This window comes from Salinivibrio proteolyticus, from assembly GCF_001996165.1.
GTDB classification, from domain to species: Bacteria; Pseudomonadota; Gammaproteobacteria; order Enterobacterales; family Vibrionaceae; genus Salinivibrio; species Salinivibrio proteolyticus.
Genome location: NZ_MUFP01000010.1, coordinates 57,672 through 115,342 on the forward strand (window position 1 = coordinate 57,672; position 57,671 = coordinate 115,342).

Consider the following 57,671-nt stretch of genomic DNA (forward strand, 5'->3'; position numbering starts at 1 on the left):
TAATGTTTAAGGTCGCTTCGGCAATAAAGGCCAGCGAGCCTTCCGCGCCGCATAAGACGCGGCCGATATCAAACCGACTCATCCCGTCATCATAGACATGCTTGAGATCGTAACCAGTAAGAAAGCGGTTTAAAGGCGGAAAGGTACGCGTAATCAAATCTCGGTGCTCTCTACACACCGACGAGACAGTCTCTAATGCACGACCGGCAAGATCGTCTCGCTCCATCGCATGATTTAATTGATCACTATCCAAAGGTTGCGTATCTAACACACTGCCATCGACGAGTACCGCCTTTAACCCCAATACATGGTCAGAGGTTTTCCCGTAACGAAGCGAGCCTTGTCCAGATGCATCCGTATTGATCATGCCGCCAATGGTGGCGCGATTACTGGTCGAAAGATCGGGCGAGAAGAAGAAACCGTAAGGCCGCAGGACATCATTGAGCTGATCTTTAATCACGCCGGCTTGCACCCTGACCCAGCCTTGCTCTGGATTAACCTCCAATACCTGATTCATGTGGCGAGAAACATCTACCACCACATGTTTCGTCAGTGACTGACCGTTAGTGCCCGTTCCGCCACCGCGAGGAGAGAATTTAATCGCATTGAAAGGCGGCGCTTGTACGGTGTGCCCAATGAGTGCGAGGTCGTCCACACTCGCGGGGAAAAGCACTGCTTGTGGCAGTGCCTGATAGACGCTGTTATCGGTCGCCACCGCCAATCGGCTCGCGTAAGTTGACTCAATATCGCCTTCAAAGCCTGCTTGCTGCAAAGCGGTTAGAAAATCAACGACGGCGGACGACAAGCCCGCCTGTGGGTGTATTGCCGGTATCATTGCTGTTCCTGTGCGCAGTATCCACCATGCCTGGTGTGACTTTTTGTTGTGCTGTCACTTTACCTTAACTCTACGCGCAGCCAAAGCGATCACCCATAATTCACCATCAACCCATCACAAAGCACCGTTCGCCAAACGTAGCTATAACGATTGCATGCCTATTTTCCGGGCTAACCAACGTGCTAACTCAGGGCTGGCGATTAATGCCCAAGGCGGTATGCTCCAAATGGCCATGCACGTGAAAATCAGCAACACCCAACTGACCCCAGTTAACTGGCTGACACCGTAAGCAATGCCGAGGATCACCCCTGCGCCGAGAATAATCCACGCAAAAGTGAGCATTTTCCCGCCTCGTGTTTGTGCGGGTTTACGGGTTGGGAATAACTTGTGCCAAACTTGACCGGTATAAACGCCGGCCGCGAGTGCGGCGAGATACAGCAAATTTGGCAACTTCACCGCTAATGCTGCAAGTGCCAACACGATGCATACCAACAGCCATATCCGTGCGGTATTGAGCAGTGGACGCGCATTTTTTACCGTCATACCATCGAGCTTGACGGTCACACTTGCAATGCTGGCACCAATCAAGCCGCCAATGATGACATCACTGGCAAAGTGTACACCGAGGTACATCCGATTCAGGCCCATCAATACAATCACAAATAATGTCAGCCCCAACGCCCCATAGGCGGGCGGATACTCAGCGCGCCGCTTAAGATACCAAGCCGTTGTTACCGCCGCCGCGAGTAGAGTGTGGCCGCTCGGTACTGTAAAACCTCGCGCGTCACCAATTTTTAACTCGGGCCAGATAAAGAAAGGTCGAGGCATTGCAAAACCGCTTTTTAGAAGGGTTGATACCGCGGCGGCACTGATCAGCAAAAACAACAAAGACAAGGCCGATTTATGGCCTCTGAAGACCAAAAATAGCGGCACAAAAGCAAGATAGAATGCCGTTTCCCCCAAAATATTAACCAGCCAAAAGACCTGAGTGGTGAACGAGGCCATGGTCTCGCCCATTGCGGCTACGGCTTGCTGGACACCCGAGACTAACCCGTACTGACTCACGTAAAACGTGGGCGCAAGTGCGCTAAAGTCAGCCAGCGCGGTCACATCACTGCTTGGCACTTTATCGACTAACGACCACAGTAGCGCTCCCCTATCATTAAATCGGTATTGATAGTCTTCTGCGTGCGCTTTTGGTACGAGTCGGGCTTCATCAATTTCAGAGGCAAAGTTCGGCGCCAGCCACGCAGGCAAAATGCCCGTACCATCCGCTTGAGAGACAACCGGTAATGGGGCGAGGCTGCGACAATCAAACAAAACGCCACGATGGTCTTGATAGCGCACCTTACCAACGTCAACCCGAATAGCGGTCTCTTCAAACACTTCTCGTGCTAATGCTTTTTGCGGGGATTCCGCAAGGCTTACACGGCCGCCCGGTAATCCATAGCGGCCACTGACGCGGTCTTTGACCAGCAGCAAACGCCCAGCAGGATCAACCACCATACAGGCCACGCCAGCGATCCCTTGCTCAGGTGAAAACGTATTCTCTGCGTCGGCTAACACAGAACTCGACACCAACCAGCTAACAACTGACAATAGTAAGGCGATACTCCGTTTCATGCGGCAGCTCCTGAATGCATGTATCGTAACAAAACAAAAAAGGACAAAGGATGACGCAGCCTGACCCTCTTTCTCCCTATTATTATCATCATAACTTCCTATGCTTGATGGATTTAGTGTCTGAACGTGATTGGGATCTGCTCAATCACGCAGAGCGTCATTGGATCACCACCTTTCAACAGCTTAGCTTTAAGGCGCAATGTTTGCTGATCCGATTATTGATGCGTCGTCATGATTGGTTTGTAGCCGAAAAATTGGTGTATCACGAACTCGGCGACTTGTCTCCCTTGCTTGATGAATTGGCCACGCAGGGCTATGTCCGCCTCACCCATGAGGCGGCCACYGAGGTGGTGCTGAATCTTCTGACCAAACCCCAAATGGCTCGCGCTTATCCGCAGGCAAACATGCCAAAAAGCGCCAGTAAAGCGCAATGGCAAGCGGCGATTCAAGCGACGTATGGCGACACTTTGACCAGCCCAACCATGCTCATTGAGTGTCTGCAACCTGAGTTGTTAGCCGTGTTTTTACTGCTCTACTTTGGTAACTCACGCCAAGATTTAAGTCAGTTTGTGGTGGCCGAGCTCGGCATTCAAACCTTTGAGGCTTATCCTCTCCGTCAATCAGAACGTCTCTTTCACTGTCGTGAACACATTGACCACTGGTTACACTTGTCGGCATTAAATGAGCATTATTGGCAAGCGAAAAAAGCCAAGCAACCCGACATCATTCTCGCCCTGACCGACCAGCTTCCCGCACCGTACGCATGGCCACCACTGGAACGGAAACGCCAACGGTTAGTAAATCGCATAGCCCGTGAACACGAGCGCCATGCAAACCTTGATACGGCACAAATGCTCTATCAAACCACCACACAGCCTCCAAGCCGTGAGCGACAGGCGCGGATAGCCATCAAGCAAGACAATATCGATTTAGCCTCCACACTGCTCGGCACCATGTTGCGCACCCCCCATGATGAGGATGAACGTGACATCGCCTATCGCCTCGCCAAACAAAAAGCCGTCCGACAACATGGCAGGCTCCATGACTTGCCTGAAACATATACCAATGAAATACACACAGAGCACCTAGTTTTACCCTTGCACGATCGCGTCGAGTGGGAAGTCGCCGATTATTATCGCGCTCAAGGTTGGACAGTCTGGTACAGCGAAAATTGCTTGTTGAATGCACTGTTTGGTTTGTTTTTTTGGGATATCCTTTTTATGCCCGTCCAAGGGGCATTTCTTAATCCATTTCAGCGCGGGCCGCGTGATATATACAGTGAGGAGTTTTGTGCTGCGCGCCAACCCGCCATTGACGCTCGCCTCAGTGACATAGAAAACGCACGTGAGCTGATAAAGCAGCATTATGCAGAAAAACACGGTATTACCAATGATTGGGTCCACTGGGGAGTTATCGAATGGCCATTACTGGACGCAGCGTTACGCGCGCTCTCCCCCCATCAACTCAAAGCGTGTTTCGAAAGGATTTTGTTTGATCGACGACACAATCGCAGTGGTCAGCCTGATCTTTTTATGTGCCGAGCCGATGACTATCAATGGGTAGAAGTAAAAGGGCCCGGCGATACACTCCAGCACCATCAAAAACGCTGGCTGCACTTTTTTAATCACCATGCCATCAATGCAAAAGTCACCTATGTACAGCGCTGCACGCAGTGATAATAATGCGATTACTGGGCAGCGCCTAGCTATGCGAACCTAGCCTAGACTGGCCTGAGGGAACGTAAACGTGACGCTGTCACTCATCACTCTCGATGGTAGGGTTAAAAATGTAGCGTGAGCCGTCATACACCAAGCGTTTAATCAGTGCTCGACAGTGTTGAAGTCCCGATTGATCAAAAGACAAGCCGTAGCGCTGCATGCCCCACTTTTGTTGACGATTCTCTACTTGTCCACTCAGTACAAAACAGTCATCCCCGTGAGAAGGCCGGACTTGAATCGCGAGTTGGTGCTTCATGTCAAACACGGGAGCAATAGCATCAAAACTAAATCCACAACCACCGGCGGAGATATCGGTTAGGTTGACCGACAAACGTCGCTTCTCAAGCGGGATTTCACCCTTGACGTTAAGCTCATAACGGCTTTCTTTCCGCTGTTGAACCAACTTGGCTTGCTGCGGCAGTTCCACTAGCATAATGGCGACTGGCGACATCATGATGTGTGAGATCCGTGAGGCAAAACGAATTTTGGTGCCTTCGCCCTCATCCGATACACCATCAACCGCAATGCGATAACCTTCAACAAAGAACTGATTTAACTGCTTAATGTTACGGGTAGGAATGGTAAAGAACAGTCGCTGTTCGCCATCAAAGCCAATGAAGGTACTCTGGCAGCTAAAAATTTGACCAACCGGAGTTTTTATTTGTACGTGAGTACTCGTGCCATGTTTAAGAAAGCCAACCGCACGCAAGCCAATCACGGCTTCTTCACGCACTGTTTTATACTTTTTGGCTTTAAGATCGGGAAGTGCTTGGGTCATGAATTATCTTATAGCGTTATAGTTATCAACCAGTTATACAGCCAGAAAAATAAGGGGTCAACGATGGAGCACACCAAGACTGTGCTCCATCACTGATTGTGTTAGAGCATTAACATCGCAAATAGCATCAGCGGCATAGACTCGCCATTGCTAGACACAATTTGATTACCCTCAATGGTGGCAGCGAGCTCAAACTGTCCCTCAGTCATCGTCGCATATCCCGCTTTGATCAACTGCTGTTTTTTCGCCTGCCATTGCGGCTGGCTTAGCAATGCGTCGGGCACAGTAATGTCGATATTGCCTGACAAACGGCTGACCAAGGCATTTAAGTCTAACTGCGCAGAGACTTGTGGGTCCGCTTTRGCTAAGTTCAGCGCAACATTAGCGCTTACATCGCCATCCGGTAAGGTGATGCTCGCCGGTGCGATATCCAACGCCAACCCTTGCTGTAATAGTGTCATCATCGCTTGATCCAGTGCGTCAACTTGCTCTGGGTTCTCAAGATCAGATGATAAACCAGCGATCGCCGCCATCGCCTGATAATCTAACCCTTTCGCATCAAAGACTAACGCGATGTTGCGCCATTCACTATTGTCCGGCAACGTGAATGAGGACACGGTAATGCGGTTCGCGTTATCAATGCGCGCGCGTGTGTTTTCGTCTGCATTGACTATTTGGTTGCTGATCTGAATTTGGCTTTTTCCGACTCGATAAGCTTGGTTGCTGGTGTCAACCAGACGCATGCCTTCAATCGAAAATGCCTGCTCACCAATCCAAAGGTCATCTTGCAAATAACCCCGCCCTTGACCCTTAGCCGTATCTATTTTTATCTGCTCGCCGTTATCGGCGTTCAGCGCCGCCGCTGGCCAGTTAAAATCAAAGGTAAATTCACCATCGCGCGCCAAGCTCCCCATCAAGGTTAGCTCGCTGGCTGTCAGATTCTTGCCTTCATTCGTGAATGAGAAAGGTGCGACGGTCAACTGATAATCCGACGCTCCTGTCACAAGCGTTTCCATGTCCAATCGGATAGGGGTCGGGTTACCAGGCCATAGTCGCTGGGTGAGTGTTTGTAGCTCGGGGGTCAACACTAAGGTATTAGTCGATGATACGCCAAGCACACCATGGGTGATCTCTGAGGAAAGATCATACTCACTGGGCAGACCCGCCTCTTCTAAGGCTAGCTTGACATCACCTTTAAAGTGCAAACGCGTCACAGCGCGAGAATCAAGGTAACCGCGATGGTATTCACGTTGTTCCACCGCGATCTCTGGCGAGCTAAATTGTGCCACTTCGCGTTCATACATAGATTGCGCGATTTGACCGGTGGCAAACGGCCAACATGCCGCCACCGCAACAGCGCCAGCCATAGCGCCGTATTTTCCTAGAAACATATCTTTTGCCCTCAAGGCACTCGAAAAGCTCTAGTGTAACCAAAAATAGACGGTGACGATAACACTGACATGGCATCCTGCGTGATGGGCGACAACCGCCGATATAGCAATCCGTATCTTTTTATATGAAAAACAATATATCTTACTGATTTTTGTCAGTTAAAAAACAAATTCGCACCGGTGATTATTTTATAAAATAGCATTAGATCTCCCAGCCACCTCACGCTATGATGATTCGTCCTACTCGCCAGCCTACTCGGCGCAACATAGTAGGAAAACACTACCATTGACGCGTCTCTCACCGCTTAGATGAAGGCTCAAATTATTCATACAGCCAGCACTTTGCCTATCGCGTGTTCAATGCGGTAGACGTTTGATTCTCAGAGGCACATTTCGATGTATGTATTCGCGCGTTTTCGGTATGCGTGGAATAGCGGACAGCGCGACGTCAGCGTCGGCCTCTCCTGTTTAATGGCTGCGCTGGCCGTTTGCATGTTGCTCCTCGCCACATCGCCAACCTCTTTACATGCCGCGCCATACATCGCTTCTCCCTTAGGCCATCTCATTGCTGATTCGGCCGCGCCCCCCCATAGCCACCATCGTCCTGATATTGCATGCTTGGTAAGTCGCCTTGGACTGTCACGAGCAACAAATGACAGCGACAGTCCCGGAGATGACAGACACCCGTATAAACCGACTCGTCACCTTGTGGGCACGGGTTGCACGTTTTTGCGCTTTGCGACGCACTATATGCAAGTATTGGCGTGTCAAAGACAGCAAAAGGCGTTAACAGTTGTTATGCCTCGATTACTGCAGTTTCCTCACCTATTCGCACGCTATGCACATGCCTAGTTTTTCTACCGTTGGTTGTTGAAAAACGTGAATAGGTTTTATGAGGAAATAGTCTTGGACGCTTTATCTGTATTTTCTGCGTTATGGCATCATGATCTCGCTGCGCTGCAGCACATGGATCTATCATTGCTTTATGTTTGTGTCGGCTTGTTGGTATTCGCAGAAAGCGGTTTTTTACCCGCCGCGCCCTTACCCTGCGACAGCGTTATTGTGCTTTGTGGGAGTTTGGCGGCTTTTGGCGTCTTCAATCTCTACGTGATCATATTAATTCTGATCATGGCTGGCTGGTTAGGCAGCGCAATGGCCTTTTATCAAGGACAACGATTAAAAGAGTGGCGGTGGGTATCTCATTGGTTGAATAAAGTGCCTGCCAAGCATTTGCAGCGAGCCGACACGTTAATCGGCCGATACGGTCTGCATGCCATGTTTGTCGCACGATTTTTACCCGTGGTACGGTCACTACTCCCGATGATGATAGGGTTAAGGCAAGGGCTATCACTGCCCCGCTTCTTAGTGACCTCGCTCTGCAACGCGGTTTTTTGGATCTGTCTGTTGGTCTTATCAGGCTATGCCATTTCATACCTGCCGCCCAAACTGGCTGGTATCGTTAATCATTTTTTGATCATTGCGCCACTGATGACATTAGTGATTGCCAGTCTCAGTCTGTTGGTCGGATGGTTGTTCCATCGCCGCACGCGTAAACGCCGCAGTCCACTGACCACAGAACACGAAACTTTCATCGAGTAATGCCGAGTACAAGGCGCCAGTACATCATGGATTGGCGCCTACTTTGTGTAAGGATGTGACAAAGTGCGTTATTGTCGACCGATTCGCATCATCGCTGGCTAAATCCGCTTACAATGCAAAGCATTGAGCAGAAATTCAGCGATTTCTTATGAATGCCTACGTGATTTTGTGCGTCGACCACGATCCAATCATTATCGAGAAGCTCACTCACGATTTAGCCCCTTTTCGGGATGTTTTCGATCTGTGTAGTGCTGATAACCCTGATGACGCCAACGCACTCCTTGATGAATGTCAGCATCAAGGCCAACAAGTGGCAATGTTGATCTGTCACAACCAACCCGGCGATGACAGTGGCATCAATATGCTCGTCAATATCGATAATCACCCAGCTAGCATCGGTGCGCGCACTCTATTGCTCAGTGATGCACCACAGTACGACGCCATTTTGCAGGCGGTGAATGAGGGACGGTTAAACTATTGCATGCATAAGCCTTGGCGTCGGGATGAACTGCAGCGCGTGGCCGAAAAAGAGCTAACCACCTATGTGTTACGCTACTGCCAGCATGATTTACTCCGCTATGCTGAAGCGCTCGACCACCGCGCCTTGCTTGATGCACAAGTGGAACGCGAAATTAACCAGTTCCAATCTCAACTGTTCTCCCCTTCAAGTAGTGACACCCGTGCTATTGCCGACAAAGTGATTCAAGGTCTTTATGCTTTTTTCGAGGGGAATGATGAAAGCAAAGCGTGTCGCACTTACAGCCCTCACCATGTTCTTACCAAAGAAAATCAACCCAACGCATTTCTCTGGTTTATTGCCGAAGGCGAAGTGGGATTGTACAAAACCGATGACGATGGCCAGGAGCATCATGTTTCTACCCTAAAAGCAGGCAGCTTGATCGGCAGCATGTCATTTGTCACCGGCGAGGTGTCTTTCTCAACGGCCCGCACCTTGACACGCACCCAAGTGATCAAAATTGACCACGAGCTGTTTGCCAAAATCATGCGTAGCCGCTCAGAGCTATTACCACTGTTTATCCAGCACTTATTGCTACATTTTAACCAGCGCTTAAAGCGCAGTATTGGCACCGAAATTCAATTGCAACAGACACTCGCCTCATTGGACGCCGCCAACCAGCAATTGGTCGAGAAAGAAAAAATGGCGTTACTTGGCCAACTCGTGGCAGGTGTCGCGCATGAGCTAAACAATCCCGTATCGGCGATCCTGAGAAATAGCGACGCCCTCGGTGATGCGTTACAAGCGGTCGCACAAGCGCCATTAGCGCCTGATAGCCTTGAGCAAGCACTCACATTATTACAGACAAACCGCGAGGCAACGCCACTTTCGACGGCTCAGGCACGCGCCTACACCCAAGCCTTAACCGACCAAGTCACCGATCGTCATCTTGCCCGTGATTTAGTTGGGATGGGACTGTATCAAGCTGACGAGGTCTCGCAATGGCAACAGCAACTGGGCGATGCCTTTACGCCCACGGTGGAAATCTGGCGACAATACGCCCGCTGCGGCCGCTTGCTGCGTTCAAACCATGTCTGTGCCCAGCGCATTGCCGATTTAGTCAAAAGCTTACGTACCTATGCGCGCCAAGATACTGAGCAGCGTCAGCGCACCCAGCTGCTGGAAGGCATTGAAGACACCCTGACCTTGTTTGAGCATCGACTGAAGCCTCATCAATTGGATAAACGCTATCACCCATTGCCAGAAATCGTCGCCCAGCCCTACGCGCTGGCGCAAGTGTGGACTAACTTAATCGCCAATGCGCTCGACGCCATGCCAGAGCCCGGCACACTTACGGTACAAACCGACCTTGTCGATAATGATGAAGCAAGTTACATCCAAGTCGCGATTTCAGATACCGGCGTGGGAATGACGCCAGAGCAACAAGAAAAGATCTTTGCCTTAAACTACACCACCAAACGCGAGGGTCACTTTGGCTTGGGCATTGGTCTAACCGTGTGCCAACAAATTATCCAGCAACATGGTGGTGATATTCGTGTGTCATCTGTTCAGCAACACGGCACCACAATGACGGTGACACTACCCGTTTCGCTCTCCCCTGCTACCCGTAAGGAGCCCCAGTTATGAGCCAGTATATGATTTTATGCGTGGATGACGAACGTGACGTGCTTGATAGCGTCATGGATGACTTACAAGGCTTTTCTGATCATTTTGAGTTAGAAGCCGCAGAGTCGGTTACAGAAGCTCGCGATGTGATTGAGCAAATGGCGGCGCAAGGCACGCAATTGGCACTTATCCTGTGTGATCACATTATGCCTGGCGAACTTGGCGTCGATTTTTTGATTGAGCTGGCGAAACAACCGCAAACCGCAGGGGCGCGTAAACTGCTTCTCACCGGCCAAGCGGGGCTAGAGGACACTGTATCGGCAATTAACCACGCCAGTTTACATTACTACATTGCCAAACCATGGCAGAAAGCGACGCTTACCAGCGTAGTCACCGATCAATTAACCAGCTTTATGATTGAGCACGAACCAAACCTGTTGCCATGGACCAGTGTACTTGATACGCCAAGACTCGTGGACGCCATCAACAAGCATAAATTCGAGGTGGGCGGCGAATAAGCGCTTTTTGCCTTAATACCCGCCATTGGGTCAGAAATCGGTAAAAAAGCCACGTCTGCCACACGGATGTGCTTGTTTATTCGTTCAATCGTCTTATAGAATGATTTCAACACCAATAACAAGTGGAATTGATAATGCGTAAATCTCTATTAGCCGGCGCCATTGTCGCTCTGGCCTCATTCAGCGCCGCGGCCAATGAAGACGACGCCAGCCTGAGCACCATGAGTAACTTCAGTTACGATTACGTTGAAGGGCGCATTGGTGTCAGCCCACTCACCTATGGTGCAGGATTTAGCATGTCTATCCATCCTAATGCACACATTCGCGTTGAGGCAGACACCGAGTTTGATTCAGACTGGGATACATCAGCAGGGATTGGCTTTCATGCCCCGATTAATAACTGGGCAGACCTGACCGGTGAGCTACTTGCTCGTGGGGTGAACAAAAAGGATTACGACAGTGATGTGGGTCTAGAAGTGAATCTAGGTATCCGTCAGTGGTTGGGTCCACAGGTAGAAGTTGGCGGCCAAATTGGTTTGCTCACCGTCGATGATGAAGAAGATACCTTTGGCTCCGCATACGGTCGTTTCCACGCCACCGAACTCTTTTCTTTGGGTGCCGAGTATCGTGTAAACGAGTGGTATGGCGACCAATTTATGTTTACTACACGCTTTAAGTACTGATTCCCAAACGTACTAAAGACAAACGGTCAACAGAAACAAAAAAACCCGCATCATGCGGGTTTTTATTTGCTTGCTATCCGGCACGGTTAGCGGATCAACAGCATAGGTACCGTTGATTCCACCAGCAGTTTGGTGGTGTTGCTGCCCAAAAAGAACTGACGCAGTTTCGAGTGACCATAAGCCCCCATCACAATCAGTCCAACCTGGTTGGCCGCTTGATAGTCTAGGATAGCGCGGTGCACCTCACCGGTTAACTGCACTTCAACCACATCGACACCCGCCGTTTTCAAGCGCTCTGCCGCACGTTTAAACGCTGCCAGCTTTTCTTGTGAGTCTTCTACCATTACCAAATGGCAGGTCATCCCTGCCAACAGCGGTGTATTCAAGGCTTTTTCTACCAACTTTTCGCTGATATCGCTGCCATCAAAGGCCAATAAGTAARACTCTGGCGCACTGAACTCACCATTCGCGACCAATGTATGCGCCTTGATGGAGCGGATCACACTTTCCAGCTGCGATCCAATCGCTTTGGTATCGTTTTGATGCAATTCACCCGATTTGCCCAATACCAAAACACGGGTTTGTGGCTCTAGCTCGAGTAATGTTTCAACTAAATGGCCGTGGCGTTGCAGTTTACGCACATCGTCCAGCCCTTTGGCTTTGGCGTCGTCTTCCAGTTCGGACAGCAGCGCTTTACCGTGTTTCATGGCTAGCTTGGCACGCTGCTCATCCAGCTCCACCAGCTCTTGTAACAGTTGTTCACGGCTCCCGACTCCCAGATTCCCTGAAAGCTCAGGTTCCGCTGGGTGTGAGGATTTATCCAACACGTGTAATAGCGTCAACGGCACAGAAAGGCGCTTGGCTGCCCAAATGCTCAAGTCTGCGACTTGCTTTGAATAATGCGGGCCATCTACGCACGCGGTAATTTGTTCCATGGTCGGTCTCCTTAGTGGCCAGCCATCATTTTTTCAACTTCTTCCGGCTTATCGTGCACGCCGAACTTATCGACGATGGTCGCAGTCGCATCATTCATACCCACGATGTTGACTTCAGTGCCTTCACGACGGAATTTAATCACCACCTTGTCGAGTACAGACACGGACGTAATATCCCAGAAGTGCGCTGCAGAAAGATCGATGGTGACACGCTCCACCGCTTCTTTGAAGTCAAACGATGATAAAAATTGATCTGACGAGGCAAAAAAGACTTGGCCAACAACGCGATACGTGCGCTCGTCGCCATTGTCTGTATTGTCGCTTTTGACCACCATAAAACGACCAATCTTGTTGGCGAAAAATAGCGCCGCGAGTAACACACCGACAAACACACCAATCGCCAAGTTATGGGTGAACACAACCACGGCAACGGTCGTTAGCATAACGATATTGGTCGACAGTGGGTGCGACTTCAGATTTATGATGGACTCCCAAGAGAAAGTACCGATCGAAACCATAATCATGACCGCGACCAATGCAGCCATCGGAATTTGGCTAATCCAATCGCTGAGGAACACCACCATGATTAGCAGCAAAATACCGGCGATAAAGGTCGATAGGCGTCCGCGGCCACCCGACTTCACGTTGATAACGGACTGACCAATCATCGCACAACCGGCCATACCACCAAGAAAACCAGTCGCAATGTTAGCCACACCTTGGCCTTTACATTCACGGTTTTTATCGCTGCTGGTATCGGTCAAATCGTCCACGATAGTGGCGGTCATCATCGATTCCAACAGGCCGACCACAGCCAGCCCCGCAGAGTATGGGAAGATAATCGCCAGCGTGTCCCAGTTTAGCGGCACGTCCGGCCACAAGAATACAGGTAAGGTATCCGGCAGCTCACCCATATCTCCGACAGTACGTAAATCAAGGTTGTATGTCATCGCGATACCGGTAAGGACCAAAATACACACTAACGGAGAAGGAATGGCTTTACCGATACGCGGGATATACGGGAACAAATAGATAATGCCAAGGCCCGCTAACGTCATCGGATAGACATGCCAGAGGATGTCGCCCTCGCGCATAATCTCAGGGCCAAAAAGCTCAGGGAGCTGCGCCATAAAGATCAAGATCGCCAAGGCGTTCACAAACCCTGTCACCACTGAGCGCGAGACAAAACGCATAAGGTTGCCGAGTTTTAGATAACCCGCACCGATCTGCAAAATACCGGTAAGCACGGTAGCGGCAAGTAAGTATTGCAAACCATGCTCTTTCACCAAGGTGACCATCAGCAATGCCATCGCACCGGTGGCTGCCGAGATCATCCCCGGACGACCGCCTACAAAGGCAATGATCACGGCGATACTGAACGAGGCATACAGACCGACTTTGGGATCAACGCCGGCAATAATCGAAAAGGCAATCGCTTCAGGAATCAAAGCCAATGCCACCACGATACCCGCAAGGATATCGCCGCGTACATTGGAGAACCAATCACGCTGAATTCTATCTATCATGAACGTCTCTATAAATTGGGATTAAAAAGTGATGTCGCGTTCTGATCTCGGGCCTGCTGCAACCCAGAAAATCAAAAGGCGTGATCCTAGTCAGTTATTAACCAAGCGTCAACCGTCACATTTTTATCAATAAAAGGCGTTATTCCTATAAATCAAAGTCTTATTGCGTTGATGTGATATTTTTAGCGTAGATTTATTGCCATCTTTTCTTGATACACGCTTTTCCGTATTGTCTGGACAGGTGATTAGACTTACAAGCGCGGATACACAGGCACCAACAGCACGGTAAAGGAAAGAATCAATCCAATGAGTGCATAAATCAGTTGGTTAAGCGTCCAGCCAATATCGATAACGATACCGAACACCCAAGGTGCCAATGCGGTAGAGAGGATCATCATGCCAGTCACCAAAGACCGAATAGCACCAATATGCGAGACCCCATACATTTCCGCCCATAAGGTATTAATCACAGGATTGGTTGCACCAATCGCTAAACCGAAAAGGCACATAAAAAGCGGCGCCGCTAATGTGTGATTGACGTTGGCAATCACCATTAACCCGAGCAACAGTGGAATGGGGATTACGATAAGTACATTTCGCGAACGATACTTATCAATCAAGCTGCCTGATATCACTGAGCTTAACCAATGCACGGCCCCGTAAAATACGAAACTTCCCGCTAATACGCCCGGCGTCCACCGTTTCGCTTCTAGGATAAAGTCCTGTTGGATAAATACGCCGGTCACCAAAAACGGCGTCACCAAAGCTATCGGTATGATCATCCAAAACCGCCAGTCGCGAATAACTTGACGCCGGCTCGCATCGCTGGCGTGGTTTTGATTGTCTACCTCAATACGGTTCCGTTTAAGGTCTGCTTTTCTGACTAGCCATAAGACCAGTGGTAAAAACACCACTAACAGGGTAGCACCAATGAATAACCAGCTTTCTCGCCAGCCCAAAAACGCGATTAAGCCAATGACGATTGAGGGTAAAACCACCTCGCCAATGGCAACACCACTGCCGACCAAGCTAATGGCTTTACCTTTATCCTGCTGTGCACGCTTAATCACAGTGGCTTGCGCGATGTGAGGTAAAAAACCTTGTCCACAAAACCGCAGTAAGAAAAAAACCAGCAGCAAGCCCACCACACTATCAACGGCATACATCAACGTACACGCGACTATCAGTAACGTGGCAAAGAAGATCAGTAATTTGTCGACCCGCACCCGATCCACCACACCACCAAAGCTAATCACCAACACGCTGCTGGTCATGGTCGCAATGGCGTAAACCCCGCCGTAGGTTGCATCACTCAACAACAGCGCATCTTTAATACTGCTGCCATACCAACTGATGAAAAACGATTGACCAATGTTGCCAAAAAAGATCGATAGAAAGCCAAAAGCAATTAACGGCCATTGGTACTTAATTAATGTCACATACGATCGCGCTAGCATACGCCCCCGTTGTCCCCTGTCATTCCATTTTGAAACGTCATATATCAACACGCCTTCAAGGGTTTACTTAATGCATGAGATGAAAGCTGACTATGACATGCCTGCACGGAAGAAGAAATGAAACCCGACCTGCTTACGTCGGTTTTGTGATGCCTTTTAATCCATATTGGCGATGGATCAATCGCTTATTCATGTTTTCACCGCTTACTGACACACAAACGGGCCGAGATGCGCTAGGCTTTGCGCCCTCTCAATATCACAGACAATAACAACAATATGAATCCAGTCATGTCAGCGCCAACCAAGATGGCGTTACGCTTCCCCAAAGGGCGATTCGCCATGTTGAGTGTGTACAGCTTTACCGGTGCCGCCATTGTGGCTTCTACCATTTTTTCCCTGCTGCTGTTCTTATCCCTTGACGACAACCCGCTAATGCAATGGTTGTTCGGAGCATTGGCAGTGATTTTTGAAGCGGGTAAGTTTTACGCATGGTACGAGTTTGGTGAGCGTCGGGCGCACGGCAACTATGTGGGTGCCTTATCAGCCTTGGCTTTTTATCTCATTTTGGCCTTAATCTCGATTGGCGGCAGTATTGGCGGCATCAATAGTGCCACCAATGCCGCGCAAAGTGAGCAGCGCCAAGCCCAAGCGCAGATTGACGCTTATAACCGACAAATCGATGCTATCGAGCAACAAATCACCTTGAATAATCAAGCCGCTGAACGTTATATCGAATTGGATAGAATTGCGACTGGCGTGGCGCGATTACAAAAAGAAAACAACCAATTACGTAAAGAGCAACAGCAGCTCGCGTTCGAGCGCGATAGTTTACCCGCGGTGGCACAGGGATCCATCTTGGGATTGATTAGCAACCTTGCAAACACCCTGGGCGTAAGCGCCGATCAGGCCCAATCTTGGCTGGTGATTTTTCTCTCTGTGTTGTTAGATTTGTTCGCCGCTTTCTTTGTCGGCGTGATTGGTGAAGAACAGCGTTTCCGCCATTGGTATCGTCACCCACATGCCACGCCCCCTACGCCAGTGAACACCAAGGCGTCTCCTCGTGCCAATGAGATCAACACGGAAGTCACCACGCCGGATTCAGCGTCTCCTCACGAGGATACGGATGCGCCTTATGCCAATATCAAAGCCGCGTTAGCCGCCAAAACGCTACGTTGTAGCAAAAAAGCCGTGATGGCGGAATATGCACTCAGCCAAGAGGCCGTCGATACCCTATTTAACCATTTACAACAACAGGGATTGGTCGCCAAAAAGCCGAACCACCATTATCACTGGGTGGGTTAAGCCACCAATATCAATATACCGCTGAGTATCATGGCGGGAAGCCCACTTAAAAACAGCCACAGTCCGAGCTTGTCATCGGGCTGTGACGATGAATCGATCACCATCGCGTGTTGTTGAGCCGTGAGCGCCCGCCGTGTTACTGAATCACGATACCAATAGCGGCTTTTGTAACGACTGTACGTCACAAGCCCCGCTGCCGACCAAACGAGCCCCCCGACGTAAAATGCGCCATCCCCAAACGTCGTCAATGTTATCCACCCTGCCTGCCACGCCCCAACCACAGCGGCACTGGCTATTGCCGTTGACACTAACCAAACATAAAGAAAATGCACGCTTGGTGATGTAGATCCCTTCGGACGATGTGGTGCTTTCATTGTGTTTCCTTTCTGTGTCTTAGCGAGCCACTCTGGCTATTGATAATCCCACCTCTTTGCGGCATGGCGGTGATGTGGTACAAACATCTGGTAAGTTTGTTAATCAGTACGTTACCTGACCTTTTAGCACCTTACCGATAAAAACAATTTATAACCAAGCAAATACAACAAAAAGGTGATCTATGCATAAGGCTGCACAAGAGGTGCATGCGCCTGAGGCATCAGTATGGCGCGCATTAGGCGATGTGAGTCCGTTGTGCCTCGCCGTCCTGCCTTGGGGGATACTCTGCGGTTCATTAGGGCTGCAAATGGGATTCAGTGCACTGCAAACACAAGCCATGTCATTACTGGTTTTTGCCGGGGCGGTGCAATTGTCGGGCACCATGATGGTGGGCAATGCGGCGGGCTTACCAGCGGTACTCGGTTCCACACTGGTGATTAGCGCACGGCACCTTCTCTATGGTGCTCACTTTCGACAGTACATCACTCCCTTGCCACTTAAATGGCGTCTCGGCCTCGGCTTTTTACTGACCGATGAAATGTATGCGCTTTCAACCGCACACACCAGCAAGCAGGGAGGATTTTCTAAACACTACGCCCTGTATACGGGCGCCGCGTTTTACGTGGGTTGGAATCTTGCGACCTTGGCGGGGATTCTAGCTGGTTCTCAGCTGAAAGCCTTGGAAGCGATCGGCCTCGATTTTGCCATCGCAGCCACCTTTATCGCACTGACCGTTCCCAGTATAAAAACCCGCCCCGTACTGCTTTGTGCCTTGGCAAGCGGTGTCAGTATGCTGCTATTCACCTATTACCACATCCCCAATGCGTTAATCATTGCAACCGGCGTAGGTATGGTCGCAGGGCTAATGGCTGAGTCGCTACCGACACGGAGGGCGTCAACATGAGTTATTGGTTAATCATCGTGGCCATGGCGCTGATCACCTTCTCGGTGCGTTATCTGCTACTGGCACGGAGTATCCCTGTGCGCATTGGTCCGCGGTTGCAACGACTCCTAACCTACTCTGCACCGGCGGTCCTGACCGCGCTATGGGTACCGATTGTCTTCTTTCCCGAGGATCAGCTGGCTATCTCTACCACCAATCCTTATTTACTCGGCGCCTTGGTCGCTATCGGTTTAGCCTGTACCCGTCTATCGACCTTATTAGTGGTCGGGCTATCGATTGGTTTTTTCGTTACCCTTCAGCTTTGGGTGTTGGGATAAATAACGACGATAAGCCAGTCAGTGCGATGCCACTATAGCAAGAGGCAGGGTCATCACCCTGCCTCTTTCGTTTATTTGGTTGTTGGCCCCAGAGGCCAATGAGTTGATTATTCATTGAATAACAGTGGACTATGCCGTTTCCTGCACCCGTTGTTGCACGCGCGAGACATGGACCAAACTCATCAACTTGATACTCGGTTTTAACAGCAGCTGTGCGCTCCCGACAATGAAAAGCCAAGTACCACTTTCCATCAACGCATCGTTTAGGAAGAAAAAACTACCAATCAAAAACCAAATCGCGATTAGAAGGTCGTTAAAAGCCCCACACGCCTCATAACGACGTTGAATCACCAAGTGTTTATTACCGATATCAATATCCAGTTCTCGGCCGTGACGTTCAATCATGTTGCCTCCTCTGGACCTTGGTATCAGCAATCAAGATGTTGGCGTTTAACGATCAGTACCGTTTGCACCATTTTAAACGCAAAAATCACCGCGCTAACCGCGAGGAATAGCCATGCAAGTGGAATAAACGCGAAGGGTTCTTGTAGCGTGCCGTTGGCAGCAATGTTCGGGGTGGATAAGTTGAATGCTAAGAGGCATCCAATACCAAGCAGAAAGAAGATAAATGAGGTACGAAAATTTCGTAATAGGGTTAGCATAAAACCTTTTTGTTGTTGCTTCAGTGCTTAGTGTGACCAAGCTCACTGAATAAAGTTCAGTTTTATCTTCATTTTTTTCAAAAAATCTGGCTACCCCTTGGCGTCAGGGTAGCCAGATGCGCGTTTAAAGTTTGTAGGTTGCCACTTTTTCGCTAAGGTTCGCCGCTTGAATACGCAACCCATCCGCCTCTTCAGACGCATCGTTCGCACTATGAACAAGGTGCTCAGACACATCTTTAATAGAGGTAATATTTTGCGTGATCTCGCTAGTCACATGGGTTTGTTCTTCGGCAGCCGTTGCAATTTGAGTCGCCATATCACTGATTTGGTTAACCGCCGCATCAATCTCACTCAATGCTGCAGTGGCTTTATCAGCATCCGCGACCGAGTCGCCCGCCAGTGATGAACTACTTTCCATAATAGAAACGGCATTGGCTGTAGTGGTTTGCAAGGTATCAATCGTAGACTTAATTTCTTCTGTCGATGCATGGGTGCGCTGAGACAAGATGCGCACTTCATCGGCAACTACCGCAAAACCACGGCCCTGTTCGCCTGCTCGTGCCGCCTCAATCGCCGCATTCAGCGCCAGCAAATTGGTTTGCTCAGCGATATCTTGAATGGTCGATAACACAGTCGAAATTTCTTGGGAGTGACTGTCCAACTCCGCCACGATGGTACTGGCCTGCTTCAACTCATCGGCCAAGCGGGTGATTGACGTCTTAGTGTTCTCCACCACCGCCCGACCATTATTGGTACTTGCGGTTGACTCTTGTGCGGTGCTTGCGGTGTGCTCAGCATGAGAGGCAATTTCCTGCGTCGCCGAGGCCAGTTCTGTCACGGCTGTCGCCACCATGGTGATCTCTTGTTGCTGCTGATTAATATCATCCACGTTGCGTTGTGCACGATCGGTACTGCTTTTCGATTGCGATGTCAGCTGATCGGCCTGCCCACGAATATGGCTGATGAGTTGATGCATACTTCCTACGAAAGTATTGAAATTGTGCGCCAACTGCCCGACTTCATCTTCGCTTTCTACCTCAATCCGCTGGGTCAAATCACCGCTACCATGAGCAATTTGCTCAAGCGCATTCGACACATTAGTCAGCGGTTTAAACAGGACATTAACCAACAGGTTAAATAACAAAGTACACGCAATCACCACACCGATGGTCACAGCAATTTGTCCCCACACCGCATCGAACAAAGGCGCTACCAACGAGTCATAATTGATCACCGTGACCGTCATTAATCCCGTATTGGCAATCGGCTTGGCATACATCACACTTTGCTCACCGTTTACCTCGGCCATAAGATCTTGGCCCGAATTGGCGGCATTTTTTACCGTACTTAACGATAGGCCTAAATCACTGACGGGTTGGTTAAGAAGATCCGTATTGGCATGGGTAAAGATGTTGCCATCGCCATTGGCAATAAACATATAACCGCGCCCAGGTAAGATAACCTTCTCAAGGCCCTCAATGATGTCGCCAATTTCAACGTCAGCGCCAAGCACCACCATGTCGCCACCCAGTTGCAAGGCTTTCCCTAATGAGACCACATTGGCGCCCGTTGCTGCGGCTACCGTAGGGTTATCCATAAACACGCTCGACGGATCGGCTTTCGCGTTGATGTACCAACCCCATTTGCGTGGATCATCATTACCGGGAGGGAGGACCACACCATTGGCGTTGTCTTGACTACCATCTGGATACGCGAGGAACACATTATCAAACCCACCCGAATCGCGAACCTGTTTTAGGTGCGTCACGATGCTGTTGGGATTGGCTTCACTGCTTAGCGACGTCATCGCACGTTCTTTCGATACGATCCAATCCGCGACATACTGGTTATATGAGGCCGTCGTGCTTTCGAGACGTTGCGATACCTCGGTATCAAGCCGTGATAGTGACGCCCGARATGAGAGTGCTTCAACCAGTAAGCCACCAATGATGATGGCAACACTCGCCGATAGCGCAAGCTTATTTTTTAATGAAAGTTTCTTGAACATAACTGCCTTGTTTGTCTGCCAAAGTCTGGTTGTGATTATTGTTCATCAAGTAAATCAGTGATCACACAAGCCCGCAAAACCGCTTACTGTCAAATGGTATCCGCATCACAACAATCTTACTGATGCGTTACGCAACACGTTGAAGAGTGGTCGCATTTTGTTCACTTAAAGCGCAAGTAGATGCAAACGTCTACACCCTATCTGCCACGCAACCTTCCTAGCCTACCAAAGGAAAACGATCCAGAAATGTGCTAGATCAGTAATAACTAATGAATTGTTGAAACGCATTAGATTATGGTGCCGGCGTGTTTCCAAATTGAAGAGTTGCCATCGCTCGCAACTTTTATTTTGCTCAACTACGCTTTAGTTAATTAAGAAGTACGCGAATAGAGGCGAAGATCATGGACTTGTTTGCGGATCAGCGTGACGACGCATCACCATCCCCACCAGAAACGAATCAGGCTTACACCCACGAGCCTTGGCGTATTCTGTTGGTGGATGATGATGATTTGATGCACGAGGTGACGCGCTTGGCGTTAACAGGGTTTACTTTTCAAGATCGCCCGCTCGAGATTTTATCGGCACTCTCTGGGCAAGAAGCGAAAGACATTCTCGAAAAGGAGGAAGATATCGCTCTCGCACTTGTGGACGTGGTGATGGAGACTGAACACGCAGGTTTAGACCTCGTGCGATATATCCGCGATGAGAAAAATGACCACGTGATCCGGTTGGTGTTGCGGACCGGCCAAGCGGGGCAAGCCCCCGAAGATAGAGTTATCCGCGAATACGACATTGATGATTATAAAGAAAAAACCGAACTCACTACCCAAAAGCTAAAAACCTTGCTCTACTCTATGCTGCGCTCTTATCGCGATTTGTGCATGATTGAGGAACAAAAACAAGGATTAAAGCGGGTGATAGAGGCGTCTGCAAACGTCCAAAATACCACTAACCTGCAACACTATGCGACAGCAGTGTTGGAGCAGCTCACCTCATTGCTACACATTCATGACTCAGCTTTTTACTGCGTCGTGCAACCTCGCCCCGGCGCGGAGGAGTCGCGCGCGCTGACTCTCGCCGCGACAGGAGAATACGTCGATTGTTACAGCGAATGTGCGTTTGAGAAATTGCCCAAAACGGTTGCAGAGCGATGTCAACAAGCCCTCAATAAACAGCAGAGCATCCAGTTTGATGATGGCTTTGTACTTTTCCATCGTGATGAGGAAGATGTTGAGTTTCTACTTTACGTGAATCACGCTAAAACTCTCTCAGAGCTCGACCAACATTTGCTGAAAATATATATGCAAAACATTGGGCTGACGTTCGAGAACCTTAGCTTGATGGTAGATTTACGTGAAACTTCCAAAGAGCTAGTTTATAACCTCGCCAATGCAGTGGAGGCGCGGAGTAAAGAAACGGGGGCGCACGTGCAACGGGTATCTTTGTTCTGTGAACGCCTTGCAGAGCTTTACGGCCTGAGTGAGCAAGAGGCCACCATGATTAAACACGGATCGCCGCTGCATGATGTGGGTAAAGTCGCTATCCCTGATGCCATTTTGCACAAACCCGGTAAGCTCGACGCTGATGAGTGGGAGATCATGCAAAAACACGTTGAATATGGTGTCGAAATTCTTAGCCATTCCAAACGCCGTTTAATTTTGGTAGCCAAAGAAATTGCCGCGACTCACCATGAAAAATGGGATGGCAGCGGTTATCCCAATAAATTGGCAGGTGAAGACATTCCTGTCAGTGGACGGATTGCTGCATTGGCCGACGTGTTTGATGCGCTCGGGTCAAAACGCTCCTATAAGGATGCATGGACTGATGACGACATTCGCAAAGAGCTGGTCGCACAGCGCGGCAAACATTTTGAGCCCAAACTGGTCGACTTGCTGATCGATAACTGGGACGACTTTATTGCGATACGTGAGTCGCACCCAGACTAGTCTTGCAGTTCCATAAAAAAACGCGCTGTCTGAGCGCGTTTTTTTATGCGTATATCCTAAAGCACTAACTCACTTAAAAGCGTGCTTATCTACAGCCTCGTCAGCTCTTAGGCTTTCAATTTAACTGCGTCAATCAATGTTTTGCCACCGTGAAGAAGGCGTCAACGACCAGCGTTCCATTTCACTGGCACTATAAATCGCACGCCCTTGGCGACCAATTTGAATCGGTATCGTGCTTGCATCAGCACCAGCATTTATTTGTTTAACGAGATCTGCCGCATGCTGGCCTTGTGACTCACCAAATAGCACGACACCACCAGCCGTCTTCCCTTTACCGACTGAAAAATCCCAAAAACCAAAAGTCGGCACTTCCACATGTTGATTGGTCCAACTGAGCACTTGGTTTGCATCAACATTGTTTCCTTCACTGTCCACTAAGGTTTGATATAGGCCGACAATAATTGCATCAAAGCCACTGCGTTTTGCGGCGGCGATTTCTCGTTGCCAGCCTTGAAACGTCACAGCATTAGCAATATTGATTTCAATACCCAAGCTACGTCGAATTTGCTCGTACTGACGCAATATATACTCAGCAGCAATTTCGGAGGTCACCCCCGAATCAAACATCACCTTCACTTTGATGTTTTTCTTACCCAACAGCATGCTGATTTCACGCATATTCCGTACAAATAACGGTAATTCCAACACCCCCGTGACCTTTGCCTGACCTTCATACTCGGCAAGCAAGTGGCGAGGGTTCGAGTTAATCCCTAAAAACACAATCGAAATGGGCTCATCATAGAGCCTTGGCAACATATATTTCAGCGCATTGTCATCGCCGAGCACCACGATCTCGGGCTTTGTTGCTTGGTATGCGGCAAAGGCTTTATCCGCCTGCTTTTCAAACTCACTGGGCGGCAGTCGCTTGGTATCCATTTCAAACCGAGATAGCGTGTAATCACTGCCCAATGTCCTTTCTAGACCAGCGATATAGCTTTTATCCCAATCATAGCCGTAGTGATAGCTTTCAATCAGCATCACGTTAGCCGCCCATACAGGGGCGATGACGCACAGCAACAAGCCAGTGAGTGCTTTAATCAACAAGTGCATGATGCTCTCCTCAATAATCTGACTTTTTTAGTGTAGGCGAGCCAAGACAGACACCCTTACCATTGCGAACAGTTTTTTCATCTACACTTAAATTTGATCCTGTCGCCATCGATGACCGTAGACGTATGAGCAAAAGCCATAAATTCGATGAAAGTATCCGCAACCCCTTCTTCAGCCTCGTAGGCCGTCGAATTTTGCTGATCATGATTTTACTCAGCGGCTTTTTCACCGTTTTTACCACGCTTTTGCAAACCTATTGGGATTACGATCAAGCATTCGACAATGTCGAAAGTCGACATTATGAAATCGAAAATATTCATGCCGATTTATTGGCGAGTTCACTGTGGATTTATGATCTGAGTAGTGTGCAAGAGCGTTTAGATGGGTTGGTTAACCTGCCCCATGTGAACTACCTTTCCGTACGCTCAGAGAACTATTTGTTCGAAGCTGGCTCACCTGTTGAAGTGAGCAAACTTGTCAATGAATATCCGCTGGAATATGACGACCCAGACACAGGGCGTACACAGCGTATCGGAACAATTTATGTCGAATCCGACACAAACACTATCTATGCCCACCTGATTCAGCAGTTCTTCCTCACGCTTTTGCTCAACGCGATTAAGACCTTACTGGTGTGTTATCTGATTCTACTAGTATTTCACCACACCGTGAGTCAGCGTGTGTTTCATGTCGCGCAATTCTTGCGCGGTTATAACCCGTTAGATCCAGGGCAAAAGCAGCTTAAGCTTCCGAGAAAGAAATACATCATGGAAAAGGAAGACGAGCTGGATTGGCTCGCCGCGGAAACCAATAAAATTACCGACAACATGTCAACGCTGTATCGCAACATCATGCTAGAGCGAGAGCGCCTTTCTGACTTCACCCATGTATCCTCTGATTGGCTATGGGAAACCGATGCCGACCTCAAACTCACTTTTTGCTCTGACCCGATGCGTCACGCTTTGGGTATCGATGCCAAACACTTCCCGTATTTGCACGACGTGCTCACGACTATTGGCTGTAACCAGTTCATTGGCAATTTGCAGCGCCAGCAAGATTTTGCGATGTGTGAAGAAATCATCCAAATGGATAATGACACCCGCTATTTCGTCTTTCAGGCACTCGCCCACTATGGCGTCGATGGCTTTCGTGGGTTCCGCGGTACTGGTATCGACATTACGGAGCTCAAAAAGACGCAATTTGAGCTAGAGGCATTAAACCAGAACCTCGAAGTCACGGTCGATGAACGCACCCGTGAGCTACAAGAAAGTATGGAGCGACTAAAAGCCGCGCAGGATCAGTTAGTTGAGTCTGAGAAATTAGCCGCGCTAGGGAGCTTGGTGGCTGGCGTTGCACACGAAGTCAATACGCCTTTGGGAATCGCAGTCACCGCCTCATCCGTGGTGAAAGAGATCACCACGACGCTCAACGATGCCTTCAAGGAAAAGACACTGACAAGCACCCAGTTTGCGTCACTGATGAAACAAGTGGATGACAGCATCAGCATGCTCGAGCACAACCTTAATCGCGCGTCTCATTTAATTCGTGACTTCAAGCAAACCGCTGTCGACCAAGTTTCAGAAGCACATACAGAATTTGATGTGAAGAAAACTCTCGATGCACTTATCGCAAGCCTACACCCAGAAACCCGAAAAATTCCAGTAGCGCCAATGGTTAAAGGGGAAGAAAAAATCATCATGCATAGTCTTCCCGGTGTGCTCACTCAAGTTATTTCCAATTTGGTGATGAATAGTATTAATCATGCATTCGACGATACCGACACACCACAAATTCTGATTGAGTTTGAACGCCAAGATGAGCATCTCTATCTATGCTACCAAGATAACGGCTGTGGCGTTCCCGAAGAGTTGCATCAACGCATTTTTGAGCCCTTTTATACCAGCAAACGCGGACGTGGAGGCTCAGGGCTGGGACTGAATTTGGTTTTTAACTTGGTCAAACAAAAGCTACAAGGAGAGTTGCAGTTTGAATCGACACCCGGCGAAGGCGCCAAATTTATGTTTTTAATTCCATTGAACCTCGCCAATATTACGCCTCCACATGCGAGCGAGAGCGATCAACAAACGATAGGTAAGCAATGAGCCAGTTGCAAAAGTTTGAGGAAGGGATTAATAACCCACTATTCAGTGTGGTGGGTCGCCGTATCATCCTCTTAATGGTCCTACTCAGCAGTTTATTTACCATCATGACGACCTTACTGCAGGTTTCATGGGACTATGAAGAGGCGTTCGATAACGTTGATCGTCGCCACTACGAAATTGAAAACGTACATGCCGATTTAATTGCCTCCTCACTGTGGGTATTTGACTTAGTGAGTGCACAGAACCGCCTCGACGGTCTCGTGAACTTGCCTTATATCGACTATTTGTCAATTGAATTTGATGGTGTCGTCCTTGATGCTGGCCAACCTATTAACCAAAACAGCGTGATGAGTAGCACAGAGCTTATGTACTTTCATCCCGATACAGGACGGCGCATTGAGCTGGGTACACTGTTTGTCGAGTCGGACGCTCAAAAAATCTACGATATTTTGTTACGACAATTCGTGATCACGCTTCTACTCAACGGCATAAAAACGCTGATTGTGTGCTCTTTGATTTTGTGGGTATTTCATCAAAGTGTCAGCCAGCGAGTCTTTTCAATTGCCAAACACTTACGCCATTTTGATCCGTTAGCCCCCATTCATCAGCCGCTGGAACTTAAGCATCGCAAGTTCATCATGGAAAAAGATGACGAACTTGACTGGCTGGCCGATGAAACGAATAAAATCACACTACGCATGGCTAACCTATACCAAAATATTGTTTTGGAGCAGGAGCGTCTTGCGGACTTTACCAGCGCGTCATCAGATTGGTTGTGGGAAACCGATGCCGCACAGCGGCTCACGTTTTGCTCAGATGCCATGCAGACAGCGCTTGATATTGATATACACAATACGCCCAAAGTCCGCGATCTTCCTTTACTCGTGAACTGCCACTCGTTACTTGACCATCTTGAAGACTACGAGAACTTCACCATGTGTGAAGAGAAAATATTATTGAATAAGCGTCCTCATTACTTCGTTTTTCAGGGCATTGCTCACTTCAGCGATGAAGGATTTGTCGGTTTTCGCGGCACGGCAATTGATATCACCGAGCTAAAGCAAACCCAGCTTGAATTGCAATTACTGAACCAGAACTTGGAGAAAACCGTCCATGAACGAACTCAAGATTTGGAACAGAGTATGGAGAATCTAAAAGCCGCACAGAACCAATTAGTGGAATCAGAAAAACTGGCCGCTTTGGGGAGCCTCGTCGCCGGTGTCGCGCATGAAGTAAACACCCCACTCGGGATCGCGGTGACTGCCAATTCAGTGATAAAAGAAGCGGTAGCCACACTCAATCATGCCTTCGCGGACCAATCCCTCACCAGTCAACAGTTTGAAGCGGTGATGAAGCAGATCGTCGAAGGCTCTAGCATGCTGGAAAATAACCTCAATCGTGCCGCCGGCTTGATTCGTGATTTCAAACAAACAGCCGTCGATCAAGTCTCGGAAAGCCGCAGTCAGTTTCGTGTCGTGCAGGCGCTAGACGCACTCATGGGAAGTTTGCGCCCTGAAACGAAAAAAGTGCCCGTCGTCCCCATTATTGAAGGCGATGCCAACTTAGAAATGAGTAGCTTACCCGGTGTATTAACCCAAGTCGTCTCAAACTTGGTGATGAATAGTGTGCGGCACGCATTCGAGAGCATCGAAAACCCAGAAATTATAATTAAAGTCAGTGATTTAGGCGACGAAGTACAAGTCGTATACACCGATAATGGTGTAGGTGTGCCGCCTGAACTACATCAGCGAATTTTCGAACCTTTTTACACCAGCAAGCGAGGCAAAGGAGGCTCGGGTCTTGGCCTCAACTTAGTGTTTAATCTGGTTAGACAAAAGCTTCAAGGCAAACTAAGTTTTGACTCAGATATCAACCAAGGCGTGACGGTGGTGCTCACGTTACCGAAGTTCTTACAAGTATCCGCCCCATCGGAAAGTGAAAGCGTTTCACGATAAATCAGGTCTTATTCTCTACATCTGCTTAATAAAGGTACGCGTGATGAAATGGTTACGTCAGTGGCTGGCCGCCGCACCGAGCGATAAGCAAGCACAGCGCTTATTTCAAAGTCTGCTCACTTTGGCGTGGAGCGTGGAATCAAAGGACCCGTATACCGGTGGGCACCTTTGGCGAGTATCGCGTTTTGCTTACACACTGGCGGAGGAGGAAGGCTGGTCAGAGGAAGATCGCGCTGCGGTTACACTTGGAGGCTTTCTACACGACTTAGGTAAAGTCAGTGTGCCCGATGAGATCTTGCGTAAGACAGCTCAACTCACTGATGACGAGTTTGCCGTGATCCAGAACCACCCCAATGAAGGCTTGTATATCCTTGAAGGCCACCCACTCGCCACTATCGTCAGTAACGCCGTTGGACTTCATCATGAACGCATTGATGGTAAAGGTTATCCCAATCAACTTCACGACCACCTTATCCCAGCGGATGCCAAGGTGATTGCCATTTGTGATGCGTTTGATGCAATGACCAGTCAACGCCCCTACCGTAATGCCATGCCCAAAGAAAAAGCCATTGCCATTATTGAAGAGAACCTCGGCACGCAGTTCGATGAAAAGCTGGGCGCGCGCTTCGTTGCGTTAGCCAAGGCCGGTAAACTGGACTCGATCATTGCGCACACCGACGAAGGGATCCCCTTATATCATTGCCCCACATGCGGCCCGACCATTACACGGTATCGCTCTGATAAATCAGGACACCTCCTACACTGCCCCGTTTGTTTGCAGCAAGCGAAACTGGTGAAGAATGACGGCGCTTACACCCTCGCTCCCACCGGGGTTCAGCTTTCACCAGCTAAACAGCGTCGCAAGCCAGATACGGCATTAATTCGTCGGGTGATCCAAGAAACCATCGATACGATCCCTACTCAAGCGCTACTTGCTCGGGCAAATGAACGTCATGTTGATCTGGACACCTGATGCGACCGCTCATTCGCATACTCGTAGAGCGAAGCTTGGTCATTAACGCGATCAAAATAGCTTTAGTGGTGGGGACAATACTCAACATTATCAATCAAAGCGATGCACTGTGGGCCGATGGCTCATTTAGTATCGGCCATGCCCTACTCAACTATCTCGTCCCCTACAGCGTGGCAAGCTATAGCGCGGCAAAGTACCAACTCAACCAGTCAACAAACCCTTCAAATAACACGGACAACGCCCCATAAAAAAGCCAGCATCATGCTGGCTTTCATCCGAAAACAGCGGCCGATTACGCCACGTCAGCCGTCGCTTTTTCTACCGACTGAGAGCCAGTTTCTGGCAAATAACGATAATATTCAGCGTCTTTCGCAGGCGAGAGTGTATGCCCCATCATCATATCTGCCGCCTTTTCAGCTACCATGATCGTCGGCGCATACAAGTTACCATTGGTAATTGCTGGGAAAACAGACGCATCAACGACACGCAGATTTTTCACCCCATGTACATTCAATGATTCATCCACGACTGCCATTTCATCGCTCGCCAAGCCCATTTTGCAGGTACAGCTGGGGTGGTAAGCACTTTCCCCTTCGCGTGCCACAAAATCGAGGATCTCTTCATCGGTTTGCGCATCGCTACCCGGTGATAACTCTTTACCCCGAAGGTGGTCAAACGCAGGTTGCGCAATGATATCTCGCGACACGCGAATCGCTTCCACCCACTCTTTACGCTCTTGTGGCGTTGAGAGATAGTTAAAGAAGATCTCTGGCTTCTCATCTGGGTTAGTGCTGCGAATTTTAACGTAACCGCGCACATCGGTATTCATCGGCCCCACATGCAACTGGAAACCATGTCCTTTGTTGGGTGCCGAACCATCATAGCGAATTGCCAGAGGTAAAAAGTGGAACTGCAAGTTCGGATACGCCACCTCATCATTACCGCGTACAAAGCCGCCCGCCTCAAAGTGGTTGGTCGCGGCAGCACCTTTACGACGGAACAGCCAATCAAAACCGATTTTCGGTTGATTGTGAAACTTAAGCGCGGGATACATGCTGACCGGCTCTTTACATTCATACTGCACGTAAAGCTCAAGGTGGTCTTGCAAGTTTTCACCCACACCCGGCAAATGGTGAACAGGCTTAATCCCTAAGTTTTTCAACATGGTCTCATCACCAATGCCCGATAGCTGCAGCAGCTTCGGTGAGTTGATTGCACCACCACAGCTGATAATCTCGGCGCCATAGGAGGTTTTCTTCCGTCCCCACTTGCGGTATTCCACACCGATAGCCGTTTTGTCTTCAAACAGCACTTTATCGGTTGTCGCACCGGTGATCACAGTAAGATTTTTACGATTCATCACTGGGTGTAGATACGCGCGCGCAGCGCTGTGGCGACGACCGCGATAGATATTTTGGTCGAAAATGCCAAAGCCTTCTTGCTGATAACCGTTCACATCGTCGGTCAATGGATAGCCCGCTTGCTGGGTGGCATTAAAGAAGGCACTAAACAGAGGATTATCGCAGTCAGCTGTACTGATCGCCAGTGGACCATTGTTGCCATGGTAATCATCTTGGCCCTGTAAACGCGTTTCACACTTGCGGAAATACGGCAGACAATGGGCATAATCCCATTTTTTCAATCCGTGCTCGTTGGCCCACTTCTCGTAGTCCATGGCGTTACCACGGATGTAAATCATGCCGTTAATGCTACTACAACCGCCAAGCACTTTGCCACGTGGCTGTGCGATACGGCGATTATGCATGTTCGGCTCAGGCTCGGATTCATATAGCCAGTTATAAGTGCCATCAGTCAGCAAGTATGTCAGTGCGGCGGGCATATGAATGCGAAAATCAAGTCGATAATCAGGACGACCCGCCTCAAGAAGTAGCACCTTGTTATCTGGATTGGCGCTCAAACGGTTCGCCAACACACAGCCTGCTGAACCCGCGCCAATAATGATGTAATCGTAGTTTTGTTGCAGTCCCATAAAACCTCCAGTTTTCCTTCCCGCGCGCAGTGACTTGTTCGCCATCTTGGTGGCGCGGTTATGGGTGAATGTAGTTAGAGGTTTCCTTTTTGAAGTGTTTTTTATTATTTGCTTGATGCTTGTGCATCTATGCATTGTTGTAGCAACCGATAGTGGTGGCTGATCGTTGCCTGCGCCTTAAAAGGCTCTGCGGCAACAATGTGGTGGACGGTCTGCTGCCAGTTTTCCACCGTTTGGCGACGATACTCCGCCGCCTGATAAAGGGCATAATCGTGCGAGCTAAAGCCTTGTTGCAGCGCATGCATCACCCACTCAAAAATTGGGTTGCCTGACATTTCAGCAATCAGCAGGTTTAGCGCCCGATCTAGCTCCCCTAATCGATCAAGATCTGGACTCACACTCGCCGCTTCAGCCGACAAGGCTTCTACGGTTTCCTGCAGTGTTACTTTCTGCGTCTTACTCGCACGACTCATCGCAAGTAAAACCAAGCTTTGGTCGACCGTTTCACGAAACTCCGCCACTTTCTCCGCATTGATATGGCTTTGCTTGAGAAACAGCGCCAGTGATTCACTGATATGATGAACATCCACTTGGCGCACGACAGCACCGCCTTTCTGACCCTTGCGGATTTCAATCAAACCTTTTTGTTTGAGTGCCTGAATCGCCTCACGCACCACACCGCGTCCTGTTCCGAACTGTTGCTGAAGCTCACGCTCACTAGGTAGTTTGTCACCCGGCTTTAGCGCCTCGGACAGAATCGCTGACTCAATTTGTAATGCCACATCTTCACTGGCCCGGCCCATTTGCACCGGATGAAAAAGGCTATTAGTGGATGTCGTCATGATTACCCTTTCTACTTTGGTAGGACCAAACTAACAAAAAAACACAATATTAGTCAAATTAAGAGATTTTTATCATGTATGGTAGGACCAAACTTCCCCTTACTGCTGCAGCAAGGGGAAGATAAAACAGCTATCGGAACGAGCGTCCTTTAAGTGGTAAATGAGTGTGGTTTTTTGGTAAGTCTCGACTCGGTGTGTCGATCTGCKTTTTAACGATACCCAAAGGTTTCAACGCATTCGGCAACATCAAATCTTTACACAACGCATCAATACGCGCTTCGCTGACATCCCACATCGTGAATAGATGCACGTATTGCCTCTGAAAACTATTGTCATTGGGATCTGTGATCGTCTCTTTCGCTAACGAATATTTAGCAATAACTTCATCACTCGGCTGCGAGAAGATCAGTGATAACGATAGTGGAGTGTGCTGCAACCACAGCCCATCAGGCGGGCATTCCTCCTCGGGGCGACCCCGAGAAACTTCACGCCAATAGGCTGCTACCTCCTTTAGCTTATCAACGGCATAATATGCGAGTTCGATGGCATAAAGCGCTTTTTCTCGTTGTTGTTGATAGCTATTGGTGGCGAAGAAGTGCCATAAAATCAATGGTGATAAACCGCTTCGTGATCCCGCGAAGGTAGTATCTGGTGAACCAATATACTCAGGATCGTCTGGCGGCGAGACCATGTATTTTTGTTTGGTCATATACACGCCTGTTGGCCATGGACTACCCGGCCATTTATGACCACTCGCAACCATCGAATGGACCATTGGTAAACTGAAATCAAATGCTGGCATCGCTGCAATATCTGCCTTTGGAATGCGCGTGCCGAGTTCATTCTGAAGGGGCATATCGTGTGGTGACGCCATTTGAATAAACGGCGCATAATTTGCCCCCAGAGCGCCGTCTATATGAACCCAATAGCCACTCCGAATTTCCTCATAGGTTTTACCCGTGTCCGTTTTCACCGTGACTTTTCGTTCGAAAAGTCCGGTCTCTTTGAGTACTTGCTCAAGTTCTGATAAAGCCTTGGGAATGTCATCGTACGCCCCTTTAAATGTGGTACCAAAGTTCAACACAACCAAAATCGGGTGTCCCTTTTGGGCAAAGAAGCGTACGAGTGTAATTAGACTATCAATATCAACAGCCCCAGACCCTACAGGAAGCGCCTCCGTCGGCCCTTGAGATGGGACAGCATCAGGCCAAGGTTCTCCTTCGTTAAGTGGGTTTTGTTCGGGGTATAACCGGCGACCTAAGGTTGCGAACGTATCAATTTTCTCTACTTCCATCGCTTTTACGATGGAGTAATGTGTATCTTCTGAGAAAAATGCGACGGGGTGATACTTAGTCTCGCCAGTGTCTGGGTACACAGAAAAGTATTCACTTTGCTCATCAATACGCGAATTTTTCTGTGCACTCAGTGCTTGTTCAGCCAGTTGGTCGCGTAACAACATTCGTCCTGACAGATAGTCACGTGCATTAAGCATCGCATATAAGTTCCCTTCTGTGCTGCCCATCGTCAGCACATATCCCCAGTAACTTTCATTTTGCTGTGCAGGCGTTACGTGCTCAGTCTGTGGTTGATAACCCAGTGATGGCCATTGCGCTCGCCACAGGCAGGCATAATAATCTAACACCATACGCTCAATATTTTTTGAGTTGAGCGTGAAGTCACCATCGACAAACGGATCCCCAACATTATTGAGGCTCATAGTTAAAAACGGCGCAATGCATGATGGATAGTCGACTTGGCGCCAATTCCCTTGTTCTGAGCCTGACTTCACAGGCGCATAGTCACGGTCGCTTGGCTCTGCCAGCGTAAACCTCGATTCGACTTGATACCCTAAAAATCGATCAGCTTGTTGCGCGCTATAGACATAAAATGTCCTCATTGCTTGATATTGCTCTGTATCCGATAAACCAAGTGGAGGGATCTCAAAGTCTTGACTGCAAAGAGACGTTTGCTGCAACGCAAAGGACTGGTTTCGCTGCTGGTAGACGACAAGAGGATCATGGGTGGGCGCCGACACATAGTCTTTCGCAAAGTCAGGCACCTGTTCGCACCAAGGGCGCTGCGAAGGCCCATAGGGAATATTTGTCTTTTTCATCAGACACTCCATATGAAAAGAAAGTGATATTTGGCCAGCGCAGGCTGACCCTGGGGACAACTAACCAACTTTCTGACTATAGACCGTATTGCTTATTGCCATACAGAGTGTCTTATTTTTTAATCACAAATCACATTACTGACTCAAATATTATTAATTGCCAGAATAGACCATTCGCCACTCACGCTCTCCGGTATGTGGATCCGTTTGCTCTCTGTCAACCACAAAACCGTGACGCAGATAAAAAGCGTAACTGGCCGTGTTTTTCTGATACACAGTGAGGTCGATAGTAGGCTTTTGCAGTTTGGCATGATCGAGCAATTGACTGCCCACACTGGCGCCCTGATGGGCAGGATCGACAAAAATCGCCGCCAGCGTATTACCATGCAATGCATAAAAGCCAAGGATGACCTCTTGATGGGTGCCTACCCATACCTCAGCCATCGGTAAGTAAGACGCACGCATGGCATCACGTTGCTGATGCCAGAACATGAAGTCATGCGCCTGCAGTGAGGCATTTAACCAGATATCTAGAACCGACTCCGTATCGTCCGGTCGCATACGTCGAATGGTTAATCGGTTGGGCGCCGTCATTGGCATACTGTTCCCTTTTTATTGCTCGGAGAGTAACGCAGGCTGCACCACCAAGTTTCGCACACCGTGTGCATTATGCTCTTCAAATACGTTCGCCTGACACCAGCGCTGAATACTCGCAATGTTAACCTTTTTGACCTTCGGGCGGACCCGCCAGGTTACTTGGTAAGGCGATCCTTTCTCGTTGTAGGTCGGGCCGGTCGTTGAGCCGAGATAGCTCACCGCCTGACCGCTATCTTCGGGCAGGTGAATCGCTTGATAGCGCCCTTTGCGCTGACCAACCGCCGTCAGGCGCGTGAAATCAGCAGCACTGTCATCATTCACCGCCACGAGCACTTGTGCCTCAACCCGCAACTGCGGATTCACCGTTGCATCACTCAAGCACGCGCCCAGCGTCGGACCCGGCGCGACAGACGCCGTGCTATACACATAGTGAAGTTCCAAGGTGTCGCCAACCTGCACATTTTGATGCTCACTGGCACACACGGGCTGGTGATATTCTTCGCGCTCAGCATCGGTTAATTGTCCCGTATAGAGGTAACCCGACTGATAACCCTGTCCGTCTCCGATCCCAGCATATCGAGTAAATTCGCCACCTTTGTGTTCTGCATTTTTATGAAAATGAATATTACATAGATTCATTTGCGCTGCGGCAGGTGCGTACTGAAAACGTTGTGGATTAGTACCTGAGATTTGATCGATATCGCGAGGTGACTGAGGGCCAAATCCCTTACCTAACGTCGCTTGACTAAGGGCTTGATGCTGGTTAGCAAGTAATGCTTCATCATTGCTCGCAGTCGCGAAAACGGAGGGGGTAAGCAGCAAGCTAAGAGAAGCCGCTAATAATGAACGTGATGTCTTCATGATTCCTTTCTATCTGTGAGTCAAAAACTTGCGAGTCTAGTCCTGTTACTCGCAAGTATATTGATCTCAGCCGTAGCCCGTTGATAAACCACACAACGCGACCCGTTTTTTGGAATCTTTATCACTATTTACTTACGACAAATCAGTCAGTTGCTTGTCGGAATGAGAATTTAACCCGCTCAGTGCCCGGCTCAGTCCGCAAGCTTTTTAGTCATAAAGTGCAGAGAATGGTTGAGGGGATAATCATCTAACGTCATCTGGCACTGATAGCCATGCTTTTCATAAAAAGGTTTGGCTTGAAAACTAAAGGTATCGACAAAGGCCATCTTACAACCTACCTCTTTGCCGTACTCTTCCAAATTGCTCAATAGATGACTACCAACATGGCGTTGACGAAAGGCGTCATCCACCCAAAGGTATTTAATCAACAGCCATTGCCCCCAAGTGTTAGCTATAATTCCACCAACTCGCTCATCATGGTCATTAAAGGCATAACCAGCTAACGACCCTTCTGGGATCCCGGCAAGAAACGGGTGATTACTTTGCTTTAACCCTTGGCGAATGGCGGTAATATCATCATCACTCGGGTTAGCATCCATACGATATTTCATGTGTTTACGTATCCATACTGATTAACACAGAAACGAGTATGCCTTGGGTGGCATGGACAATCTGTGTCCATGCGCACTTTATCGGTTCTTACTCCGCATTGATTGGCTTGGCCGCCACCGAACACTGGGTTGTTACCGTTAGCTTTGGCCAATGGGTTAGCCATTGCTTGTTATCAATTCGCTGCTGGAATACCGACCAAGGGCGAGCTGGATTATGGCTGAGTTTCAGTTCAAACAAAGACTGTACACCGAATGCGGCGATCACTTCACAACGCTGATTCATATCAAGGCGAACCGCAATGGCCGTTTCCTTTTCAGGCCAAAAACGCATCGCATCCAGTGTGCTCGCATACGGCCGATCTTGATGCTTTTCATGCATTCTTGCTTGATTGCGCACCTGCCAAGTCATCTCAGGCATGGTCTTTTGCAACAAGGCTTCAAGGTATTGCTCGCGCTCAATGCTGGTATCAGAGGGATCAAAGTAGATCACATCAATATCATTAAGCGCACTCGGCGGGTACTTGTGGCATGCATCCCAGACCAAGTTACGAACAAACCCGGCGGCGATATAGCACTGGGGTAAATTGAGGGACTGAACACATCGTAACGCACGCATCCTCACAGGATCTGCCTCAATCAAATCAATTAAGGCGCGACGATATGTCTTCTGGCATAAAAAGAAATGGTGCTGGTGACGTTTACGGATCCGGCGACGTTTCATGAATTAGTCACCACGACGGACGTGTTCGAATATTTCGCGTGATACATGATAGTTATACTGCCTGGCAATTTTCTGGGCAAAAAACAGCTGTGGTAACTCAAATAGCACTAAGCCAACCAAAATCAACGCAAAATAAGGCTGACTCATCACTAAGCCGATAACGGCGATCACCAATAATGCACATTCTACGACAAACAACCCATACCTTCGCAAGTAAAGATGATGAAAGCCACCAAGGAATGCCCAATTCAGTGCCGCATAGGTATCGGGATCTTTGAGCTGTCTGGCTTGCTCGGCAAAATAGCGTTTTTTCTGGCTTTGGGTCAAGCCATTCACCTGCTCCCTCAGTGCTTCTTCTTGCGCCTCCAGCGCTTCGATCGGTTGGGTACAACGCATTAAGGCACCTCGTCGTGAATTTTTTCAATCGCATTGGGATTATTACAGCGGCGAATGCGCGCCAATCCGAGTTGCCAGCCTCGGAGTGCGCCGTATCTTTCGATCGCTTGGCGCGTGTACTCCGAGCAGCTCGGCTCGAAATTACACTCAATATTAAACAGTTTCTTTGATCCACCTTTAGCTTGGTAACGATGGATCAACGTAAGCGACAAATACTTAAGCATTAGCGACCTAGGGTGACAATCACTGCCTCACGCTGCCAAAACAGCATGTATCTTTTCTTTTCAATGACTTGAAAAACAACCTGCCAGCCATCTTGCGCGTATTGATTGAGTTCGGCTTCGAGGCGTTGCAACGGCAAGCCACTTGAGCCCAGCAATAAGGTGCCGCAACCACCTTCAACAATATGAACGACTTTGTACTCGGTAAACTGACTCATTTTTTCTCCTGACAGTTAAATGGATAAAACGGAATGTCCGACTGGCGATTCCACGACTCACTCTTCCATTGAAGGATTGAGTTTGGCGGTGAGCACATGATCTTGCCAGCGGCCATTAATTTTGAGGTAACGGCGAGCATAGCCTTCGCGCTCAAACCCCAGCTTGGAAAGTAGCCGCTCACTGCGCGTATTATCGGGAATATAGTTGGCCATCACACGGTGCAACCCAACCTGCTCAAATACAAAACGGATGCCTGCTTGGATGGCTTCATGCATGTAGCCCTGCCCTTGATAATGCTTGTCAGCGGCGTAACCTAACATGCACGCTTTAAAGGCGCCGTGAATGACATTGGTAAAATTGCACACCCCTATTACATCGTCCCGTTCATGATGCAAAATCACAAACTTGAAGGCTTGCTGCTGTTGAAACAAATCGTTCGCTTCTTGCAGCGCGCTATGCCAATAGTCTTCGCGATAAAATGCGGCAGGACGTATGGGCTCCCATGGGGAAAGGTGAGCACGATTTCGTTGATAAAACTGCGCCATCATGTCGGCTTTTTCTGGGGGAAGTAAAACTAATCTCGTCCTTGGTGTGCTTAGCACTTGGGCCTCCTTGCATCGATTGGCGCGACGGACAGTACTAAATTCTAAAAAATGCCGCCTTGGTGGCGGCATCAGAGATTACCAGATATTCACCCGCTGATCTTCGGGTAAATACATTCCGTCACCTTCTTTAATATCAAAGGCTTCATAGAACGCAGGGACATTGCGCGGCGCACCGAGCACGCGATATTGCGGTGGCGCATGGGGACCTAGCGACACGCGCTCACGCAGGGCATCTTCACGCATCTTCATTTTCCAAATCTGCCCCCAGCTGAGGAAGAATCGCTGCTCGCCGGTATACCCGTCCATCACAGGAGACGGTTCACCGTGCAACGATTTTTGATAGGCGCGGAAGGCGGTAGTCAAACCGACTAAATCACCAATGTTCTCACCCAAGGACACTTTGCCGTCAATGAACAAGCCCGGCAATGGTTCAAACTGGCTAAATTGCTCAGCCAGTTTTTGGGTGCGAGCATCAAAGCGTGCCCGATCCTCATCCGTCCACCAGTTTGATAGATTACCATCACCATCATAACGCGAGCCCTGATCATCAAAACCGTGTCCCATTTCATGACCAATCACTGCACCGATACCGCCATAGTTCACGGCGTCATCCGCATTCATATCAAAAAATGGTGGTTGTAAGATCCCGGCGGGGAACACAATCTCATTGGCGGTTGGGCTGTAATAGGCGTTGACCGTTTGCGGGGTCATGCCCCACTCTTTTCGATCAACCGGCGCACCAATCCGCGACAACATATCTTGATAGCCCCAGCGAGCGGCACGTTTGCTGTTACCAATCAAGTCATCGGCGTTGATGGTCAGCGCGCTGTAATCTTCCCATTGCTCTGGATAGCCGATTTTAGGCGTGAATTTACTCAGCTTATCCAATGCTTTCGCTTTGGTTTCATCGCTCATCCAGGTTAGCGATTCAATCGAGTCTTTAAACGCGGCACGCAGGTTATCAATCATGGTTTCCATACGCGCTTTGGCTTGCGGAGGGAAGTAGCGGGCGACATACTCTTGGCCTAGCGCTTCACCCAATACCCCTTCGGTGGCTTGCACGCCTCGCTTCCAGCGGTCACGCTGCTCAGGAATACCGTTGAGGGTTTTGGAATAGAACGCAAATTGACGTTCAACCAACTCATGATTTAGTCGCGGCGCAAACGCATTGAGGGTACGAATGGTTAGATAATCTTGCCACGCTTGCAGACTGGTTTGCTCAAACACCTGCCCTAGCGCCTCAAAATAAGACGGCATACGCACCACAACCTCATCGGCTTTGTCGATACCCGCGCGTTTGGCAAAGCGTGCATAATCAAACTCACCCATCAACTGGTTGAGCGCCTCAATGGGCATTTTGTTGTAGGTGGCTTGCGCGTCACGGCGTTTAGCGCGTGTCCAATGGTGCTCTGCCAGTGYCTTTTCCAGCTGATAAATTCGATCCGCGCGTTGTTTGGCCTGATCGTAGCCCGCTAAGCGCAGCATATCTTGGAGATAGCGTTTGTAAGCGGTGCGGATACGCTCAGCGTCCTCGGTGTCGCGAAAATAATAGTCTCTATCCGGCAAGCCCAACCCGCTTTGGCTCAGATACAGAGCGTTATAGTCAGGGTTTTTCGCATCGGCCCACGCATAAAAACTAAACGGGATACCAACACCAATTTGTCGCAAATCGGCCATCGCATAAATCAACGCAGGCTTCGAGGAAATCGCCGCAATACGATCAAGCTCAGGTTTGATTGGCGTCACCCCTAGGGCATCGATTTTATCTTGGYCCATATAGCTAAGATAAAAATCACGCAGCTTTTGCTCATTGGAGCCAGGCTTGAGATCATCTCGCGCCACCAGCTCATCAATGATGCTTTTTAGACGCTTTTCATTCTCTTCAGCTAAGATACGGAACGCACCATAGCTGGACATATCATTGGGGATTTGGGTTTGGTCATACCACGTGCCGTTCACGTGACGGAACAAGTCATCTTGTGGACGAACCGATCGATCAAAATCTTGCAGATGCAGCCCAGACGCTCGCTGCACCTGAACCTGTGCAGCGTCAGCCGCCTGCACCGTGGTTGATGAAACGCTGAACCCCATGCCGAGTACAACACTCAGTGCGACACGCGTCAGTAGCAGACGTTTTTTCGGTGTTTTTATCATTTTCCTTTCCTATATGACTCAGTCACTTTCCTTGTTCACTATCGTGATGGTGTCCTCACGTCTAAATCGCGATAGAGCACCAAACAATGGTAATCTCGTCCTTCATCTTGCTCGGGTTCAAAATGGGTAATACGACAAAAACCTTGCTGATACCAGAATCGAAACGCACGAATGTTTTCGGCGTAAACATTCACACCCATGCGTCGATAGTCCCCATAAGCTTGCACGGTTTCAATCACGCTCGCAACCGCTTCGCTGCCATAGCCATGTTTTTGATATCTTGGAGAAATAGTCAGCATGGGCAGCCAAACACTCTGTATGTCAGGTGCATTGAGCGAGATTTGCAAATAGCCGATATCTTTACCGTCATGGGTTTGAATACGGCGAAGGTAAAAAGCCTCTTCTACATCGGGCGCCTTTTTCTCCGCACTATCCGCTATCAATGTTTGATAGGTCGATAACGACCAAGGTTTAAACGTGGGATCTTGATATTGCAGATGCTGGTTTTGCTCAAACAGCGCTTTAACACGCTTTGCATCACTGTACTCAAACGCACTAAAACATAGGCGTTCAGACCGCCATGTTGCTGGAAACATGTTCCTATTCCTTTCAATTCAATCCCATAACTGCCATTAATCATGAGCCGCTAGCGCCCGTCGATGACTGACATCAGCGTGATTCAYCATACACGTGCCAAAGCGCTTCGCGCACCAAGAGATACGTTTTTGCGCCTCGCGATTCAGCATGTAATAGGCAAAAAAATTTTCTCATATCGATAAAAATATTAAATGAAACAGCGTCTTGAACTTAATACAGCAGGCCCAATCTATAACCTTGAAGTCGCCATGGAGACGACTTTGATGCCCCATCCCTGATCTCTTGGGCATCATCATCTTGTCTTTTAGTTTGATAGCTTACGTAGGAGACACCGTATATGAAAATTCGTCCTTTGCACGACAAACTCCTTGTTGAACGACAAGTGGTTGATAACAAGACAGAAGGAGGAATTTTACTGACTTCTCAAGCGACCGAAAAATCCAACCGTGGTCGTGTGATCGCTGTCGGCGAAGGGAAACGCCTCGCCAACGGTGAACGCGCACCAATGGCAGTAAAAGAAGGTGACACCATCATCTTCAACGATGGCTATGGCGTTAAGACAGAGAAAATTGATGGGGACGAGTATCTGATCCTGTCTGAGTCTGACGTGTTAGCGATTGTTGCGTAATTATTTTCAGCGTATTTAGGAGAATATCATGGCTGCAAAAGAGATTTTATATTCTGATGATGCTCGTCAAAAAATGCTACGCGGTGTCAATATCCTCGCCGACGCAGTAAAAGTGACCTTAGGGCCTAAAGGCCGTCACGTTGTGCTTGATAAGTCTTATGGCGCGCCAACCATCACCAAAGATGGGGTATCGGTTGCCAAAGAGATCACCTTAGAAGACAAATTTGAAAACATGGGCGCCCAAATGGTCAAACAGGTCGCCTCCAAAGCCAACGATGAGGCGGGAGACGGCACCACAACCGCAACCGTACTGGCTCAAGCGTTTATCAACGAAGGCTTGAAAGCGGTTGCATCGGGAATGAACCCCATGGATCTCAAACGCGGTATTGATAAGGTCACTGAGGCTGCCATCGCAAAGCTACGTGAAATGGCGAAACCGTGCAGTGAAAAGCACGCTATTCAACAAGTCGGTAGCATTTCAGCCAACAGCGACAACGACATTGGCGAACTCATTGCGCAAGCCATGGACAAAGTCGGCCGAAATGGCGTCATTACCGTTGAAGAGGGCCAAGGGCTCGCGAATGAATTATCGGTCGTTGAAGGGATGCAATTCGACCGCGGTTATTTGTCACCCTATTTTATTACTCATCAAAACAGTGGCACCGTCGAACTCGACAATCCTTACATCCTGTTAGTCGACAAAAAAATCAGCAATATTCGTGAACTGCTGCCAATCCTCGAGGCGGTAGCAAAATCATCACGCTCACTGCTGATTATTGCAGAAGATGTCGATGGTGAAGCCCTCGCGACCTTGGTGATCAACAATATGCGCGGCATTGTACGTACCGCCGCCGTCAAAGCGCCCGGATTTGGGGATAATCGCAAAGCCATGATGCATGATATTGCCGCATTAACCGCAGGTACGCTTGTCACCGAGGAGATGGGCATTGCGCTTGAAGACGTCACGCTAGAACAGTTAGGCAGCGCGAAAAAAGTCACCATCAACAAAGACACCACCACCATTATTGACGGTGCCGCAGAGGAAAGTGCACTTAAAGATCGCATTGCGACTCTCGAAAGACAGCTTGAGGCCACCAGCTCGCAATACGACAAAGAGAAACTTCAGCAACGGATTGCCAAGCTCTCCGGTGGCGTCGCAGTGATTAAAATCGGTGCCGCGACCGAAGTCGAAATGAAAGAGAAAAAGGATCGCGTGGATGATGCTCTGCATGCTACCCGTGCTGCGGTTGAAGAAGGGATCGTGGCCGGCGGCGGTGTCGCATTGATTCAAATTGCACATGCGCTGCGTGATCTGACAGGTGACAACGACGATCAAAACGTGGGGATCCGGCTTGCCTTACGCGCCCTTGAAGAGCCTCTGCGTCAAATTGCGATAAACGCAGGTCACGAAGGGTCAGTGGTTGCAAACGCGGTCAAAGCAGGCAGCGACCAGTATGGCTACAACGCCGCAACCGGTGAATATGGCAACATGATTGACATGGGCATTTTGGACCCAGCGAAAGTCACGCGCTCGGCGCTCCAATTTGCAGCGTCCGTTGCCGGCCTCATGATCACCACCGAAACGATGGTGACCGACGCCAAGCACGCTGACTAATTTACGCGAACATCATTAACGACAAACACGACAGCGGGCTCGTTAGGGCCCGCTTACTGGATTATTGAGGCATGCAGTATGATGGGTTTACCCGCCTATTCTTTTTCAGTATCCGAAACCGCTACCACTCAAGCAATCGCGTCAAGTTGGCCCGCAGCGATGTCATTTCCGCGCCTTAGCCAACGGCGAGAGTTCTTCCCGGCTAATACTTTATCGATCGCGCTAATAATCACGTTGTTAGCTGCCAGCATTGTGATGCGACAAAGCCAGCGTTATCACCTGGTTCACTAAACCGTCGTTCTCATTGCCCGTTGGCAGACACCGACACACGCGATCCACAAGCAATAGCTAACGCATCATAAAAACCAGTGCGTCACAAAAATGGCTGACGGTATAGGCAGTTAAGGCTAAACTCGCTACGCTATTAAAGCTCAGGGGCAAGGCTCGGTTGGGCATTGGATTGCCGCCATCGATGCCCATCACTATCGCCAACAGGCAAGAGGAAACAAACGTGAATTGGATGAAAACTTTGTCGCATCACCGTCAACGCATGAATACAGTCATGTTAGTACTGGTGACCACCCTTCTGTTTCTTCCGTTGGCCCATGCCGACCAAGCGCCGGCGCCCACCGAACCAAATGTCACATCGAGCGACACCACCTCATTAGCGCATCAAATAGCGCGCACCAAACAATATATTCAGACCCTTGTAGAAAGCCTTGAACAGGCAAAAGGCGATGACAAAGATGCAATCCAATTGCAGCTATTTACCAAAAATGAAGAGCTGCGAGAGCTGCTCGCCGACGCCATCAATCAGCAAAGCTTAGATAACCCGCAGTTGATTCAACTGGTCACGGCGCAGCGGCGGTATACCCAAGATGCGTATCAATACATCACAACCCGTCTTAATAGGCTCAATGAGCAAATCACTCAAGCCAGCCAAGAACAACGCTTACCATTGATTAATGAGTATGCGGAACTGCAACATTATTTAAGCACCACCTTTGAAGCCAGCTGGGAAAACATACGCTGGCTCGAGCAGCTCGATCAACCCGCACGTGAAGCGCGAAACACCTTAGAGCAACGTCTTAACCAGCGTTTACGACTTCTTTCGGCATCTATCGACTATCTGCGTCAGCAATACACGGCGCAAGAAAAGCAAATCAAATCGAGCCCCGATTCCGAAAAACCCGCATTGCAGCTGATGCAGTTAAATACGCAACAACGCCTCACGATCGCCACCGATAGCCTAAAGCGCACCTATCAAATCGCTGATGAATTAGGGATCGAAACGGCAGAATACAAACGCCAACTCTTTGGCGTGACCGGCAACATCACCCAAGATATTCTGGATGTGGATGTCGCGTATTCGATCCTCTCCCATTGGTCCGCAAATGCCCTGAACTGGGCAGAAGACAATGCACCACAGTTGGTTTTCCAGCTCATCATTTTTGTGCTGATTTTGTTGGTGGCAAAACTGCTCGCGAGACTCACGCGCTCCGTGGTGAAATCGACTGTCGCCAACAAGAACTTTAAGTTTTCGCAGTTGATGCAAGACTTTTTCGTCTCGATGTCTGGCAAAGCTGTGTGGGTAATTGGGATCTTGATCGGTCTCTCCCAGATCGGGGTCAATCTTACTCCGGTACTCACTGGCTTTGGTATCGCTGGGGTCATTATCGGTTTTGCGCTGCAAGATACGCTATCAAACTTTGCTGCGGGGATGATGCTACTTATCTACCGCCCTTTCGATGTGGGTGATTTTGTCTACGCCGGTGGCGTGGATGGCAAAGTAGGCAATATGAGCTTGGTGAATACCACGATTCGCACATTTGATAATCAAATTATCATTGTGCCGAACAGCAAAATTTGGGGCGATGTGATTAAAAACGTCACTCGAGAACGGATTCGGCGGGTGGATATGGTGTTTGGTATCGGCTATAAAGATGACCTACTTAAAGCAGAAGCCGTGCTCACCGAGATTGTCCAATCACATCCTGCGGTACTTCGTACACCGGAGCCCATGATCAAAGTACATGTTCTGAATACCTCCTCGGTAGATTTTATTGTCCGACCATGGGTGAAAACCGATGATTATTGGGACGTCTACTGGGATGTCACCAAAACGGTCAAATTGCGCTTTGATGAAGAAGGCATCTCGATTCCATTCCCGCAACAAGACGTCCATCTGAATTGGGTCTCGACAGCGCCAGAGGCTCGGTCAAATCACTAGCATGGCGCCGCAAATGGTTTACCTGTCGGTTTGCACTCAACGCTGCCAGTGGTAATCCATTTGCTTTGCTACGCGCAAGGCTAAATCTTCGCTGTGCAGATCAGCCACCAGCTGCAAACTCATATCAATACCCGCAGATATGCCCGCGGAGGTAAGATATTTCCCATCCCTCACCCAGCGCTTACCTGGTACCACGCTTAATGGCGGATAGGCACGGCTGAGGTCGTCCATATCTTCCCAATGTGTGATCACTTTTCGACCATCGAGTAGTCCGGCCTCTGCGAGTATGAACGCCCCCGTACAGACAGAAGCCGTACATTGAGTGATCGCATCTTGTTGCTTCACCCAATCGATCACCGACGGGTTAGTAACTTGCTCATGGTGAACGCCGCCGACAACCAGCAGCACATCCAGCGTGGGATTGTTGGCGAGATGATAATCCGGCACGACACGCAAGCCGCCGCGCGCTAGCACAGGTGTGTCTTGTTCAGCAACCAGTCCAACCTGCCAACTGTCCGCTCCCAAACGTTTTGCGGTGCTAAACACCTCAAAGGGGCCAGCAAAATCAAGCACCTCTGCGTACTCATACACATAAATACCAATATTCATCGTTTGTTATTACGTCCATGTAAGTTGAAGATTCTACTAAGCGCTCTGTTTTAAGTACTTCTTCACCTTTTTTAAGGCCATTTGTCGTTTTAATGGCGAGAGATAATCGATAAAAAGGTTTCCAGATAAGTGGTCGATTTCATGCTGCATAACAATGGCAAGAAAATCATCGCGCTCTATCGTGATCGATTGACCATTACGATCAAGGGCCGACACCACAACAGACGTATATCGCTCGACATCTGCATAATAGCCGGGCACGGATAAACAACCCTCCTGACCCATGGCTTTGTCAACGCCAGATACAACCACCGGATTAATGAGCACTAAAGGGTCATCCCGGCGTTCCGAAATATCGATGACGACAATCGCCTCTTTACGACCCACTTGCGTGGCAGCCAATCCAATACCGTTGTCAGTGGCATACAACGTCTCAAGCATATCATCAATCAACGTCTGTACGGCGGTAATATCCGTGACTGGCTCTGCTTTTATGGCCAGCCTTGGATCTGGCGCGGTAATGATTTCTAACATACGGGCTATCTATTTCACAGGTTAAAGATGATGAGGAATAAACTTATCAAAGCGACTCTCCATACAGGCACTGATATCGGTGGTGATAAACTCGCCCTGATAATATATACCTTTAACCTACCTTAACCGCATGGATGATGAGTCAGCGTGAGTCACAAAGCCATCAATCTTATGACGACGTGGCTGCGAGGCGTGTTTTCTCCCGCACCGATAACAAAAGCATACCGATGCTGGCACACACAGCCATCGCAATAACAAGCAACCAAGTCACCGAATAGCCGAACGTATCGATGACATAGCCAATCAATACAAAGCTTGGCATCAGCAATAAGCTACGCAACGTGATCAGTACTCCTTGAATACGACCGCGATGACTCGCCGGTGAGTTGTTGGCAAGATACACGCCCTCTTTGGTGAGGACTAACACCTCGCCAGCGGAAAGAAAAAACCACGCTAAAAAGTGAACGGGAATCGTAGGTGCCAACATCACAAGACCATACCCCAGCACAAATAAAAGTCCTGCATAGGCCAACGCCATCGTCTCAGTATGTCCAGATGTCGCGCGAAGCAATAGTGGCGTGATGATCACCACCAATATGCACGCATACGTCATCAACTGACCAAAACGCACGGGCCCTTCTTGGCCAAATAAATGACTCAAATAAAGCGGGCTAGCCATTGTCATTTGGTTCAGCGCAAACCAAAGCATGCCACAAAACAAAGTGAACACAATGAGGTAAGGACGTGATTTAAGCACCGACCACACATTGCCTTCTACCGCACGCTCAAGGTCAGAGTCAGACTCGGGGACGGCTTGCTCGGTCACATTGACCAAAAAGGCAACCACAAGGATACCCACCAAGACAGCAAGCCCGTTACCAAAGAAAATCCACTCAGTGTGCTGCCAAAACAAATAGCCCGCTAAGATGGGACCAATCGCTGAACCCAAGTTATAGGCAAGATAGCTAAGTGACATCACGGCATCACGATTACCTGCATGAGATAAATCTGCCACCAATGCATTACTGGCAGGCAACGCTACACCGATAAAGAAGTATGCCGCGAACAAAAACGCCGGCACCATCACTGGGGCATCGGGTGCAAACCCGCACACCAGCAGTAGGATAGCGCCGACACATTCTCCCGCCACCATGGTGTTTTTATGGCCTACCCAGTCAGAAAGTTTGCCACCAATAAAACTCCCCAGCAGGTACAAGCCAGTAATACTCATCGCCAATGAACCCGCCAGCGACGCGGAGTAGCCGAGCTTATCGGTAAACAACAACACGAGGAAAGGAATAATAAAGTTGCCCATCCCGAGGATCATGCGGGCCAGTGCAACGTAGTAAATATTGCGGTGCAATCCTTTATACATCGCCACCGCAGAAATAATCTTATTGATTGTCGTAATCGTCAAACGTCCGTGTTAAAAAATCAGCATATAATGTACGTGATTGATAAATTTATAAAAACTCGTCATTCACTAACGACCAATGGTGCGGCATGAGCTCGCGCACAGTTTTAAAAACTAGCTGGTTGTCTGGCGTAGAAATCGCAGCTTCTACATCGCCGCCCCAATGCACTAAGCGTTCTTGGCAAACGCCACAAGGGCTAAGTATCAAAACTTGGCTATGTTCGTCTTCACGACAAAGACATAAAGAATGTGTAACGACTTCATCGCGTTTGTGTGCTTCTAAATAGGCACCGACTTCCATACACAGCGATAGTGCATCATTTTTCACATCTGGCGCAACACTGGTTATAATGTCACCAGATGCTAGCCTGACGGCAGCAGCGCCTCCCCACCCCGTAGGATAACGCGTTTGCAGTAACGCCAACGCCGCATCATAAAGTGACTGTTCTACCTCTTGCATAAAAATCCTTTTTAACCTATCCGCTTTGCTTGATATACACGCGTTCATGCGCCTGCAATAAGGTCCATTTACGCGCGATTATTGTGCCCCAAAAGAGGCAAATACGTGGCTTGGACCTTTCTGTTTTTCGAAAAAATAAAGTCTTTAATATGGTGGCTACGTTTCGGCCTCTCCAGAGACACATCGATGGATGATAACGCTCGGCAATTACTTGACCACCTATGCCAAGGCTATGACCGATTAGCCCAACGTCACCAAACGCGCGCTTTTCCAGAGCTCTCCACCGCTATCAAGCACCCACTCGGCTATTGTCTGGTTCACTGTCCGATCGGAAGTCAGCGATTATCGATTGTTTCGCTACAATTTGCCCCCAGCGTTCGCGGCCAAGGGGTACTGACGGCGTTTATCGATTATATTCAAGCGCATCCGCATCACTACCGCGGCATTGAAGTCGCCACCATCCAAAATCAAAGCTTAGCGAAACGGCTACTGACATTGGGTTGGCGATATAAGTCTGTCCTAACAAAACTATTTCGCGCCAACACACCCACCTTGGTGCATGATTTCTAATCAAAATACGGAAGTTTTCGCTAAGGTGGGTTCCTATTATTGCCGGCGTTTGCCAACCCTGAATGGCTTGTCCAGCGCCTTTATCAAAGACTGTTTTCATCGACGCCGAGCTCAGCTCGTTTCGATTTGCTCAAGCCCTGACAAACAAGCTGATAAGATTGCGCCACGTAGTACTTTAAGTCTTCATCAAGCTCTCCGGTGGTGTGGGTTTGTTGAATCCATTTCATACCCCGGTTAGCAAAGTACGGCGCCGGTACGTAACCTTCAAGATCGCACAAAAAAGCATAATTCATTGGCGAGGTTTTAAAGGTAAACGCCGGTTGACCGCTTTTACTGCGAGTGCCAATGGCGAAGACTTTCCCACCCACTTTCCAGACGTCTGAGTTGCCCCACTGCACCACATATGTCGCGGCCGTAAACGCGCGGCAGTATTGATTAAATGTAGAGTGATCCATGTGGTTCTCCTTTTGACATACTTACTCCATGTTGCGTCATTTAAATGGGTTTCGTCAGAGAAGACGGCGTAACACGGGCAATAGCTTGAAATTCTCGTGTCATATGGGCTTGGTCACTAAAACCAAATTGATGAGCAACGTCGGCTAAATTCGCTTGCCGATGCCTTTTTAAAAACTCCATCGCGCGTTTAATCCGACGGATTCGTTGATAATACTTCGGTGTCATCCCTAACCACAGTTTGAACTGCCTTTCGATTTGGCGCTGGCTAAGCAATACATGACCACTCACATTGCCTACTGCGTCACTATGAGAGATATATGTTAATGATTTTTCTAAACTAGTGGGAATAATGTCAGTAAAATCAAGGTGGGTTGAAGCCCATGTTGTAAGGGTATCAAGATGACATTTACTGCTCGCTTGAGTTTTGAGCGCATGAAACAAAGAGTAAAGTTGATAGTCTTGATCATCTTCAGGTTTAAGTAAGGTAAGTCTATGATAATGCTTACCCAAAATGCCATAACCAATCGCTGGGTGAAAACGGATCCCCGCCAACCTTGCGCCGCCAGCTAACACCGCCATCTCGGTTTTTTTGTTTACAGGTAACATAATCACGCCTTCAGGAAAGGTTTCTGGACCCAGCGTAACCATACCGTTTAGGTTAAACATGATCCCACTGCCCGCATCCGCATGTAAGGGTTTAATAATCGACTCGGCTTGCTGCACGGATGCCGACCATATTCCCTGAACAAATGCAGACAGTGGGCCTGACGGTTGCGTCAGGGTGAATTGAAACGCCTGCTGGCTCGACTTAACCTGGCTTATAGCTCCCTACCTCTGGCTTAAATGTTTTGGCGACGCGATTCCAACTGTTGATCGCATTTATGGCAATGGTTAAGTCTATCACTGCGTGTTCACCCAAGTGTTGAACAATCGTCTGATACTGTGCGTCATCCACCGGTTTCGCTGCGGTAAGGTGTTCACTCCATTCCAACGCAACACGCTCTGTAGAAGAATAAAAAGGCATGTCCCGCCATGCAGCTAAACCCATAATACGCTCTACGGTTTCTTCATGCTCCAACAATGCTTTACTGTGCATATCCACGCAGAAAGCACATTGGTTAATCATTGACACCCTCAATTTGACGAGTTCCCACGTCACAGGAGTCAAAGTCGACGAAGAGCGAAATTGCTCAGCAAGGTATTCCTCTTGGCTCATCAAAATCTGAATCGCTTTGGGGGCGAGTTCAAAGTAGTTGGTACGTAGTGTCATTGGCTATCTCCTTTTTGATTAACTCTAAGAAGATAACGTGCTGGTCCTTCACCGTATTGAATATTTTCGACACCTTAACAACAACGTAGAAAACGGTATTGCTTCTGTCAGTTACAATGCGGCTGACAGCTTTTTAAGGTAGCCTTTTGCCAACGAGCTATTTCCACGGCTCAGYCATTTGATGCAATCAAACAGCTCCCAAATCAGCCCTTCATCACCGCTGGTATAGACGGGAAAATTCTCGTGCTTAGGGGCTGGCTCATCCGTCACTCGCGCAGGGACGATGTCTGCTTTATCAAATAAAACGACAAAGGGCTTCGCGAGCTGAAATGGCTCGCTCACGTCCAAACAATGGATTTCGGCACTGGTTAGGTCCGTAAAAATATATTTTTTAAACATCGCCTGTTCATTGTGATCACCGGACAAGCAATAGAAAATGTCTTTTCCGGCCTCAAAGCGCGCAAAACATGACGCTGCCGAGCGATGAAAGCCGTGCTGTGTAAACACGATAATATCCGCATCGGACACGCGATCGCCTTTGCCCGCGGCGAGAGAGCCGACTATTACTGCCGCAATCACATCCTGTTCTGAAGCAAACGCGGCGCAGGCCGATTCAATCAATGCCTGCTGCAAAGGCAAGTGTTGTCCGTTTATTTCATCCTGAATCATAGTTATTCCTTAATGTTTCGAACGAGCCGCAACGGCCGTTGGGCTTACTTAAAGCAGACTTCCGCCCAACGCGCTAAGCCTGCGGTGACTGAGCCAAAGTAGTCGCCACTCACCACTGGGATGTTCGGTAACTCTGCTTGTACAGCTTCCCGCAAGAAGGGTGAACGCGCCGAGCCGCCTGTCATAAAGATCACGTCAGGCTTTACACCAGCCTGCGCGACCACATCGTGAACTAAGGCGATCATCTTACGTTTGGGCGCCTCAATCGCATCAATCATGTTATCGCGCGTTACATCAACGTTCACGCGCTCGGAGAACAGCTTAATACCCGCTCGGTAAGCAGCTTGATCCGACAACGCAATCTTTGCCTCTTCCGCACGACGGACAATATTGTAACCCAGTGACTCGTGATACACCTCAAGCAAACGGGTCAGTTTATGTGGCTCTTGCGCTTGCTTGTGCAGCCCTTTGAGCACCGCTAAATTTTCAAACGCATAGAAATCGTTTTGCGCTTGTACGTTGTTAATCGCGATAGGGTTGGAAAACTGCGTAATCGGCATCTCAATGCCAGACTCCATTTTGCTACCCATCCCAAACGGAAACATCATTTGTTTGAATGCCAATGCAATATCTAGGTCATTACCGCCAATACGCTGGCCTTTGTGCGCTAACAAACTTGCACTGCGATCGCTACTACCGCGCCATGATGGCCCCATCTCAATCAACGAACAGTCTGTGGTCCCCCCTCCGATATCGACCACCAGAACGATTTGGTCTTCGCTCAGCGTCGCTTCATAGTCCAGACCGGCAGCGACCGGTTCAAACTGAAATTCAATCTGTTTAAAGCCCGCCCGCTTAGCCGCATTGAGCAAAATACCCTCTGCTTGGCGGTTTGCCGTCTCGCCTCCACGGCCTTGAAAGTTGATAGGCCGACCGATCACCGCATCATGAATACTCTGTTGGGTTTGGTGTTCGGCTTGCGTTTTGATGTTGTCCATCATTGCGCATACTAGATCTTCAAAAAAGCGCAATTGGGCATCACGTAAACCTGACGCACCAAGGAAAGATTTAGGCGATTTCACGTAGTACATATCGCGCGGATCATCGAGATAGCGATCGAGCGCCGCTTGACCAAACGCCATGTCCTCCGCCTCAAGTTCAATGCTTTCCTCTCGGTTTACATGGATCGCGCGGCGCAACATCTGCTCGCCAATCGTATCTAGGGGCTTGATGCCCCGATGACGAAACAGATACTCAGACACTGATTCGCGCGTAGGTGCGGCAAGGGAGGAAGGAATAAACGTGCTGTCCCCTTCTAGACGCAACAGCGTCGGCTGACCGTTTTCAATCTTTGCCACCGAACAATTGGCTGTACCATAGTCAAAGCCGATATACATAAATGCCTCTCACCGCAGAAAAAGTCGGCAATGCTACCTCAACCGTCGCGGGATTTCTAACATCAGTGCGACGAAGCCAGTCATAATTTCCGCAGCCGTCATAAATTATTTTTCACCATCTCTTTGATGGTTCTTGCCTTAACAAAATGATCTAATTGATGGGTCTGTATCCACCAGGTTGCGGCTTCCATCAACTGCTCTGGATCGTCATTTTTGTTTTTGAAGAACGCATAAAATGACACACCGACATTCTCACCTTTCGCTTTGATTTTTTGATCACATACCGCCAGGATTTTCGCTCTCAGCTCCGCTCTCATACGCCCCTACTCTATCCTTAAATAAATAAGTTCTGCTCTAATTCTAAAAGGCGCTTTTTCAGTGACAGACCGCCACCATAGCCAATAAGCTCCCCTTGGGTGCCGATAACCCTATGGCAAGGAATAATAATCGCCAACGCATTTGCCCCGTTGGCATTGCCAACCGCACGTACTGCGGCGTCATTACCAATCGATACTGCCAGCTCTTGATACGTCACCCTGTCACCGTATTGAATGTTGCTTAATGCACTCCATACCGACCGTTGAAAATCGGTACCCGCCAAAAGTAAAGGAAGGTCAAAAGTTTTTCGCTCACCCAAAAAATATTCCTCGAGTTGAGCTTGAGTAGCCGCTAAAACATCATCGCTCTTTTCTACAAAATCAGCGTTAAGAATCCGTTTAATGCGCTCATCAACAGCACTTCTCATCTTGCGATATCGGAAGTCACACAAGCAAAGCTTACCTTGATACGAACCAAGGATAAATTCGGCATAAGGGTGTTTATAATACTGGATATTTATTGTGTTCATTGTGCTCTTTTATAAATAGTTTTCCACTACCAACATGGATACTTGTCTTATCTATTTTAACTTCTACGTTAATTACTCTAAGTGTTTCTAAAATTCTCATACCATCACTTTTACAACCACTGTAACCACCAAAAATCGTGGGTATCTTATGGGCATTTCGCAGTTGAACCCACGACTCCCTAGTTGCTTAAGAAAAGAATGCATTTATGGTTGATATAATCAAACCCAATGCTGGTGCGAACAAACATAGAATTGCAAGAACGAATAGTACGAGAATACGTTTCCAAGACTTTGCTGCTTCTTGGGAAAATTTAACTGTCAACCAAGAATCCGAAGCAACTAACATTGTATCTTCCTGATTCTTTATATGCTTCTGTTTGTCATAAAGTGACATAAGCTAGACTCCACCTACCTACAGATGCTAGCACACGAGAGTCGGTGCTAGCTCCTTCTGTTTGCTAATTGATTAATTGCCACATCGTTGAAGATATTCGCTAGATAATTTAATACCTTCATTTGGACTATAAAACCACTGTGACGTCCAATCTGGTCCAGCATCAGAAAAACCACCAGGCGATGGTAATTCAACTTCAGTATTCTTAAATTCACCACTGGTCAATATAGCCCTCACAATAAGAACATGCCCAGTTTCGCCTCGGGGATACTCAAAGATACCGGTGATTTTCATTTTTGTACCGACTTCTATTGGGGCAACAATACTTCTCTGTCTCTCAAAAAATAGTTTTTTAAACAGTATTTTATCCCATGATTCTCTTGAGTTAACATACTCCCTCCACGACTTAGGGTATTTATAGTGGTACCTATGATACTCATCTTGATACGGCTCAGGATCAAACCCCTGAATCCCTGTACAAAAAGTACTATCTCCAAAGCGACCTGCATTCAGATCTGCACAGCGAGCCTCATATATAAAAGCGGGCTTTTTCGTAGAAAAGCAGGTTTCCAGTATTTCCTTATTCAGATCATCATTGCTGTGATCGACTATTCCAGATGCACAACCACCCAAAAATAAAGCAACAATAGCTATAGCTACATGTTTCATAGTGAGAGCATTGAACTCCTTGTTATTTGAATATTAAAAGCATACAACTGACTCCACATTCAGCTTACAGTTCTACGGTAAATGGCCGCTATCTCTGCACCTTATCTGGCTTCACTTTGTTTTGTTTGACCATACCCAACACTCCATCTCGGTGCGCTTTACGCCATTTAGATAGCATGAATGGATGGATATCAAGCGCCTCTGCAACCGACTTCACTATTCGATGCGTTTCATAGCTCCATTCAACCGCTTTCAGTTTGAAGTCTAGTGAATATTGCGCTGTCTTTTTACCCGTTTTATACGGCTGGCATACTGACATCCGCAGGTCGTCGATGCGTGTTCAGTAAAACAGATCAAGTCCAAAACCCGTAGCATTGCCTTGTTATGCTCAGATTTCTTCWTAGTAATTATTGTTAAGTTTTATATCATACTCAGGTATATCATCACCTATATGCGAAACAGTTATCTGTAGAACATAGTTGCACACGCCTCTCTTTTCGTTGAACCCTTTAACCGAATCAACGACCTCTTTTCTAAAATCAAGATCAAGGCCTTGTATATATCGTAATCCAATCTGGTGGGACAACGGTATACCAAACTTATACAAAGTGAGATCTTTCGCTCCATCTGATAATACTGTACCTGCTTGTACCACAAGTGCATTAGTTACAGCCTTTATAGCAAGCCCCTGGGAAACGTTTTTTTCTTCGAGTATTCCTAACGGAATTGCTGAATTAGCAATAAAGCCAGTTATATCTTCATAATCATATAGTAAAACATTTGTATATGGTGAAAGCTTGTTAATTCTTCTAAGCTGCGGAATACTAAAAGAATCAAAGGTCAGTTTTCTAGGATAGCGTTTCTTTGCCTCTAGGAAGCCAACACCTTCAATATGGCTACCATCCCTATAAATAATCTTAACTAAAACACCAATATCACCGTGTTTATATTCTATCTTACCTTTGTATTTGTAAGCTGACCAAAAAACTCCTTCAGGGTCGTAACGCCCATAAAATACATGATAATTTGTAAATGCTTCCCTTATTTTCTTTAACAGAATCAGCGAAATTGTATCCTCTTCCCACTCTGACGGGAAAAAGCTCAGAATTGATCTACTAATAGTTTCTTCAAGTTTTGATATAAATTTTACGTCAGTAGTATTTGTCATATTGTCTTCCCTGCATAACGAATGACATGGATTCCCCCTCTTGAAGATCTGCCACACTTAGGTGCGGCCTTTAATACCGGAGGTAACCATGTCTACTCAATTCTTTTGTGGCGTTGATCTCGCCAAGTACCACTGTTCTCTTCACGCAGTGGGTGAACGCGGAAAAGTTATTCTCCATAACTCGTTCTCACGCTCCTGAGTGAGAACGGGAAGTAATGTCTAATGGCCCTGTCATATGATTGGCAGGCAGCGGTGAGACCGCAGTAAGAGACCTTCTATATGTGTTTGCCGTAAGCAATGACTTAATGGCGCAAATGACAGAACGAAGTAGACGACTTTGTTACTCGAGAGCATTGGCTGCTGACGCAGCCAAAAAATTCTATTGCCTATTGACCGGAGAAGGGCTCATATGTGTTATATTCAAATTTCAATGAGTTCAGTTGTACTTACATTTAGCTAGGAACAATGTTTTGACTTAACCGTTCGTATAGTTCAATCGCCTCGGTTTTAGATACCAGTCTCCCTGTAGCATATTGGTATGCTAATTCGAGATCATCGCTTTGAACTGGATAGTACCTTTTAGCAACTTCAACACATTGGGATAGGTCTGTATACCAACTACAATCTTTAGCTGCGACGAAATAATAGGCTGCTCTTAGTAACTTCTTACCAAGAACCTTAGCAACATTCGCGTCACTCATACCAGCAGACCCGAAGCTCATTTGTTCCAAGAAGGTTAGCAAATCACTATTAAGAGCTTGAGCTATTTCAATGCTTGGTTTGTACGATGAAAACCTAGCCGGCAAGTCATTCCCCCAAATACAACAGCAACAGTGCTTCAACCAGAATTGCCAATGATATTTTTCTTTTGGTTCTAGAACAATATTGAGGTAACCGGGGTCAATATCGAGCTTACTCACCTCAGGATACTCTTTAGGAATGGTAGCTGACAATTCATTAAATACCTGCTCTTCCTTTTGACTGATTGGGGTTGTAAGTATGATGGATACATCTAGATCGGAGCTACCAACAATCGCGTTTCCTCTTGGCACACTACCATACAAATATATCCCATCGACTTGATCAGGTAGTCGGTAACACAACTCAGAAACGACAGCATCGACAACAGCTTTGAACTCGGGTTGTATGTTTTTTGATGAGTAGACATTTCGGATATAACCCTGCTTGTCGAGACCTTTATCTTGCTCGTCCAATTTGATTTCTACCTTTGAATATAACGCCGCCAGCATGCGCGGCTTTGTAGTGGAGCCGAAGGCGGAACGAAAAAGCCGTCGCCTTGACTGGCCTTGTTATGCATTTGGGTTCCACTGTAACTTATAACTACCATTTTCGTCACCCAAAACACTAAATCCTAGACTAGTATAAAAACCAACGACAGGATTTGATTTTATGACACCTAAATTAACTGGCATATCATGCTCAATTGCTGCTGACTTTGTGTAATTGACAACTTTTTTACCTATGCCCATTGATTGAAACTCAGCCTTTACCAGTAGCATTTTTAAGTGGATGTGATCATCATTTCTGACCAAATAAAATGCACCAACGCGTTCACACTTATTCTGGATTATTTTAAATTGGGTGATCGGGAGGTGCTTGCCAAAGCTCTCTTCTTGGAACGCCTCTTGCCACCCCCACTGAGCCTCGATACTTGGCTTTAGTAGATCTTTAAATAGACCCCAAACCCATTCTCTATCAGTTATCTCGGCTTTTCTAAATTCGATTAGCACGATTCGTCCTTATGCATAACGAATGACATGGATTCCCCCTCTTGAAGATCTGCCACACTTAGGTGCGGCCTTTAATACCGGAGGTAACCATGTCTACTCAATTCTTTTGTGGCATTGATCTCGCCAAGTACCACTTTTCTCTTCACGCGGTGGATGACCGCGGAAAAGTCATTCTACATAACTCGTTCTCACGCTCCTGCGTGGGAACGGGAAGTAATGTCTAATGGCACTGTCACATGATTGGCAGGCAGCGGTGAGACCGC

The 57,671-nt window shown here is 48.3% G+C and carries 59 protein-coding genes and 2 pseudogenes (1 of these 61 only partly in view); 19 read left to right on the plus strand and 42 right to left on the minus strand.

The window, feature by feature from the left end; all coding sequences use genetic code 11:
* Nucleotides 1-835, minus strand: partial view of a D-2-hydroxyglutarate dehydrogenase YdiJ gene (gene ydiJ / locus BZJ19_RS09340; protein ID WP_077675425.1) — the 5' portion only. The gene continues 2,261 nt to the left of window position 1, outside the view; the window shows 835 of its 3,096 coding nt (coding positions 1-835); the start codon lies at nt 833-835; its stop codon lies off the left edge, out of view.
* 141 nt (nt 836-976) lie between these two features.
* Nucleotides 977-2,458 (minus strand): bifunctional NUDIX hydrolase/phosphatase PAP2 family protein, encoded by a 1,482-nt coding sequence (locus BZJ19_RS09345; protein WP_077675426.1) that lies wholly within the window; start codon nt 2,456-2,458, stop codon nt 977-979.
* A 50-nt stretch (nt 2,459-2,508) separates the two neighbouring features.
* On the opposite strand from BZJ19_RS09345, the gene BZJ19_RS09350 reads away from it, so the two are divergent.
* Nucleotides 2,509-4,134 carry a VRR-NUC domain-containing protein gene (locus BZJ19_RS09350; RefSeq protein ID WP_077675427.1) on the plus strand — a complete coding sequence of 542 codons (1,626 nt, stop codon included), beginning with the start codon at nt 2,509-2,511 and terminating at the stop codon, nt 4,132-4,134.
* A 79-nt stretch (nt 4,135-4,213) separates the two neighbouring features.
* Here the strand turns inward: BZJ19_RS09350 and BZJ19_RS09355 are convergent, their stop codons facing one another.
* Together BZJ19_RS09355 and BZJ19_RS09360 are read right to left on the minus strand one after the other, a co-directional pair.
* Nucleotides 4,214-4,954 (minus strand): PilZ domain-containing protein, encoded by a 741-nt coding sequence (locus BZJ19_RS09355; protein WP_077675428.1) that lies wholly within the window; start codon nt 4,952-4,954, stop codon nt 4,214-4,216.
* 101 nt (nt 4,955-5,055) lie between these two features.
* Complete coding sequence (locus tag BZJ19_RS09360; protein WP_077675429.1) at nt 5,056-6,345, minus strand: DUF945 family protein; 1,290 nt, start codon at nt 6,343-6,345, stop codon at nt 5,056-5,058.
* Between the two features lie 966 nt (nt 6,346-7,311).
* Between BZJ19_RS09360 and BZJ19_RS09365 the strand changes: the two genes are divergently transcribed.
* From BZJ19_RS09365 to BZJ19_RS09380, 4 genes are all read left to right on the plus strand, one after another.
* The gene (locus BZJ19_RS09365; RefSeq protein WP_077675474.1) at nt 7,312-7,944 is read left to right on the plus strand and encodes a DedA family protein; all 633 of its coding nucleotides are present in this window, start codon (nt 7,312-7,314) and stop codon (nt 7,942-7,944) included.
* A gap of 148 nt (nt 7,945-8,092) precedes the next feature.
* Complete coding sequence (locus tag BZJ19_RS09370; RefSeq protein ID WP_077675430.1) at nt 8,093-10,048, plus strand: ATP-binding protein; 1,956 nt, start codon at nt 8,093-8,095, stop codon at nt 10,046-10,048.
* Nucleotides 10,045-10,545 (plus strand): response regulator, encoded by a 501-nt coding sequence (locus BZJ19_RS09375; RefSeq protein ID WP_077675431.1) that lies wholly within the window; start codon nt 10,045-10,047, stop codon nt 10,543-10,545. The genes BZJ19_RS09370 and BZJ19_RS09375 overlap by 4 nt, the downstream gene beginning before the upstream one ends.
* Before the next feature lie 134 nt (nt 10,546-10,679).
* Nucleotides 10,680-11,228: a hypothetical protein gene (locus BZJ19_RS09380; RefSeq protein ID WP_069587087.1), complete on the plus strand. Its 549-nt coding sequence runs from the start codon at nt 10,680-10,682 to the stop codon at nt 11,226-11,228.
* Nucleotides 11,229-11,314: 86 nt separating this feature from the next.
* On the opposite strand, the gene BZJ19_RS09385 is transcribed toward BZJ19_RS09380, so the two are convergent.
* From BZJ19_RS09385 to BZJ19_RS09395, 3 genes are all read right to left on the minus strand, one after another.
* The gene (locus BZJ19_RS09385) at nt 11,315-12,163 is read right to left on the minus strand and encodes a universal stress protein (RefSeq protein ID WP_077675432.1); all 849 of its coding nucleotides are present in this window, start codon (nt 12,161-12,163) and stop codon (nt 11,315-11,317) included.
* A gap of 11 nt (nt 12,164-12,174) precedes the next feature.
* On the minus strand, nt 12,175-13,689 hold the full coding sequence (locus BZJ19_RS09390) for a SulP family inorganic anion transporter (RefSeq protein WP_077480097.1): 1,515 nt from the start codon (nt 13,687-13,689) through the stop codon (nt 12,175-12,177).
* 251 nt (nt 13,690-13,940) lie between these two features.
* Nucleotides 13,941-15,128, minus strand: coding sequence for an MFS transporter (locus BZJ19_RS09395; RefSeq protein ID WP_157891174.1), 1,188 nt, complete (start codon nt 15,126-15,128; stop codon nt 13,941-13,943).
* Nucleotides 15,129-15,434: 306 nt separating this feature from the next.
* Between BZJ19_RS09395 and BZJ19_RS09400 the strand changes: the two genes are divergently transcribed.
* Nucleotides 15,435-16,448, plus strand: coding sequence for a Preprotein translocase subunit SecY (locus tag BZJ19_RS09400; RefSeq protein ID WP_077675434.1), 1,014 nt, complete (start codon nt 15,435-15,437; stop codon nt 16,446-16,448).
* Here the strand turns inward: BZJ19_RS09400 and BZJ19_RS09405 are convergent.
* The gene (locus tag BZJ19_RS09405; protein WP_077675435.1) at nt 16,445-16,822 is read right to left on the minus strand and encodes a hypothetical protein; all 378 of its coding nucleotides are present in this window, start codon (nt 16,820-16,822) and stop codon (nt 16,445-16,447) included. The genes BZJ19_RS09400 and BZJ19_RS09405 overlap by 4 nt on opposite strands.
* A 182-nt stretch (nt 16,823-17,004) precedes the next feature.
* Between BZJ19_RS09405 and BZJ19_RS09410 the strand changes: the two genes are divergently transcribed.
* Nucleotides 17,005-17,727 carry an AzlC family ABC transporter permease gene (locus tag BZJ19_RS09410; protein ID WP_077675436.1) on the plus strand — a complete coding sequence of 241 codons (723 nt, stop codon included), beginning with the start codon at nt 17,005-17,007 and terminating at the stop codon, nt 17,725-17,727.
* On the plus strand, nt 17,724-18,044 hold the full coding sequence (locus BZJ19_RS09415) for an AzlD domain-containing protein (protein WP_046073054.1): 321 nt from the start codon (nt 17,724-17,726) through the stop codon (nt 18,042-18,044). The genes BZJ19_RS09410 and BZJ19_RS09415 overlap by 4 nt, the downstream gene beginning before the upstream one ends.
* A 129-nt stretch (nt 18,045-18,173) precedes the next feature.
* On the opposite strand, the gene BZJ19_RS09420 is transcribed toward BZJ19_RS09415, so the two are convergent.
* From BZJ19_RS09420 to BZJ19_RS09430, 3 genes are all read right to left on the minus strand, one after another.
* Entirely contained in the window at nt 18,174-18,449 is a 276-nt protein-coding gene (locus BZJ19_RS09420; protein ID WP_077675437.1) for a YrhK family protein, read from the minus strand.
* 23 nt (nt 18,450-18,472) lie between these two features.
* Entirely contained in the window at nt 18,473-18,706 is a 234-nt protein-coding gene (locus BZJ19_RS09425) for a DUF3955 domain-containing protein (protein WP_069587075.1), read from the minus strand.
* Nucleotides 18,707-18,830: 124 nt separating this feature from the next.
* Complete coding sequence (locus tag BZJ19_RS09430) at nt 18,831-20,714, minus strand: methyl-accepting chemotaxis protein (protein WP_077675438.1); 1,884 nt, start codon at nt 20,712-20,714, stop codon at nt 18,831-18,833.
* A gap of 401 nt (nt 20,715-21,115) precedes the next feature.
* On the opposite strand from BZJ19_RS09430, the gene BZJ19_RS09435 reads away from it, so the two are divergent.
* Nucleotides 21,116-22,660: a DUF3369 domain-containing protein gene (locus BZJ19_RS09435; RefSeq protein ID WP_077675439.1), complete on the plus strand. Its 1,545-nt coding sequence runs from the start codon at nt 21,116-21,118 to the stop codon at nt 22,658-22,660.
* A 129-nt stretch (nt 22,661-22,789) separates the two neighbouring features.
* Here BZJ19_RS09435 and BZJ19_RS09440 read toward each other — a convergent pair whose 3' ends face one another.
* Nucleotides 22,790-23,770 carry an ABC transporter substrate-binding protein gene (locus BZJ19_RS09440; protein ID WP_077675440.1) on the minus strand — a complete coding sequence of 327 codons (981 nt, stop codon included), beginning with the start codon at nt 23,768-23,770 and terminating at the stop codon, nt 22,790-22,792.
* Nucleotides 23,771-23,895: 125 nt separating this feature from the next.
* Here BZJ19_RS09440 and BZJ19_RS09445 point away from each other — a divergent pair, with 125 nt between their 5' ends.
* The 4 genes from BZJ19_RS09445 to nrtS are packed head-to-tail and all read left to right on the plus strand — an operon-like array spanning nt 23,896 to nt 29,048.
* A complete protein-coding gene (locus tag BZJ19_RS09445; protein WP_077675441.1) occupies nt 23,896-25,872 on the plus strand; it encodes a sensor histidine kinase in 1,977 nt (658 codons plus the stop codon).
* Nucleotides 25,869-27,827, plus strand: a complete 1,959-nt coding sequence (locus BZJ19_RS09450; RefSeq protein WP_077675442.1) for a PAS domain-containing sensor histidine kinase — start codon at nt 25,869-25,871, stop codon at nt 27,825-27,827. Before BZJ19_RS09445 ends, BZJ19_RS09450 begins: the two co-directional genes overlap by 4 nt.
* Before the next feature lie 43 nt (nt 27,828-27,870).
* A complete protein-coding gene (locus BZJ19_RS09455; RefSeq protein ID WP_077675443.1) occupies nt 27,871-28,800 on the plus strand; it encodes an HD-GYP domain-containing protein in 930 nt (309 codons plus the stop codon).
* A complete protein-coding gene (gene nrtS / locus BZJ19_RS09460) occupies nt 28,800-29,048 on the plus strand; it encodes a nitrate/nitrite transporter NrtS (protein ID WP_077675444.1) in 249 nt (82 codons plus the stop codon). The genes BZJ19_RS09455 and nrtS overlap by 1 nt, the downstream gene beginning before the upstream one ends.
* A 44-nt stretch (nt 29,049-29,092) precedes the next feature.
* Here nrtS and betA read toward each other — a convergent pair whose 3' ends face one another.
* From betA to BZJ19_RS09525, 13 genes are all read right to left on the minus strand, one after another.
* Nucleotides 29,093-30,790: a choline dehydrogenase gene (gene betA / locus BZJ19_RS09465; RefSeq protein ID WP_077675445.1), complete on the minus strand. Its 1,698-nt coding sequence runs from the start codon at nt 30,788-30,790 to the stop codon at nt 29,093-29,095.
* A 104-nt stretch (nt 30,791-30,894) separates the two neighbouring features.
* The gene (locus tag BZJ19_RS09470) at nt 30,895-31,632 is read right to left on the minus strand and encodes a FadR/GntR family transcriptional regulator (RefSeq protein ID WP_077675446.1); all 738 of its coding nucleotides are present in this window, start codon (nt 31,630-31,632) and stop codon (nt 30,895-30,897) included.
* 130 nt (nt 31,633-31,762) lie between these two features.
* The gene (locus tag BZJ19_RS09475; RefSeq protein ID WP_077675447.1) at nt 31,763-33,745 is read right to left on the minus strand and encodes a PLP-dependent aminotransferase family protein; all 1,983 of its coding nucleotides are present in this window, start codon (nt 33,743-33,745) and stop codon (nt 31,763-31,765) included.
* A gap of 153 nt (nt 33,746-33,898) precedes the next feature.
* Complete coding sequence (locus BZJ19_RS09480; protein ID WP_077675448.1) at nt 33,899-34,339, minus strand: GNAT family N-acetyltransferase; 441 nt, start codon at nt 34,337-34,339, stop codon at nt 33,899-33,901.
* Between the two features lie 18 nt (nt 34,340-34,357).
* Nucleotides 34,358-35,203 carry a delta-class carbonic anhydrase gene (locus BZJ19_RS09485; protein WP_077675449.1) on the minus strand — a complete coding sequence of 282 codons (846 nt, stop codon included), beginning with the start codon at nt 35,201-35,203 and terminating at the stop codon, nt 34,358-34,360.
* Nucleotides 35,204-35,394: 191 nt separating this feature from the next.
* Entirely contained in the window at nt 35,395-35,814 is a 420-nt protein-coding gene (locus tag BZJ19_RS09490; RefSeq protein WP_069587065.1) for a GNAT family N-acetyltransferase, read from the minus strand.
* An 88-nt stretch (nt 35,815-35,902) separates the two neighbouring features.
* On the minus strand, nt 35,903-36,430 hold the full coding sequence (locus tag BZJ19_RS09495) for a nucleotidyltransferase family protein (protein ID WP_232112011.1): 528 nt from the start codon (nt 36,428-36,430) through the stop codon (nt 35,903-35,905).
* Nucleotides 36,431-36,538: 108 nt separating this feature from the next.
* The gene (locus tag BZJ19_RS09500; protein ID WP_077662066.1) at nt 36,539-36,931 is read right to left on the minus strand and encodes a hypothetical protein; all 393 of its coding nucleotides are present in this window, start codon (nt 36,929-36,931) and stop codon (nt 36,539-36,541) included.
* Nucleotides 36,931-37,155: a membrane protein insertion efficiency factor YidD gene (gene yidD, locus BZJ19_RS09505; protein WP_069587062.1), complete on the minus strand. Its 225-nt coding sequence runs from the start codon at nt 37,153-37,155 to the stop codon at nt 36,931-36,933. The genes BZJ19_RS09500 and yidD overlap by 1 nt, the downstream gene beginning before the upstream one ends.
* Nucleotides 37,155-37,370, minus strand: coding sequence for a DUF4177 domain-containing protein (locus tag BZJ19_RS09510; RefSeq protein WP_069362674.1), 216 nt, complete (start codon nt 37,368-37,370; stop codon nt 37,155-37,157). Before BZJ19_RS09510 ends, yidD begins: the two co-directional genes overlap by 1 nt.
* A gap of 57 nt (nt 37,371-37,427) precedes the next feature.
* Complete coding sequence (gene rimJ / locus BZJ19_RS09515; protein ID WP_201249185.1) at nt 37,428-37,973, minus strand: ribosomal protein S5-alanine N-acetyltransferase; 546 nt, start codon at nt 37,971-37,973, stop codon at nt 37,428-37,430.
* A gap of 78 nt (nt 37,974-38,051) precedes the next feature.
* Complete coding sequence (locus tag BZJ19_RS09520) at nt 38,052-40,130, minus strand: M13 family metallopeptidase (RefSeq protein ID WP_077675451.1); 2,079 nt, start codon at nt 40,128-40,130, stop codon at nt 38,052-38,054.
* A 38-nt stretch (nt 40,131-40,168) separates the two neighbouring features.
* Nucleotides 40,169-40,726, minus strand: a complete 558-nt coding sequence (locus tag BZJ19_RS09525; protein WP_077675452.1) for a GNAT family N-acetyltransferase — start codon at nt 40,724-40,726, stop codon at nt 40,169-40,171.
* A gap of 338 nt (nt 40,727-41,064) precedes the next feature.
* Here BZJ19_RS09525 and BZJ19_RS09530 point away from each other — a divergent pair, with 338 nt between their 5' ends.
* The 3 genes from BZJ19_RS09530 (at nt 41,065) to BZJ19_RS09540 (ending at nt 45,200) form a co-directional block, all read left to right on the plus strand.
* Entirely contained in the window at nt 41,065-41,355 is a 291-nt protein-coding gene (locus tag BZJ19_RS09530; RefSeq protein ID WP_077675453.1) for a co-chaperone GroES, read from the plus strand.
* Nucleotides 41,356-41,383: 28 nt separating this feature from the next.
* Nucleotides 41,384-42,970, plus strand: coding sequence for a chaperonin GroEL (gene groL, locus BZJ19_RS09535; RefSeq protein ID WP_077675454.1), 1,587 nt, complete (start codon nt 41,384-41,386; stop codon nt 42,968-42,970).
* Between the two features lie 562 nt (nt 42,971-43,532).
* On the plus strand, nt 43,533-45,200 hold the full coding sequence (locus BZJ19_RS09540; RefSeq protein ID WP_420876434.1) for a mechanosensitive ion channel family protein: 1,668 nt from the start codon (nt 43,533-43,535) through the stop codon (nt 45,198-45,200).
* Nucleotides 45,201-45,236: 36 nt separating this feature from the next.
* Here the strand turns inward: BZJ19_RS09540 and BZJ19_RS09545 are convergent, their stop codons facing one another.
* From BZJ19_RS09545 to BZJ19_RS09560, 5 genes are all read right to left on the minus strand, one after another.
* The gene (locus BZJ19_RS09545; RefSeq protein ID WP_077675455.1) at nt 45,237-45,809 is read right to left on the minus strand and encodes a DJ-1/PfpI family protein; all 573 of its coding nucleotides are present in this window, start codon (nt 45,807-45,809) and stop codon (nt 45,237-45,239) included.
* Between the two features lie 36 nt (nt 45,810-45,845).
* Nucleotides 45,846-46,343: a peptide deformylase gene (def, locus tag BZJ19_RS09550; protein ID WP_077675456.1), complete on the minus strand. Its 498-nt coding sequence runs from the start codon at nt 46,341-46,343 to the stop codon at nt 45,846-45,848.
* 21 nt (nt 46,344-46,364) lie between these two features.
* Complete coding sequence (locus BZJ19_RS17495) at nt 46,365-46,451, minus strand: hypothetical protein (RefSeq protein ID WP_478006149.1); 87 nt, start codon at nt 46,449-46,451, stop codon at nt 46,365-46,367.
* A 61-nt stretch (nt 46,452-46,512) separates the two neighbouring features.
* Nucleotides 46,513-47,760, minus strand: a complete 1,248-nt coding sequence (locus tag BZJ19_RS09555) for an MFS transporter (protein ID WP_235608187.1) — start codon at nt 47,758-47,760, stop codon at nt 46,513-46,515.
* A gap of 46 nt (nt 47,761-47,806) precedes the next feature.
* Nucleotides 47,807-48,217 carry a cytidine deaminase gene (locus tag BZJ19_RS09560; RefSeq protein WP_077675457.1) on the minus strand — a complete coding sequence of 137 codons (411 nt, stop codon included), beginning with the start codon at nt 48,215-48,217 and terminating at the stop codon, nt 47,807-47,809.
* 186 nt (nt 48,218-48,403) lie between these two features.
* Here BZJ19_RS09560 and BZJ19_RS09565 point away from each other — a divergent pair, with 186 nt between their 5' ends.
* Nucleotides 48,404-48,787, plus strand: coding sequence for a hypothetical protein (locus tag BZJ19_RS09565; protein ID WP_077675458.1), 384 nt, complete (start codon nt 48,404-48,406; stop codon nt 48,785-48,787).
* 83 nt (nt 48,788-48,870) lie between these two features.
* Here BZJ19_RS09565 and BZJ19_RS09570 read toward each other — a convergent pair whose 3' ends face one another.
* The 10 genes from BZJ19_RS09570 to BZJ19_RS09620 form a co-directional block, all read right to left on the minus strand.
* The gene (locus BZJ19_RS09570; RefSeq protein WP_077675459.1) at nt 48,871-49,242 is read right to left on the minus strand and encodes an MmcQ/YjbR family DNA-binding protein; all 372 of its coding nucleotides are present in this window, start codon (nt 49,240-49,242) and stop codon (nt 48,871-48,873) included.
* 40 nt (nt 49,243-49,282) lie between these two features.
* The gene (locus BZJ19_RS09575; RefSeq protein WP_201249186.1) at nt 49,283-49,966 is read right to left on the minus strand and encodes a helix-turn-helix domain-containing protein; all 684 of its coding nucleotides are present in this window, start codon (nt 49,964-49,966) and stop codon (nt 49,283-49,285) included.
* An 85-nt stretch (nt 49,967-50,051) separates the two neighbouring features.
* Nucleotides 50,052-50,513 (minus strand): carboxymuconolactone decarboxylase family protein, encoded by a 462-nt coding sequence (locus BZJ19_RS09580; RefSeq protein WP_077675461.1) that lies wholly within the window; start codon nt 50,511-50,513, stop codon nt 50,052-50,054.
* Nucleotides 50,514-50,624: 111 nt separating this feature from the next.
* Nucleotides 50,625-51,182, minus strand: coding sequence for a nucleotidyltransferase domain-containing protein (locus BZJ19_RS09585; RefSeq protein ID WP_077675462.1), 558 nt, complete (start codon nt 51,180-51,182; stop codon nt 50,625-50,627).
* 44 nt (nt 51,183-51,226) lie between these two features.
* A complete protein-coding gene (gene yegD, locus BZJ19_RS09590; protein ID WP_077675463.1) occupies nt 51,227-52,579 on the minus strand; it encodes a molecular chaperone in 1,353 nt (450 codons plus the stop codon).
* A 98-nt stretch (nt 52,580-52,677) separates the two neighbouring features.
* Nucleotides 52,678-52,896, minus strand: coding sequence for a DUF6500 family protein (locus BZJ19_RS09595; RefSeq protein WP_077481137.1), 219 nt, complete (start codon nt 52,894-52,896; stop codon nt 52,678-52,680).
* A gap of 17 nt (nt 52,897-52,913) precedes the next feature.
* Nucleotides 52,914-53,426 carry a methylated-DNA--[protein]-cysteine S-methyltransferase gene (locus BZJ19_RS09600; RefSeq protein ID WP_077675464.1) on the minus strand — a complete coding sequence of 171 codons (513 nt, stop codon included), beginning with the start codon at nt 53,424-53,426 and terminating at the stop codon, nt 52,914-52,916.
* Between the two features lie 466 nt (nt 53,427-53,892).
* A complete protein-coding gene (locus BZJ19_RS09610) occupies nt 53,893-54,489 on the minus strand; it encodes a hypothetical protein (protein ID WP_077675466.1) in 597 nt (198 codons plus the stop codon).
* A gap of 88 nt (nt 54,490-54,577) precedes the next feature.
* A complete protein-coding gene (locus BZJ19_RS09615; RefSeq protein ID WP_077675467.1) occupies nt 54,578-54,808 on the minus strand; it encodes a transposase in 231 nt (76 codons plus the stop codon).
* A gap of 69 nt (nt 54,809-54,877) precedes the next feature.
* A complete protein-coding gene (locus BZJ19_RS09620; protein WP_077675468.1) occupies nt 54,878-55,657 on the minus strand; it encodes a hypothetical protein in 780 nt (259 codons plus the stop codon).
* An 88-nt stretch (nt 55,658-55,745) separates the two neighbouring features.
* Here BZJ19_RS09620 and BZJ19_RS17275 point away from each other — a divergent pair.
* Nucleotides 55,746-55,853: pseudogene (locus BZJ19_RS17275) on the plus strand (IS110 family transposase); the annotation flags it as partial.
* 256 nt (nt 55,854-56,109) lie between these two features.
* Here the strand turns inward: BZJ19_RS17275 and BZJ19_RS09625 are convergent.
* Nucleotides 56,110-56,871 carry a nucleotidyltransferase domain-containing protein gene (locus BZJ19_RS09625; RefSeq protein ID WP_077675477.1) on the minus strand — a complete coding sequence of 254 codons (762 nt, stop codon included), beginning with the start codon at nt 56,869-56,871 and terminating at the stop codon, nt 56,110-56,112.
* A gap of 96 nt (nt 56,872-56,967) precedes the next feature.
* Nucleotides 56,968-57,408: a GNAT family N-acetyltransferase gene (locus BZJ19_RS09630; protein ID WP_157891175.1), complete on the minus strand. Its 441-nt coding sequence runs from the start codon at nt 57,406-57,408 to the stop codon at nt 56,968-56,970.
* Nucleotides 57,409-57,497: 89 nt separating this feature from the next.
* Between BZJ19_RS09630 and BZJ19_RS17355 the strand changes: the two are divergent.
* Nucleotides 57,498-57,605 (plus strand): annotated as a pseudogene (locus tag BZJ19_RS17355) (IS110 family transposase); the annotation flags it as partial.
* Between the last annotated feature and the right edge of the window lie 66 nt (nt 57,606-57,671).

Bases quoted from the DNA above. Each gene is read 5' to 3' on its own strand.
- BZJ19_RS09355 (WP_077675428.1), bottom strand. From the start codon at position 4,954: ATGACCCAAGCACTTCCCGATCTTAAAGCCAAAAAGTATAAAACAGTG.
- BZJ19_RS09345 (WP_077675426.1), bottom strand. From the start codon at position 2,458: ATGAAACGGAGTATCGCCTTACTATTGTCAGTTGTTAGCTGGTTGGTG.
- yegD (WP_077675463.1), bottom strand. From the start codon at position 52,579: ATGTATATCGGCTTTGACTATGGTACAGCCAATTGTTCGGTGGCAAAG.
- BZJ19_RS09425 (WP_069587075.1), bottom strand. From the start codon at position 18,706: ATGCTAACCCTATTACGAAATTTTCGTACCTCATTTATCTTCTTTCTG.
- BZJ19_RS09380 (WP_069587087.1), top strand. From the start codon at position 10,680: ATGCGTAAATCTCTATTAGCCGGCGCCATTGTCGCTCTGGCCTCATTC.
- BZJ19_RS09410 (WP_077675436.1), top strand. From the start codon at position 17,005: ATGCATAAGGCTGCACAAGAGGTGCATGCGCCTGAGGCATCAGTATGG.
- BZJ19_RS09450 (WP_077675442.1), top strand. From the start codon at position 25,869: ATGAGCCAGTTGCAAAAGTTTGAGGAAGGGATTAATAACCCACTATTC.
- BZJ19_RS09600 (WP_077675464.1), bottom strand. From the start codon at position 53,426: ATGAACACAATAAATATCCAGTATTATAAACACCCTTATGCCGAATTT.
- BZJ19_RS09485 (WP_077675449.1), bottom strand. From the start codon at position 35,203: ATGAAGACATCACGTTCATTATTAGCGGCTTCTCTTAGCTTGCTGCTT.
- BZJ19_RS09480 (WP_077675448.1), bottom strand. From the start codon at position 34,339: ATGACGGCGCCCAACCGATTAACCATTCGACGTATGCGACCGGACGAT.
- def (WP_077675456.1), bottom strand. From the start codon at position 46,343: ATGTTAGAAATCATTACCGCGCCAGATCCAAGGCTGGCCATAAAAGCA.
- BZJ19_RS09390 (WP_077480097.1), bottom strand. From the start codon at position 13,689: ATGATAGATAGAATTCAGCGTGATTGGTTCTCCAATGTACGCGGCGAT.
- BZJ19_RS09570 (WP_077675459.1), bottom strand. From the start codon at position 49,242: ATGGATCACTCTACATTTAATCAATACTGCCGCGCGTTTACGGCCGCG.
- yidD (WP_069587062.1), bottom strand. From the start codon at position 37,155: ATGCTTAAGTATTTGTCGCTTACGTTGATCCATCGTTACCAAGCTAAA.
- BZJ19_RS09415 (WP_046073054.1), top strand. From the start codon at position 17,724: ATGAGTTATTGGTTAATCATCGTGGCCATGGCGCTGATCACCTTCTCG.
- BZJ19_RS09510 (WP_069362674.1), bottom strand. From the start codon at position 37,370: ATGAGTCAGTTTACCGAGTACAAAGTCGTTCATATTGTTGAAGGTGGT.
- BZJ19_RS09490 (WP_069587065.1), bottom strand. From the start codon at position 35,814: ATGAAATATCGTATGGATGCTAACCCGAGTGATGATGATATTACCGCC.
- BZJ19_RS09405 (WP_077675435.1), bottom strand. From the start codon at position 16,822: ATGAAAGCACCACATCGTCCGAAGGGATCTACATCACCAAGCGTGCAT.
- BZJ19_RS09375 (WP_077675431.1), top strand. From the start codon at position 10,045: ATGAGCCAGTATATGATTTTATGCGTGGATGACGAACGTGACGTGCTT.
- BZJ19_RS09420 (WP_077675437.1), bottom strand. From the start codon at position 18,449: ATGATTGAACGTCACGGCCGAGAACTGGATATTGATATCGGTAATAAA.
- BZJ19_RS09610 (WP_077675466.1), bottom strand. From the start codon at position 54,489: ATGAAACATGTAGCTATAGCTATTGTTGCTTTATTTTTGGGTGGTTGT.
- BZJ19_RS09470 (WP_077675446.1), bottom strand. From the start codon at position 31,632: ATGACGACATCCACTAATAGCCTTTTTCATCCGGTGCAAATGGGCCGG.
- betA (WP_077675445.1), bottom strand. From the start codon at position 30,790: ATGGGACTGCAACAAAACTACGATTACATCATTATTGGCGCGGGTTCA.
- BZJ19_RS09445 (WP_077675441.1), top strand. From the start codon at position 23,896: ATGAGCAAAAGCCATAAATTCGATGAAAGTATCCGCAACCCCTTCTTC.
- BZJ19_RS09495 (WP_232112011.1), bottom strand. From the start codon at position 36,430: ATGCGTGCGTTACGATGTGTTCAGTCCCTCAATTTACCCCAGTGCTAT.
- nrtS (WP_077675444.1), top strand. From the start codon at position 28,800: ATGCGACCGCTCATTCGCATACTCGTAGAGCGAAGCTTGGTCATTAAC.
- BZJ19_RS09565 (WP_077675458.1), top strand. From the start codon at position 48,404: ATGGATGATAACGCTCGGCAATTACTTGACCACCTATGCCAAGGCTAT.
- BZJ19_RS09400 (WP_077675434.1), top strand. From the start codon at position 15,435: ATGTCAGCGCCAACCAAGATGGCGTTACGCTTCCCCAAAGGGCGATTC.
- BZJ19_RS09560 (WP_077675457.1), bottom strand. From the start codon at position 48,217: ATGCAAGAGGTAGAACAGTCACTTTATGATGCGGCGTTGGCGTTACTG.
- BZJ19_RS09540 (WP_420876434.1), top strand. From the start codon at position 43,533: ATGTTAGTACTGGTGACCACCCTTCTGTTTCTTCCGTTGGCCCATGCC.
- BZJ19_RS09440 (WP_077675440.1), bottom strand. From the start codon at position 23,770: ATGCACTTGTTGATTAAAGCACTCACTGGCTTGTTGCTGTGCGTCATC.
- groL (WP_077675454.1), top strand. From the start codon at position 41,384: ATGGCTGCAAAAGAGATTTTATATTCTGATGATGCTCGTCAAAAAATG.
- BZJ19_RS09370 (WP_077675430.1), top strand. From the start codon at position 8,093: ATGAATGCCTACGTGATTTTGTGCGTCGACCACGATCCAATCATTATC.
- BZJ19_RS09455 (WP_077675443.1), top strand. From the start codon at position 27,871: ATGAAATGGTTACGTCAGTGGCTGGCCGCCGCACCGAGCGATAAGCAA.
- BZJ19_RS09595 (WP_077481137.1), bottom strand. From the start codon at position 52,896: ATGAGAGCGGAGCTGAGAGCGAAAATCCTGGCGGTATGTGATCAAAAA.
- BZJ19_RS09525 (WP_077675452.1), bottom strand. From the start codon at position 40,726: ATGTTTCCAGCAACATGGCGGTCTGAACGCCTATGTTTTAGTGCGTTT.
- BZJ19_RS09435 (WP_077675439.1), top strand. From the start codon at position 21,116: ATGGACTTGTTTGCGGATCAGCGTGACGACGCATCACCATCCCCACCA.
- BZJ19_RS09580 (WP_077675461.1), bottom strand. From the start codon at position 50,513: ATGACACTACGTACCAACTACTTTGAACTCGCCCCCAAAGCGATTCAG.
- BZJ19_RS09530 (WP_077675453.1), top strand. From the start codon at position 41,065: ATGAAAATTCGTCCTTTGCACGACAAACTCCTTGTTGAACGACAAGTG.
- BZJ19_RS09545 (WP_077675455.1), bottom strand. From the start codon at position 45,809: ATGAATATTGGTATTTATGTGTATGAGTACGCAGAGGTGCTTGATTTT.
- BZJ19_RS09500 (WP_077662066.1), bottom strand. From the start codon at position 36,931: ATGCGTTGTACCCAACCGATCGAAGCGCTGGAGGCGCAAGAAGAAGCA.
- BZJ19_RS09615 (WP_077675467.1), bottom strand. From the start codon at position 54,808: ATGTCAGTATGCCAGCCGTATAAAACGGGTAAAAAGACAGCGCAATAT.
- BZJ19_RS09365 (WP_077675474.1), top strand. From the start codon at position 7,312: ATGGATCTATCATTGCTTTATGTTTGTGTCGGCTTGTTGGTATTCGCA.